This is a genomic window from Microbulbifer donghaiensis (genome assembly GCF_900129095.1).
Lineage (GTDB): Bacteria > Pseudomonadota > Gammaproteobacteria > Pseudomonadales > Cellvibrionaceae > Microbulbifer > Microbulbifer donghaiensis.
Genome location: NZ_FQVA01000001.1, coordinates 1,613,570 through 1,671,240 on the forward strand (window position 1 = coordinate 1,613,570; position 57,671 = coordinate 1,671,240).

The 57,671-nt window shown below is 59.8% G+C and carries 53 protein-coding genes and 1 tRNA gene (2 of these 54 running past the window's edge); 25 read left to right on the forward strand and 29 right to left on the reverse strand.

From position 1 onward, the window contains the following. The 16 genes from BUC36_RS06775 to rlmE all read right to left on the reverse strand — a co-directional run. On the reverse strand, positions 1 to 247 hold the start of the coding sequence (locus BUC36_RS06775; RefSeq protein ID WP_084535669.1) for an AgmX/PglI C-terminal domain-containing protein. It extends 1,130 nt beyond the left edge of the window; the window shows 247 of its 1,377 coding nt (coding positions 1-247); its start codon is at positions 245 to 247; its stop codon lies off the left edge, out of view. A 9-nt stretch (positions 248 to 256) separates the two neighbouring features. Beyond that, entirely contained in the window at positions 257 to 796 is a 540-nt protein-coding gene (locus tag BUC36_RS06780) for an ExbD/TolR family protein (RefSeq protein WP_234994907.1), read from the reverse strand. Beyond that, positions 793 to 1,389 (reverse strand): ExbD/TolR family protein, encoded by a 597-nt coding sequence (locus BUC36_RS06785; protein WP_073273006.1) that lies wholly within the window; start codon positions 1,387 to 1,389, stop codon positions 793 to 795. The genes BUC36_RS06780 and BUC36_RS06785 overlap by 4 nt, the downstream gene beginning before the upstream one ends. Continuing rightward, positions 1,389 to 2,162 carry a MotA/TolQ/ExbB proton channel family protein gene (locus BUC36_RS06790; RefSeq protein WP_073273008.1) on the reverse strand — a complete coding sequence of 258 codons (774 nt, stop codon included), beginning with the start codon at positions 2,160 to 2,162 and terminating at the stop codon, positions 1,389 to 1,391. Before BUC36_RS06790 ends, BUC36_RS06785 begins: the two co-directional genes overlap by 1 nt. Before the next feature lie 181 nt (positions 2,163 to 2,343). Continuing rightward, positions 2,344 to 2,649: a hypothetical protein gene (locus BUC36_RS06795; protein ID WP_234994908.1), complete on the reverse strand. Its 306-nt coding sequence runs from the start codon at positions 2,647 to 2,649 to the stop codon at positions 2,344 to 2,346. Between the two features lie 5 nt (positions 2,650 to 2,654). Then, positions 2,655 to 3,254, reverse strand: a complete 600-nt coding sequence (locus BUC36_RS06800) for a tetratricopeptide repeat protein (protein WP_234994909.1) — start codon at positions 3,252 to 3,254, stop codon at positions 2,655 to 2,657. Between the two features lie 9 nt (positions 3,255 to 3,263). Next, positions 3,264 to 6,407 carry a tetratricopeptide repeat protein gene (locus tag BUC36_RS06805; protein WP_234994910.1) on the reverse strand — a complete coding sequence of 1,048 codons (3,144 nt, stop codon included), beginning with the start codon at positions 6,405 to 6,407 and terminating at the stop codon, positions 3,264 to 3,266. After that, on the reverse strand, positions 6,404 to 8,437 hold the full coding sequence (locus tag BUC36_RS06810) for a tetratricopeptide repeat protein (protein ID WP_073273011.1): 2,034 nt from the start codon (positions 8,435 to 8,437) through the stop codon (positions 6,404 to 6,406). Before BUC36_RS06810 ends, BUC36_RS06805 begins: the two co-directional genes overlap by 4 nt. Positions 8,438 to 8,439: 2 nt before the next feature. Then, positions 8,440 to 8,949 carry a hypothetical protein gene (locus BUC36_RS06815; RefSeq protein ID WP_073273012.1) on the reverse strand — a complete coding sequence of 170 codons (510 nt, stop codon included), beginning with the start codon at positions 8,947 to 8,949 and terminating at the stop codon, positions 8,440 to 8,442. Between the two features lie 479 nt (positions 8,950 to 9,428). Beyond that, a tRNA-Leu gene (locus BUC36_RS06820) sits at positions 9,429 to 9,514 on the reverse strand. A 19-nt stretch (positions 9,515 to 9,533) separates the two neighbouring features. Next, complete coding sequence (gene secG / locus BUC36_RS06825; protein WP_073273013.1) at positions 9,534 to 9,983, reverse strand: preprotein translocase subunit SecG; 450 nt, start codon at positions 9,981 to 9,983, stop codon at positions 9,534 to 9,536. A gap of 70 nt (positions 9,984 to 10,053) precedes the next feature. Beyond that, entirely contained in the window at positions 10,054 to 10,782 is a 729-nt protein-coding gene (gene tpiA / locus BUC36_RS06830; protein ID WP_073273015.1) for a triose-phosphate isomerase, read from the reverse strand. 118 nt (positions 10,783 to 10,900) lie between these two features. Beyond that, positions 10,901 to 12,253 (reverse strand): phosphoglucosamine mutase, encoded by a 1,353-nt coding sequence (gene glmM, locus BUC36_RS06835; protein WP_073273018.1) that lies wholly within the window; start codon positions 12,251 to 12,253, stop codon positions 10,901 to 10,903. Positions 12,254 to 12,351: 98 nt separating this feature from the next. Then, positions 12,352 to 13,200 (reverse strand): dihydropteroate synthase, encoded by an 849-nt coding sequence (folP, locus tag BUC36_RS06840; protein ID WP_073273020.1) that lies wholly within the window; start codon positions 13,198 to 13,200, stop codon positions 12,352 to 12,354. A gap of 78 nt (positions 13,201 to 13,278) precedes the next feature. After that, positions 13,279 to 15,198 carry an ATP-dependent zinc metalloprotease FtsH gene (gene ftsH / locus BUC36_RS06845; protein ID WP_073274645.1) on the reverse strand — a complete coding sequence of 640 codons (1,920 nt, stop codon included), beginning with the start codon at positions 15,196 to 15,198 and terminating at the stop codon, positions 13,279 to 13,281. Positions 15,199 to 15,366: 168 nt separating this feature from the next. After that, positions 15,367 to 15,987, reverse strand: a complete 621-nt coding sequence (gene rlmE / locus BUC36_RS06850) for a 23S rRNA (uridine(2552)-2'-O)-methyltransferase RlmE (RefSeq protein WP_073273022.1) — start codon at positions 15,985 to 15,987, stop codon at positions 15,367 to 15,369. Between the two features lie 141 nt (positions 15,988 to 16,128). Between rlmE and BUC36_RS06855 the strand changes: the two genes are divergently transcribed. After that, positions 16,129 to 16,431: a YhbY family RNA-binding protein gene (locus BUC36_RS06855; protein WP_073274649.1), complete on the forward strand. Its 303-nt coding sequence runs from the start codon at positions 16,129 to 16,131 to the stop codon at positions 16,429 to 16,431. 42 nt (positions 16,432 to 16,473) lie between these two features. On the opposite strand, the gene BUC36_RS06860 is transcribed toward BUC36_RS06855, so the two are convergent. Genes BUC36_RS06860 through BUC36_RS06875 form a run of 4 tightly spaced genes read right to left on the reverse strand, consistent with a single transcriptional unit; the run spans position 16,474 to position 21,510 of the window. Beyond that, entirely contained in the window at positions 16,474 to 16,854 is a 381-nt protein-coding gene (locus BUC36_RS06860) for a hypothetical protein (RefSeq protein WP_143186900.1), read from the reverse strand. A 2-nt stretch (positions 16,855 to 16,856) separates the two neighbouring features. Next, a complete protein-coding gene (locus BUC36_RS06865; protein ID WP_234994911.1) occupies positions 16,857 to 18,539 on the reverse strand; it encodes a S41 family peptidase in 1,683 nt (560 codons plus the stop codon). A gap of 16 nt (positions 18,540 to 18,555) precedes the next feature. Then, positions 18,556 to 19,947, reverse strand: a complete 1,392-nt coding sequence (gene pntB, locus BUC36_RS06870) for a Re/Si-specific NAD(P)(+) transhydrogenase subunit beta (RefSeq protein WP_073273024.1) — start codon at positions 19,945 to 19,947, stop codon at positions 18,556 to 18,558. 15 nt (positions 19,948 to 19,962) lie between these two features. Further along, the gene (locus BUC36_RS06875) at positions 19,963 to 21,510 is read right to left on the reverse strand and encodes a Re/Si-specific NAD(P)(+) transhydrogenase subunit alpha (protein WP_073273025.1); all 1,548 of its coding nucleotides are present in this window, start codon (positions 21,508 to 21,510) and stop codon (positions 19,963 to 19,965) included. Positions 21,511 to 22,296: 786 nt separating this feature from the next. On the opposite strand from BUC36_RS06875, the gene BUC36_RS06880 reads away from it, so the two are divergent. From BUC36_RS06880 to BUC36_RS06930, 11 genes are all read left to right on the forward strand, one after another. Next, positions 22,297 to 22,881 carry an ANTAR domain-containing response regulator gene (locus BUC36_RS06880; RefSeq protein ID WP_073273026.1) on the forward strand — a complete coding sequence of 195 codons (585 nt, stop codon included), beginning with the start codon at positions 22,297 to 22,299 and terminating at the stop codon, positions 22,879 to 22,881. A gap of 7 nt (positions 22,882 to 22,888) precedes the next feature. After that, positions 22,889 to 23,989 (forward strand): CmpA/NrtA family ABC transporter substrate-binding protein, encoded by a 1,101-nt coding sequence (locus BUC36_RS06885; RefSeq protein WP_073273027.1) that lies wholly within the window; start codon positions 22,889 to 22,891, stop codon positions 23,987 to 23,989. 199 nt (positions 23,990 to 24,188) lie between these two features. After that, positions 24,189 to 25,664, forward strand: a complete 1,476-nt coding sequence (locus tag BUC36_RS06890; RefSeq protein WP_200797198.1) for a NarK family nitrate/nitrite MFS transporter — start codon at positions 24,189 to 24,191, stop codon at positions 25,662 to 25,664. Next, positions 25,654 to 27,402 (forward strand): bifunctional protein-serine/threonine kinase/phosphatase, encoded by a 1,749-nt coding sequence (locus tag BUC36_RS06895; RefSeq protein ID WP_084535671.1) that lies wholly within the window; start codon positions 25,654 to 25,656, stop codon positions 27,400 to 27,402. Before BUC36_RS06890 ends, BUC36_RS06895 begins: the two co-directional genes overlap by 11 nt. A gap of 275 nt (positions 27,403 to 27,677) precedes the next feature. Then, entirely contained in the window at positions 27,678 to 30,215 is a 2,538-nt protein-coding gene (gene nirB, locus BUC36_RS06900) for a nitrite reductase large subunit NirB (protein ID WP_073273030.1), read from the forward strand. Between the two features lie 38 nt (positions 30,216 to 30,253). Beyond that, the gene (nirD, locus tag BUC36_RS06905) at positions 30,254 to 30,637 is read left to right on the forward strand and encodes a nitrite reductase small subunit NirD (RefSeq protein WP_073273032.1); all 384 of its coding nucleotides are present in this window, start codon (positions 30,254 to 30,256) and stop codon (positions 30,635 to 30,637) included. 2 nt (positions 30,638 to 30,639) lie between these two features. After that, positions 30,640 to 33,321 carry a nitrate reductase gene (locus tag BUC36_RS06910; RefSeq protein WP_073273034.1) on the forward strand — a complete coding sequence of 894 codons (2,682 nt, stop codon included), beginning with the start codon at positions 30,640 to 30,642 and terminating at the stop codon, positions 33,319 to 33,321. A gap of 100 nt (positions 33,322 to 33,421) precedes the next feature. After that, positions 33,422 to 34,675 carry a molybdopterin molybdotransferase MoeA gene (moeA, locus tag BUC36_RS06915; RefSeq protein ID WP_073273036.1) on the forward strand — a complete coding sequence of 418 codons (1,254 nt, stop codon included), beginning with the start codon at positions 33,422 to 33,424 and terminating at the stop codon, positions 34,673 to 34,675. Between the two features lie 3 nt (positions 34,676 to 34,678). Then, on the forward strand, positions 34,679 to 35,089 hold the full coding sequence (locus BUC36_RS06920) for a VOC family protein (protein ID WP_073273038.1): 411 nt from the start codon (positions 34,679 to 34,681) through the stop codon (positions 35,087 to 35,089). Positions 35,090 to 35,144: 55 nt separating this feature from the next. Beyond that, the gene (locus tag BUC36_RS06925) at positions 35,145 to 35,879 is read left to right on the forward strand and encodes a dienelactone hydrolase family protein (RefSeq protein WP_073274655.1); all 735 of its coding nucleotides are present in this window, start codon (positions 35,145 to 35,147) and stop codon (positions 35,877 to 35,879) included. Further along, entirely contained in the window at positions 35,876 to 36,181 is a 306-nt protein-coding gene (locus BUC36_RS06930) for an antibiotic biosynthesis monooxygenase family protein (RefSeq protein ID WP_073273040.1), read from the forward strand. Before BUC36_RS06925 ends, BUC36_RS06930 begins: the two co-directional genes overlap by 4 nt. Before the next feature lie 18 nt (positions 36,182 to 36,199). On the opposite strand, the gene soxR is transcribed toward BUC36_RS06930, so the two are convergent. Continuing rightward, positions 36,200 to 36,658, reverse strand: coding sequence for a redox-sensitive transcriptional activator SoxR (soxR, locus tag BUC36_RS06935; RefSeq protein WP_073273042.1), 459 nt, complete (start codon positions 36,656 to 36,658; stop codon positions 36,200 to 36,202). Positions 36,659 to 36,772: 114 nt separating this feature from the next. On the opposite strand from soxR, the gene BUC36_RS06940 reads away from it, so the two are divergent. From BUC36_RS06940 to BUC36_RS06955, 4 genes are all read left to right on the forward strand, one after another. Beyond that, positions 36,773 to 36,958, forward strand: coding sequence for a hypothetical protein (locus BUC36_RS06940; protein ID WP_073273044.1), 186 nt, complete (start codon positions 36,773 to 36,775; stop codon positions 36,956 to 36,958). After that, the gene (locus tag BUC36_RS06945; RefSeq protein WP_084535674.1) at positions 36,955 to 38,169 is read left to right on the forward strand and encodes an MFS transporter; all 1,215 of its coding nucleotides are present in this window, start codon (positions 36,955 to 36,957) and stop codon (positions 38,167 to 38,169) included. The genes BUC36_RS06940 and BUC36_RS06945 overlap by 4 nt, the downstream gene beginning before the upstream one ends. 83 nt (positions 38,170 to 38,252) lie before the next feature. Beyond that, a complete protein-coding gene (locus BUC36_RS06950; protein WP_073273048.1) occupies positions 38,253 to 39,218 on the forward strand; it encodes an ABC transporter ATP-binding protein in 966 nt (321 codons plus the stop codon). Further along, positions 39,215 to 39,976 carry an ABC transporter permease gene (locus tag BUC36_RS06955; RefSeq protein WP_073273052.1) on the forward strand — a complete coding sequence of 254 codons (762 nt, stop codon included), beginning with the start codon at positions 39,215 to 39,217 and terminating at the stop codon, positions 39,974 to 39,976. The genes BUC36_RS06950 and BUC36_RS06955 overlap by 4 nt, the downstream gene beginning before the upstream one ends. A gap of 268 nt (positions 39,977 to 40,244) precedes the next feature. On the opposite strand, the gene BUC36_RS06960 is transcribed toward BUC36_RS06955, so the two are convergent. Continuing rightward, on the reverse strand, positions 40,245 to 40,880 hold the full coding sequence (locus BUC36_RS06960; RefSeq protein ID WP_073273057.1) for a TetR/AcrR family transcriptional regulator: 636 nt from the start codon (positions 40,878 to 40,880) through the stop codon (positions 40,245 to 40,247). 136 nt (positions 40,881 to 41,016) lie between these two features. On the opposite strand from BUC36_RS06960, the gene BUC36_RS06965 reads away from it, so the two are divergent. After that, positions 41,017 to 42,135, forward strand: a complete 1,119-nt coding sequence (locus tag BUC36_RS06965) for an efflux RND transporter periplasmic adaptor subunit (protein WP_073273061.1) — start codon at positions 41,017 to 41,019, stop codon at positions 42,133 to 42,135. A 119-nt stretch (positions 42,136 to 42,254) separates the two neighbouring features. Continuing rightward, the gene (locus BUC36_RS06970; protein ID WP_084535676.1) at positions 42,255 to 45,452 is read left to right on the forward strand and encodes an efflux RND transporter permease subunit; all 3,198 of its coding nucleotides are present in this window, start codon (positions 42,255 to 42,257) and stop codon (positions 45,450 to 45,452) included. 34 nt (positions 45,453 to 45,486) lie between these two features. Here BUC36_RS06970 and BUC36_RS06975 read toward each other — a convergent pair whose 3' ends face one another. The 7 genes from BUC36_RS06975 to BUC36_RS18755 form a co-directional block, all read right to left on the reverse strand. Continuing rightward, the gene (locus BUC36_RS06975) at positions 45,487 to 46,368 is read right to left on the reverse strand and encodes a glycerophosphodiester phosphodiesterase family protein (RefSeq protein ID WP_073273063.1); all 882 of its coding nucleotides are present in this window, start codon (positions 46,366 to 46,368) and stop codon (positions 45,487 to 45,489) included. A 116-nt stretch (positions 46,369 to 46,484) separates the two neighbouring features. Beyond that, a complete protein-coding gene (locus tag BUC36_RS06980; RefSeq protein WP_073273065.1) occupies positions 46,485 to 47,135 on the reverse strand; it encodes a vWA domain-containing protein in 651 nt (216 codons plus the stop codon). Further along, positions 47,135 to 48,541 carry a hypothetical protein gene (locus BUC36_RS06985; protein ID WP_073273067.1) on the reverse strand — a complete coding sequence of 469 codons (1,407 nt, stop codon included), beginning with the start codon at positions 48,539 to 48,541 and terminating at the stop codon, positions 47,135 to 47,137. Before BUC36_RS06985 ends, BUC36_RS06980 begins: the two co-directional genes overlap by 1 nt. A gap of 125 nt (positions 48,542 to 48,666) precedes the next feature. Continuing rightward, positions 48,667 to 49,773 carry an ABC transporter permease gene (locus BUC36_RS06990; RefSeq protein ID WP_073273069.1) on the reverse strand — a complete coding sequence of 369 codons (1,107 nt, stop codon included), beginning with the start codon at positions 49,771 to 49,773 and terminating at the stop codon, positions 48,667 to 48,669. Next, a complete protein-coding gene (locus BUC36_RS06995; protein ID WP_200797199.1) occupies positions 49,770 to 50,726 on the reverse strand; it encodes an ABC transporter ATP-binding protein in 957 nt (318 codons plus the stop codon). Before BUC36_RS06995 ends, BUC36_RS06990 begins: the two co-directional genes overlap by 4 nt. Continuing rightward, on the reverse strand, positions 50,716 to 51,678 hold the full coding sequence (locus BUC36_RS07000; RefSeq protein ID WP_073273071.1) for an HlyD family secretion protein: 963 nt from the start codon (positions 51,676 to 51,678) through the stop codon (positions 50,716 to 50,718). The genes BUC36_RS06995 and BUC36_RS07000 overlap by 11 nt, the downstream gene beginning before the upstream one ends. A 50-nt stretch (positions 51,679 to 51,728) precedes the next feature. After that, positions 51,729 to 51,923, reverse strand: coding sequence for a hypothetical protein (locus BUC36_RS18755; RefSeq protein WP_143186901.1), 195 nt, complete (start codon positions 51,921 to 51,923; stop codon positions 51,729 to 51,731). Between the two features lie 357 nt (positions 51,924 to 52,280). On the opposite strand from BUC36_RS18755, the gene BUC36_RS19300 reads away from it, so the two are divergent. The 7 genes from BUC36_RS19300 to BUC36_RS07035 all read left to right on the forward strand — a co-directional run. Then, positions 52,281 to 52,874: a LuxR C-terminal-related transcriptional regulator gene (locus BUC36_RS19300; RefSeq protein ID WP_073273073.1), complete on the forward strand. Its 594-nt coding sequence runs from the start codon at positions 52,281 to 52,283 to the stop codon at positions 52,872 to 52,874. After that, on the forward strand, positions 52,871 to 53,317 hold the full coding sequence (locus tag BUC36_RS07010; RefSeq protein ID WP_234994912.1) for a CsgE family curli-type amyloid fiber assembly protein: 447 nt from the start codon (positions 52,871 to 52,873) through the stop codon (positions 53,315 to 53,317). Before BUC36_RS19300 ends, BUC36_RS07010 begins: the two co-directional genes overlap by 4 nt. Continuing rightward, the gene (locus tag BUC36_RS07015; RefSeq protein WP_084535680.1) at positions 53,317 to 53,736 is read left to right on the forward strand and encodes a curli assembly protein CsgF; all 420 of its coding nucleotides are present in this window, start codon (positions 53,317 to 53,319) and stop codon (positions 53,734 to 53,736) included. The genes BUC36_RS07010 and BUC36_RS07015 overlap by 1 nt, the downstream gene beginning before the upstream one ends. Before the next feature lie 34 nt (positions 53,737 to 53,770). Beyond that, positions 53,771 to 54,640 (forward strand): CsgG/HfaB family protein, encoded by an 870-nt coding sequence (locus BUC36_RS07020; protein ID WP_073273074.1) that lies wholly within the window; start codon positions 53,771 to 53,773, stop codon positions 54,638 to 54,640. Between the two features lie 32 nt (positions 54,641 to 54,672). Further along, on the forward strand, positions 54,673 to 55,215 hold the full coding sequence (locus BUC36_RS07025) for a hypothetical protein (protein WP_073273076.1): 543 nt from the start codon (positions 54,673 to 54,675) through the stop codon (positions 55,213 to 55,215). Between the two features lie 35 nt (positions 55,216 to 55,250). Further along, positions 55,251 to 56,141, forward strand: coding sequence for a hypothetical protein (locus tag BUC36_RS07030; RefSeq protein WP_143186902.1), 891 nt, complete (start codon positions 55,251 to 55,253; stop codon positions 56,139 to 56,141). Between the two features lie 683 nt (positions 56,142 to 56,824). Next, positions 56,825 to 57,671 carry the 5' portion of a hypothetical protein gene (locus BUC36_RS07035; protein WP_073273080.1) on the forward strand. 35 nt of this gene lie beyond the right edge of the window, so only the first 847 of its 882 coding nucleotides appear in the window; the start codon lies at positions 56,825 to 56,827; its stop codon lies off the right edge, out of view.

Below are 57,671 nucleotides of genomic sequence, written 5' to 3' on the forward strand. Positions count from 1 at the left end.
GAATGACGACCTTGGAGGCATCTTCACGGTAGTCGTCGGCCCAGAACAGCTCCCCGGCCCCAACGTCTTCCAGCTTGCCAAGGCGCTCGGAAATTTCGTCGAGCAGCTGGTGCTTGGACTCATCCCTGCGCAGCTCATTCAACTTCTCGTCGATCAGACGCTGCTCACCTTCGAGCATGCGAATGCGCCGGTGAACCGCTTCCAGTTCGCCGCTGACCGCTTGCTGTTGTTGAAGAAAATTACTCACAGACTTCCATTAACCTTGCGATGCTTTCTGAATTACCGCCAGAGAGACCTTGGTGTATCCGGCATCCGTACAGCTGGACATCACTTTCTTCAGCAAACTGAACGGAATGGTTCGGTCTGCGAGAATATTCACTTCTGGTGGCAGTTGCTCAGGCGCTTCCTCTGCCTCTTCGGCGATCTCTTGCTGCTCGATCTGAGCGATAGTGATGGCCTTGTCCATCTCGAGGATCATGGCGTCTTTGATGGCCTGGATTATGGTTTCCTCGCTATTGATCACCTCTTCGGTGGCAATCACCGGTTTCGCCTCAACCAGAATTTCCCTGTCCGTCACCATCAGGGTCACGGTTTCCCGCGGTTTGGCCTCTACCACCGAGTCCGGCAGCGTAATGACCTTCGGCGGCTCCAGTGCCTCATTGCTGGACGTGTTGGTCAGCAGGAAGAACACCAGAATGGTGAATACATCCATTAGTGAGGTCAGGTTCATGCCGGAGGTTTTCTTGCGCTTATGGCTGCGGGCCATGCGCTTCATGCGTCGGCTTTCACGTTTCACGGCGCATCTCCTATGGAAATATCCGGGAAGAGTTCCACCCGCTCTACGGCTTCCGGATCATCGGGATCAGCATCTTCGACGCGCACTTCCGCGCCGCGCACCGCATCCATGACGCCAACCAGGTGCTCGTAGGCGATATTCGGCTCCATCAGCAGAATGGAATCGGTCTTGTCCGGATAACTGGCTTTCACCTGCAGCAAAAACTTACTCAATTTCTTCAGGTCGTAGACTTCTTCCGTTGGCAGTAGCGCCTGCCCTTCCTGTTCTGTGTTTTCGGCAGCGGCCTCAGCCGGCGTTGCCTGCGCGGCGCCCTCGCCTTCCGCGGCGGTATTCAGGTTAGGGAAGCGCGCGATCACTTTTTCCCCGTCACTGATTTCGAGGGTGTCTTTGCGCACTACCACTTCCACAGTGACCTTGGGATCATCCGGCGCACCACCACCGGCACCACTCGGCATATTCAGCTCAAGAATGGTCACCCGTGAAAACACTGCCGATACGAGCAGGAAAGGCACCAGCACCACCATCAGGTTCAGAAAGGCGGTAATATCCAGCTCCGGGGCTTCTTTGTTTCTCCCGTGGCGCCGACTTCTCATTACACTTTTTCCACTTGCTGTTCTTCGGTGACGGCGTCGACCTCATCACTTTCTGCGGATTCCTCGGCGCTTGCGTCGGTGGAGTTCTGCTCAGCAGAATTTTCAGCTTCAGCAGCGGGAGTATCGATCTCATGACGGCGACGGGTAGAAGTGGAAATCAGGTTCAGAGCCTTCACGGATACCATTTCCAGACTGTCGATAATTTCACCCGTCAGAGAGTTCAGCAGGGCGTGCACTACCAGCAGCGGAATACCGGTCATCAGGCCGAAGGCGGTGGTGTTCATCGCCACGGAGATACTGGCGGAGAGCAGATCCGCCTTTTCCGCCGGGTTGGCGTTGGCTACCGCGGTAAAGGCCTCGATCAGGCCCATGATGGTGCCGAGCAGGCCCAGCAGTGTGGCGATATTCGAGAATAGCGCCACGTACGGAGTGCGTTTCTCGAGCTGCGGAATAATTTCCATCATGCTCTCTTCCATCGCGATCTCAATGTCCTCGCGACGGCGTACGGTACCCTGACGGGCAAGACCCATTGACAGCAGCTTGCTTACGCTGGTGTTGTCCTGCTTTACCAGGTTGCGCGCGCGATCGAAATCACCCGACGCGAGTACCGGCTGCAGTTTGTCCCACATAGCGCGATTGGTGTGACGTTCATACACCAAACGGATATAGCGTTCTATCGCCACCGCGCTACCCAGCGCAGCAACCAGGAGAATGGGGTACATGAAGGTACCACCGGTCTGGAAGAACGCGATTACGCTGTTGAAAAAGTCCATTACAAACCCTCTTTAAATGTACCGCTGTAATTTTGTTGAATTATTTCTGCTTGTTTGGTGGACACGCTTCACTTTGCCCACCCTAATAAATTTCTTTTAGGAGCCTGCTTGCAGGCGAACATCCGGGGGCCTTTTCTACCTCATTTTTTCGCCTGCGAGCAGGCTCCTACAGGTGAAGCCCTTAATCATCTGAGAGGCTCAGCTCGTAAAACTCAAGCTCGCGCATGAAGACCTCTTTATCCAGCGGCTTCAATTTGTCGTCCATCAGGCTGGAAACCAGACCGCTCTCGACACCCACCTCCGAGCTTTTCCAGGGCACGATATAGAGTGACTTGGGCGCTTCCTTGTTGCCGATAATCGAGATGCCGGACAGCTCCTTGACTTTGGTATCTACCTTTTTGCCATTGGAGTTTTCGGTGTCTGTTTGCGCCGACGCCGTCGAAATCCCGAGTGTAAAGGCGGCAAACAACACGACCTTCAAGCTCACAGGTATCAATTGCCCGCCCTCCTCTTAAGATCAGCCAGCCAGATGGAGACTTCCTGGTTTTCCGGTTCCAGGGCCAGGTACTGTTGGAATTGTGCCAGAGCGCACTGAAGATCTTGCAGATAGAGATCACACAATATGCCCAGGTTTTTGATCAGGGGCAGATATTCCGGATTCTCGGCCAGCGAGTTCACATAAATTTTTCGCGCCTCGGCGAACCGGCCCTGCTTGCGATACAACACCGCCAGCTCGTTGGCGGCGGCCGGGTGCTGGGGATCCACCTGCAGCGCATGCAATAACGCCTCTTCAGCATTCTTCTCGTTACCGTTCTTGTAGTAGGCGATACCAAGATTGACATAGGGCGCCGGCAGGCGTTTTTCCCGTTCCACTACCGACAGCAGCAAATCAATGGCCGCAGCAAAATTTTCTTCGCGCAGGTACTCCAGTGATCGCTCAAAGTCGCGGTTGACGCTGCCCGACACGCGCACCGATGAATAGTCGGATACGCGGCCGCCGCTCGTCGGCGTACTTGCACAGGAGGCCAGCAACAGCGCCAGCGCCAATACCGCCAGACGTTGTATCACTCTTGGCATTGCCATCAGGTTCATAAAAGCTCCTTACCCTTCACCACCGGACAGGACTTCATCACTACTGGCCTGCTCAGGAGCTGGCGCCATCGGCACTATGCTCGGCAGGTATTGTCCAGCCTCCTCCGCCCTCGCGTAACGCGCGGGCACCAAGCCGGCGAGTTTGCCGATACTCTTGTCGATCCACACGTTGAAGATACCCATACCCAGCAACTCGACATTCTTCTCGTGCACCGAGATCGCCTTCTCTTCGAACGGATAAATCTGCTCTTCAAGCGCCAGCTCGTACTCCTCGAGTTCCAGCGCGCTCAGATTGCCGGGCCGCTCCGAGTCCTTCAGGGCCCTGCTGAAATGCAGGTAAATTTCCGCAAGGTAATAGGTGGCAGCAGCGGTGACGTCGGCTACCTGGTAATCGATCAGATCAGAGTAGGCGCTGATAGCGGCCTTCATGCGCAGGCGCTTCTTGTCCAGGTTCTGCTTGATTGGCTCAACCAGCTGAACCTCGGTAAAGGCATCGAAGCTGGGTTCGGCAAGGAGCAGTGCCGCGTTGCCGGCCAGGTAGCGCGTGCGATCATTCCGCTGATTACCGCCGCGCAGCTCGAGCCGCACCATTTCGCGCAACTCTCCCAGGTATCGCTGCTGCGCACCGGTAGCCTTATACAGCTCGGCAATCTTCTGGCGAGTTTCCAGCGCCGGCTCCATCGGACTGGGGAACAGCTTCACGTAGCGGCGCAGCACTTCCAGTGCTTTATCGCTTTCCTTGGCCGCGCTGTAGAGATCGGCAGCCTGGGTAAGCGCTTCGCGGCGGACATCTTCATCTTCCGACTCGCGCTCGATACGCTCAAATTCCGCCGCCGCCAGCAGCAGCTCGCCGCTCTCCTGATAAACCACCGCCAGTTTTTTGGTGACATCTTTAGCCAGTTTGTGCTGGGGGAAATTGCGACGGAAGTTATTCAGCACCGCCGCCGCCTGCGTCCAGTCTTTCAATACGATCAGGGATGCCGCCGCATCGTATTCGGCGGTGGCCAGCAGGGTTGCACCCGGGGCCACATTGCGAATACGCAGGAAATGGTTGGCTGCGGTGGCGTGGTCTTCCTGTTTGCGCGCCAGGTCACCCTGCTGATAGATAGAGGCGGCCAGGTTGTCCACCAGGCCGGCGCGATCCTTGGCATCGGTGGCGGTCAGGCTGAGGGCCTGCCCGTAGGCAGCCTCGGCATCGACGAATGCTTCGGTATCGAAAGACGCATGGGCCACCAGTTTCCAGGTGGAACGGCGAATTTCCTGCACCGCCGCGGGGAATTTCTCCAGCAACAGCCTGCCGTTGTGTACCGTCTGGGGGTAGTCTTTCAGACCATACAGTTCCTCAACTGCACCCACCATCACCTGCGGCGCCTTGGCGTGCTCCGGGAAGGTGTCCGCAAACTTGAGGGAAGAGCGGATAATTTCCCGCAGCAGCGGCGCGCGCTGGGCCGCCGCGGCTTCTTTCAGACTGCTGTTAAGGTGTTCGCGATAGGCATAGACCGCTGCGTAACCCGCCTCGCTGGAGTCCTTGTGCGCGGGGTATTCATAGGCTGTGCGCTCATATTCCAAGGCTGCGCCATGAAAATCGCGGTTTTCCAGCATTAGGCCGGCGAGTTGGTAGTTGATTTCCGGCGCGCGCGGTTTATCGCGGAAGGACTGCAGGTAACTGCGATACCAGTGAATGGCCTCGCGGTAGTGCTCCGCTTTCTTGTCCTTCAGCTTCTTGTTCTGGTAGGCAGCGTGGTAGTGGCTCGCCAGGTCGATCAGGTTGCTTTGCAGGAACTCAACAACTTCCCCGTATTCGTTGATGTCGAACACGGTCCAGTACTGCGCATCGAGGGCATAGGTGGTAGCAAACTCCTTTTTCGCGTCCAGTACGAGTTTGGGGAATCCGCCTTTCTTGTAGATCTCGATAACACGAATGGAGAAATCTGCCGATACCTTGTGCAGCGGGTTCCGCTCAACAAAGGCATTGTAGGATTTTGCCGCATCCTGGTAGCGACGCTTGTCGAGGTAGTACTCGCCGAGGTGGCTATACACCAGCGATTCGTACTGGCGCTGGCCCTTCCGGGTGAAATAGTCAACTACCGACTCGGCGCCACCCATGTAAGAAAAGCTCAGGCTGACGACGCGGAAGGTATCTTCGATATGCTTACGCTCGACGTCATTGGTCGTCTGCTCGAAGTCGTATCCCTGGGAAACCTTGTAGTCGAGCATGGCAACGTAGTCGTCCAGCGCCATCTCGTACATATCCTGCTTGAACAGCGACCAGCCGCGCTTGTACAACGCCAGTTCGTAGAAGCTGGACGCCACCCCGATATCGATAACCTTGCCGTAGGCTTCCTCGGCATCCAGGTATTTCTTACGGGTAAAGTAGTACTCACCCAAGCGGAACCAGGACTCATCGATATGACGGGAGTTCGGGTACTTGGCTACCAGCTGCCGCAACACATCCACGGCAGCGTCAATCTGTCCGGTTTCCTCATAAGCACGAGAAAGCTGATACATCACCTGATCATTGCGGTCATACAGGGGGTATTTGGCGAGAAGATCCCGATACAACGTGATGGCTTCGCGGGCATTCGCGGACAGCATTGCATCGGGATCACCACCCGGTACCGCCAGCGGCGTATTGTCAGACTCGATTTCGATGCTCGCACTGGCGCGCGCCTCGAAATCGCGGTCAGTTTCCTGTGCGCCATCATCGCTGCGATCTGCCATCGAAGTCTGCGCAGCGGCAAGCGGCGCACTGGTATGGGTCGGCGCGTCCAGACGCGTCGACGGCCCGGCCGCCTCGGCATCAATTGAAACCACGGCACCGCTGGTCGCGCCAGCACCCACCGCACCGTCAATGGCGGCATCTTCTGCGCGGTGAGCCTGCTTGATCTTCAGGTCCGCGATACGCCGCATCGCCTCCGGCGTAAGGCTGGACTCCGGTGTCTCCTGCAGATACTTCTGATAACTGGCAAGCGCCTTCTCCAGACTGCCGTCGATATATTCCTCTTTGATCTCAATATCGACATTCTGCAGACTGCCAATGGTCTTGCCGCTATTGACGGCACAGGCATTGAGCAGCAACGCCATCGAGGCGGCGGTGGCACAGCGGCGCATAACGATGGCAGTCGCCAGCCTGCGTTCTGCGAAGCGCTTCACTGGTCACCCCCTTCGCTCGAGGGGCCTTCCAGTTCCGGCGGATTGTCCTGCGGCAACTGTTCGGGCTGGTTGGCGCGGTGCTGCTCGATCTTCTTCTGGTCGGCGCGCTGCTCCTGTAGCTCGTTTGCGCGGTCGAAGCTGTCTGCAAGGGCAAAGCGGGCCTTGATCTGGTAGTTCTCCAACTGCGCACGACGGCGATCCAGTTCGTTGATCGCTAGCGTTTCCAGCATATTGCCTTGACGCGCCATCAGGATATCGAGGCGATTCTGAGTATTTGCGATCTGAGCCCGAAGACGGCGAATAGTATCGTTGTAGCCGGTATAGCTATGGGTTGCGGCCTGGCGGCTGCGCACATAAGAGTGATACACGGTTTGCAGTTGTTCGATTTCTATATTCAGTTCCTGCAGGTGCTTGTAGGCCTCCGTCAACCGCTGGTCGTATTCGGTGGAAAGACGCCAGTCGAGCACACCCTCGAGACGCCCCACCCGCTGCAAGGTTGCTTCGGTAAACCCGTTCGGGTGTTGGGACATGACCTTGCGTAACCGACGCAGTTGCAGACGCGCCTCCTGTTCCTCCGCCTTGGCCAAGTATTCCGGGCGGCGGGTGACAAGCATCTGCTCAATGCGACTTGCGAACTGGTCCCGCTGTTCGATGCGCAGCTTGATTCGCGCATCCAGTTCACGGAATTTTCTATCCAGGCCCGGCAGCAGGGGCTCGTAGTAGGCACGGCGTAGCTCAATGACATTTTCATAGGCGGCCAGGCTCTTCAGCCACTCTTCATTGCGCTCGAACAGGTCATTGAGATCGCGATAGTTGCGCAGAAACTCCTGGTAATCGTTGGACGCCATCAGGTCGAGGAGGTAGTGAGTCTCAGGCGCGTCGGGCAAATTGCGCAGAGCCACAACCCAGTTTTTTACCTGTGTCGCCTCCTTGCGGCGCAGCGCCTCGAGAAATTTCCCTTCGCGGATACTCTTTATGGACGCCGTCAGAGTGTCGATTTCGTTACCGAAGGATTCCAGCGCGCGACCATAATTGATCGCAGCGGTACTGTGCACATCCAGTTTGCCGTATGCATAAGGCACCGCGAGCATGGCCTCCTGCACGGATCCATTGGTGCCCTGGCGCTCCTGCAGCAGCCTCCACGGGACCAGTGCACGATCGTAGCGCCCGGCCTTCGCCTCTACCCAGCCGGCACCCAGCAGGGCGCGATTGGAGAAGGGCCCCTCGAGGTTAACCCGGTCGAAATAGGGCCTGGCCAACTCCAACAGGTCGTTTTCCATCAGCCGCGAACCGAGCAACAGGTTGGTCTTGTCATAGAGCGCCTGCCTGGCAGGATCGGAACTGCGCTTTTTACCCAGCGCCGTCAGCTCCAGTAAGCCGCGCTCTTCCTGACCCGCTTTCAGTTCGGCGATGCCGAGATTGAATTCGACGAAACCTTCCAGTGACTCTTCGCCTTTGAGGTCGCGCAGCAGCTCCACCGCCTCCTCGAAACGACCCAGTTCCATGTAGACCCGCGCCCGCAGAAACTGCTCGTCGGCACGAACACGCTCTGGCACCCGCCCTTCGATCATATCGAGTGCATGCAGGGCGTTGCGGGGCTGCTGTTTATGGTAATGAATCTTTGCCAGGCGATAGGCCGCCTCATTGCGCACGGGCTGCGGCACATTGCCCTTCAGCACCGCTTCGATCGCGCGCCCGGCTTCCCGGTGCATGCGATAGGAGAGCTCCAGGTCGCCCACGGAAAACTCCGCCTGGCCCAGGTGTGCGGTAAACGGATCCAGCCCCGGCTCATCCAGGCGACGATACTGATTCAGCTCCGTATCGAGCCCCACGATCGCATCGAAATAATTCTCCTGGTGGGCCTCGAACATGGCCGCACCGAAGAACAAGTCATCGAGCTTTTGCTGATCAGCCTCGGCAACGGCGAAGTTTGTGCACAGCGCCAGTGGCAGCGCTGACAGCGCGGCGGCGACCGTCCGCAGCGGTGCGGGAGCAGCGCCGCGCAGTGCGGGTACCAGACGGGAATACATGTTTACCAGTCCTTGAAGTTAATCGCGGACTCGGTTCCGGCAATTTTTATCTCGACAAACTTCGGACCAACAGCCTTATCCACCTTGTAGCTGGCATTGGCTCGATACTCCTTGCCGGACGATGACTTACCGATAAAGCTGACCTCGAGGGGGTGACTACCGGCCTGCACATTGCCGGTGTAGATACGCTGGACCCCGCCCTTCTGCAGGGCCTCTATCTCGCGAAAGGTATAAAGGTGGTGGGCAACAATGTCGTTATTGAGCTTGACCTCCACGGCTTCGAGGTCAAATGGCTGGCTATTTGCGAGCGAGACAAAAAAAGATACCTGCGTATTGGAAGGAAAGAGTAATTTCTCCTCCAGCTGCGCAAGCTCGCCCGTCAAATCGATCACATCCTTTTTGACGTCCTGGATCTGCTCATCCAATCCGCGAATGTCATCCCGGCTCACGCCCTGTGCGTACCCGACGGACGCCAGCAGCAGCAAGATTGTTATTTGTAGAAATCTAACCATGCTATTTACCTCTGACCCTACCTTTAACAATGAACGCCAGCGACGTCGCGATCCGGACTGATCGCAGGGAAATGCCTATAAACAGGGGACTTTTAGTCAGCAGGATTGTATTGCAATCCGGGTATGGCCAAATGTGAGACAAGTCATATCTCGCGCATCCCGGCACATCGCATTTTTGTGTCGATGGCGAAAGCTTCTTTTGCACGGAAGATATTTGGGGGCCGTTAACCGGACCGCCTGGCACCTGCAACACCCCAAAAAAGTGAACGCCTGCGCAATTAGTAGCGAGATACTGTAGAAGATGAGAGGCATTTCAGCCCGACAAGCGTGACGCAGTCCAGCTTCCACACCGGCCAACTCACCATCGACATCACGAAGCCGGGATTCAGGGTTGTGCGAGCGGGGCAGCAGCCATTGCAGACGGACCGCACGGATTTGCGGCAAAAAAAAGGCGCTCGCATATGCGAACGCCTGAAAGATGGTGCCCAGGGCGGGACTTGAACCCGCACGAGCATAGCTCACTACCCCCTCAAGATAGCGTGTCTACCAATTCCACCACCTGGGCAAAAAACTTAGATGGACCCTTACTGCTGGTCCTCGTCCGCGCCTTCTTCCGCGGGAACTTCCTCTGACTCTGATTCGGCTGCCGGTGCCTGCGCATCCGGAATTTCCGGCACGTCACTCGCTTCAGGCTGTGCATCCAGCTGCGGGATGTCGCTATCGATTTCCGGCAACTCGCTCGGAGTCGGCTGCTCAATAGCTGCCGGCACCTGCGGCAGGTCGGCATCGACATCCGCTTCCGCACCCTGCTTGGCCAGCAGAGCCAGACCAATGCTGGTGACGAAGAATACGGTTGCCATGATCGCTGTCAAGCGCGAAAAGAAGTTACCGCTGCCCTGGCTACCGAAAACAGTCTGGGACGCGCCGGCACCAAAGGAGGCACCTGCTTCCGCACCCTTACCCTGCTGTAGCAGAATCAGGCCGATAATGCTGAGCGCAGTCAGGACGTGTACAACTAAAACCAACTTTTCCATTTTCTGGAAACTCTCTACCGGGGTTCAACGAACCCGTTATTCAGTATTTTCTACTTCGCCGCCCGAGTCATCACCCGGCCGCGCGACAAATTCTGGCAAACTCTTCCGCATCCAGGGAAGCGCCACCAACCAGGGCACCATCAATGTCCGCCTGCGCGAACAGGGCCTCGGCATTACCGGCCTTTACACTGCCGCCGTACAGTATCCGCACCGGCGCGCCGGCCTCTCCCAGACGCTCACGGATAAACCGGTGCACCTCTTGGGCCTGCTCCGGAGTCGCCGTCTTGCCGGTACCGATAGCCCAGACCGGCTCGTAGGCAATAACCGCATGCGCCCAGATATCGCCCTCAGCGACATCAGTGACCGCCTGCAATTGCGCAGCAATCACTTCGAGTGTACGACCGCTTTCGCGCTCTGCCAGAGTCTCGCCAACACACAGGATCGGAATCAGCCCGGCCGACTGGGCGGCGACAAACTTCTGCGCGACCAGCTCGCTGCTTTCTCCGTAGAGACTGCGGCGCTCTGAGTGCCCCACTATCGCGTAATCCACACCCCAGTCCAGCAACATGGCCGCGGAAACCTCGCCGGTATATGCCCCGGAGGCTTCCTGACTGAGATTCTGCGCCCCTACCGACACACCACTCCCAACCTTGTCCGCCACCAGCGGCAAGTAGGGAAAGGGCGGGCAAACAACAACCTGGCAACCCACTCCGCTCATATCAAATGCGGCGAAAAACTGCTCGGCAAACTCGCGGCTGCCGTTCATTTTCCAGTTAGCTGCTACCAGCGGTGTACGCATGTGTGCTCCTTCAAGGGGCGCAAATCTTAGCGATATTGCCGCCAACATACAACCAGAAATCTGCGGCTCGCGGCAATGTTGTCACATGGCGACTCACTGCCGAAACAGCGCCGGCAGGTCAGCTGTTGCCGACCCTCTCCACGACATCGGATATCTGCTGCGCCAAACGCTCCACCAGGGCGCTGTCGCGACCTTCAACCATGACCCGGATCAAGGGTTCGGTTCCGGAAGGCCGCAGCAATACACGACCACTGTCGGCCAGCTGGGCCTCCGCCTCGCTGACGGCCGCCCTGACGTCCGCGTGATCCAGCACGCCGTCACGGTGGGCCAGGCGCACATTGATCATATGCTGGGGCAGCATATTCATACGCGCCTTCAGCTCGTGTAGTGGCTCGCCAAAGTCACAAACCGCGCGCATCACCTGCAGGGCAGAGACGATTCCGTCGCCGGTGGTGGTGGCATCCGCGCAGATGATATGTCCGGAGGACTCGCCGCCGAGCGTCCAGCCGTTGGCGTGCATCTTCTCCAGCACATAGCGGTCACCCACTTTGGCGCGCTCGAACGGAATTTGCCGCTCGCGCAATGCCAGCTCGAAGCCGTAGTTACTCATCAGGGTACCGACGACGCCGCTGCATCCCCCGAGGAATTGCTGGCGGTGCATGGCGATCAAGAACAGCAACTGGTCGCCATCGATCAGCTCGCCATGCTTGTCGACGAACAGTACCCGGTCGCCATCGCCGTCGAAGGCGATACCCAGGTCGGCCCCCTGCTCCAGCACCGCCTGCTGCAGCTGCTGGGGCTTGGTGGAGCCGCACTCCAGGTTGATATTCAGCCCGTTCGGGCTTACGCCGATGGCCGTGACTTCCGCCCCCAGCTCGCGAAACACCTTTGGCGCTATGTGATAGGTGGCGCCATTGGCACAGTCCAGCACTATCTTCAGCCCCTCGAGGGAGAAGCCCCAGGGGGTGGAGGCCTTGCAGAATTCGATATAGCGCGCGGCGGCATCGTCGATGCGCCAGGCCTTACCCAGGTCGGCCGCGGTAGCCATCGGCAGCTCCAGCGCCGCCTCAATTTCGTGCTCCACCTGGTCCGGCAGCTTGGCGCCCTGAGCGCTGAAAAACTTGATGCCGTTGTCCTGGTACGGATTGTGAGAGGCACTGATGACGATCCCCGCCTGGGCGTGGAAGGTTCGCGTCAGGTAGGCGATGGCCGGAGTGGGCATGGGGCCGAGCAGGCCGACATCGACACCGGCGTTGATCAACCCCGCCTCCAGCGCCGCCTCGAACATATAGCCGGAAACCCGGGTGTCCTTGCCGATCAGGATGCTGCGGCGCCCGGAGCGCTTGCCGCCGGCCATCTGCCCCAGCACCTTGCCGGCGGCGTAGCCGAGCCGCAGCATAAAGTCCGGAGTGATCGCCCCCTCACCCACGCGACCGCGGATTCCGTCGGTGCCGAAATATTGTCTCGCCATTTTTTTACTTCTCTCGCTACTTTTTACGGGCACGCTGCGCTTTGCCCATCCTACGATCCAGCCAGAATGGGCAGGATGGGCAAAGCGCAGCGTGCCCATCATTGATTCGGGTTGTCCACTAGCTGCTGCATTTTGAGCACATCCACCGTCGCGGCGACATCGTGCACCCGCAGTATCCGGGCGCCGCGCTGAGCCGCCAGCATCGCCAGCGCCAGACTGCCGGGCAGGCGCTCATCCACCTCGCGCTGTAACAAACGCCCGATCATTGACTTGCGTGACAGGCCGGCCAGCAGCGGGATGTCCGCAGGCGCCAGCTGCGCCATATGCCGCAACAGTGCCAGATTGTGTTCGTCGGTCTTGCCGAAACCAAAGCCCGGGTCGAATATCAGCCGCGCCCGGTTAATACCCGCTTCCTCACAGGTCCGCATCCGCTCGCGCAGGTAAGCGCCCACTTCCGCCACCACATCATCGTAGTGCGGGGCCTGCTGCATGCTGCCCGGCTGCCCCTGCATATGCATCAGACAAACCGGCAAATCGGTGCCGGCTGCCGCGTCCAGTGCCCCCGGGCGCTCCAGTGCGCGCACATCATTAATCAACCCCGCGCCCGCGGCCGCAGACGCCGTGATCACGGCCGCGGTGCTGGTATCGACGGATATCACTGCCCCCAGGTTCGCGCTGATCGCCTCCACCACTGGCACGACGCGATCCAGTTCCTCCTGCTCGGATACTGGCGCCGCCCCCGGCCTGGTGGATTCACCGCCGACATCGATAATCGCCGCGCCCTCGCGCAGCATCTGCTCCGCCCTGCGGAGTACCAGATCCAGGTTCAGCGCCCCCCCGGCATAGTAACTGCCACCGTCGGAAAAAGAGTCCGGCGTGGCATTGAGGATTCCCATGACGACCGGGCGGGACAGATCGAGGGTATGTTTACCGCAGTTGAGCTTCATAAAAATTCAGGGATTCAGAAAGACAAATGCGGACAAGCCGGCAGTCATGCCGGGTTGTCCGCATTCAGCATTTATTGATCAGTGTCCTTTCAGCGGCCCGCCAACCGGGTTGCCCTTGTCCGCATCCTCAGCGGTATGGCCACTGTCGGAATCTTCGGCGGAACTGCTGCCACCGGAGCCAAAGTTATTGTCGTGCCAGTCCCGCGGCGGACGCACTTTGCGCCGCGCCATCAGGTCATCGACCTGCTCCGCATCCAGGGTTTCGTATTCCATCAGCGCATCTTTCATCGCCTCGAGAATATCGCGATTCTCTTCCAGCAGATTGCGCGCGCGGTCGTAGCAGCTGTCGATGATACGACGCACCTCGGTGTCGATCTCATTGGAGGTATTGCCCGATACAGGATTCCCGTGTCCGGGCTGACCGCTCTCGTCCTCACCGTAGTGCAGTGGACCCAGCTTTTCGGACAGGCCCCACTTGGTCACCATATTGCGCGCCAGCTCGGTGGCCCGCTCGATATCGTTGGAGGCACCGGTGGTCACACCATCCAATCCCAGGGTCATCTCCTCGGCGATACGGCCACCGAACAGGGAGCACAGCTGCGATTCGATAGCGCGCTTGGACAGGCTGTACTTGTCCTCTTCCGGCAGGAACTGGGTCACCCCCAGCGCACGACCGCGGGGAATGATGGTGACCTTGTGCACCGGATCGTGTTCCGGCACCAGGCGACCGATAATGGCGTGACCGGCCTCGTGGTAGGCGGTATTCACCTTTTCCTTTTCGTTCATGACCATGGACTTGCGCTCGGCGCCCATCATGATCTTGTCGCGAGCGCGCTCGAACTCCTCCATTGTCACGGTGCGCTTGTTGGCGCGCGCGGCAAACAGCGCCGCCTCGTTGACCAGGTTGGCCAGGTCCGCACCGGAGAAACCGGGGGTGCCGCGAGCGATGGTCTGCGCGTTCACCTTGTCGTCCAGCGGCACCTTGCGCATATGCACCTTGAGGATCTGCTCGCGGCCGCGGATATCCGGCAGGCCCACGAACACCTGGCGGTCGAAACGGCCCGGGCGCAGCAGGGCGTGGTCGAGCACGTCCGGGCGGTTGGTGGCGGCGATGACGATGACGCCCTCGTTGCCCTCGAAACCGTCCATCTCCACCAGCAGCTGGTTCAGGGTCTGCTCGCGCTCGTCGTGACCACCGCCGACGCCCGCGCCGCGGTGGCGACCGACCGCATCGATCTCGTCGATAAAGATGATACAGGGGGCCTGTTTCTTGGCCTGCTCGAACATGTCGCGCACCCGGGACGCGCCCACGCCGACAAACATCTCGACGAAATCAGAACCGGAAATGGAGAAGAAAGGGACCTTGGCCTCGCCGGCAATGGCTTTGGCCAATAAGGTCTTACCGGTACCGGGCGGGCCGCACATCAGCACGCCGCGGGGGATATTGCCGCCCAGGCGCTGGAATTTGGAGGGGTCGCGCAGGAATTCCACCAGCTCCTGCACCTCTTCCTTGGCTTCGTCGACACCGGCCACGTCGGCAAAGGTCGTCTTGATCTGGTCCTCGCCCAGCAGGCGTGCCTTGCTCTTGCCGAAGGCCATCGGGCCGGAACGGCCGCCGGCGCCACCCTGCATCTGGCGCATAAAGAACATGAACACCGCGATAATAATCAGGATCGGAAAGCTGGCCACCAGCAACTGCTGCCAGATGCTGGGAGATTCGGGCTCGCGGCCGACAAACTGCACGTTGCTGCGCACCAGCTCATTGGTGAGCTCGTCGTCGATGATCTGCGGCTGAATGGTCTTGAAGCGGCTGCCATCAGCCTTCTCGCCGGTGATGATCAGCCCATCAACAAGCACACTCTTTACCTGGCCCGACTGCACATCCTGCACGAAGTCGGAATAGCTGAGAGCCTCATCCCGTGACTGCGGTTTGAAATTCTGGAACACCATCAGCAGCACCGCCGCGATGATCAACCACAGTACAAGGTTCTTTGCCATATCGTTCAAAGGGATAGCCCTCTCGCTTTAGCACTCACTTTCAAAATCCATCCACACCGGGCATTCACACCAGTATAGGCACGCAGGCCGCTGCCCCCGTGCCTTCGCCACAGGTACGCTTATACCATATCAGGGGTTGCGGCCAGAAATGCCCCGGTTCAACCACTGTCAGCCTTTGAAGCCCCGCGCCACCACATAGACCTCGCGGGAGCGGGGCCTGGATGCACCGGGCTTTCGGGTCACGACGCTGTTGTAGCTGCCGCGCAAATCGCGGATCAGCTCGTCGAAGCCCTCACCCTGGAATACCTTGGCGACGAACCCCCCGCCCGGCTTCAGCACCTGGCGCGCCATATCCACGGCCAGCTCCACCAGATACATGGAGGCGGGCTGGTCCACGTCGCGTATACCACTCATATTGGGGGCCATATCGGAAATCACAAGGTCCGCCTTGTCTTCGCCCAGGCGATCCAGTAACTCATTAAGTACTGACTCCTCGGTAAAGTCCCCCTGCACGAATTCGACGCCGGCCAGCGGGTCCATCGGCAATATATCGGAGGCGAGCACGCGGCCCTTGTGACCAACCAGTTCCGCAGCCACCTGCGACCAGCCGCCCGGCGCCGCGCCCAGGTCGACCACGGTCATGCCCGGCTTGATCAGGCGGTCCTTATCCTGCAGTTCCTGCAGCTTATAACTGGCGCGGGAACGGTAGCCCTCCTTCTGGGACTGTTTGACGTAATGGTCGTTAAAATGTTCACGCAGCCAGCGGTGGCTGCTCTTCGATCGGCCCATCGGGTACAATGCCTAAAATCACAACAGCTTTTTTGCGGGAGCGGCCCATGGTCGCGATCGAGGGTCACAGAGGGCCCGGGACCGATCGCGGCCATGGGCCGCTCCCGCATCGATATCCACAAAGTGGTAATGGAGTATTGTATGCCTTTAACCGCCGACCGCAAAAAAGCCTTGCGCACCCTGGGCCACAACCTCAAGCCGGTGGTCACCGTTGCCGGCAAGGGTCTGACCGAAGGCGTGCTGGAGGAACTGAACCGGGCACTCGAGGATCACGAGCTGATCAAGGTCAAACTGATGGTGGCCGACCGCGAATTGCGCCATCAGGTAGTCGGGGAACTGTGCGAAAAATCCGGTGCCGAGTTGATTCAGGAGATTGGCAAGATCGCCCTGATCTTCCGCCAGGCGCAGAAGCCCAATCCGAAACTGTCAAACCTGCTGCGTTGAGTCCGCCACCCGGGGCGGCCCGACGGCCGCTCTCAGCACCCTTTATTGCAGGCTGACTTCCGGCCGACAACTCGCCCCCCGCAGCACCCAGCGCTCGCCGTCCGCCTGGCGCACCAGCCAGCAGGCCTCGCCATCCAGCACCAGCTGAAACTTTACCGGTTTGTCGAATTCCCGCCCGCTGAGCCGGGGCTGTTGCGGCTTGCGTGCGACGATCAGTACGCTCTCCTCGGTCAGTGCATCCGGCGCCAGGGTCACCTGGGCACCGTGCATCGCCGCGGAGACTACCCGCAGCAGCTCCGCGCGAACCTCTGCTCCCGCATCGAGCAGTAGCGCCGGCCGCGGATCGCCGAGGGCCGGCTGAGAGCCGCACGCAGTCAGCAATAACAGGGTGGCGGTCAGCAAGAGAGAATCAGCTGGCTTCATGATCATCGCACCATGATCCGGTTACTGCGCCACGGCTCTTTGGGCACACTGCCGTTGGCGGCGGAGAGACGCGCCCCCACCTGCGAGTAGGTATAGCCACTGGCGGGCACGTCGCCGCAGCTGCCCGTCTCGATATAGGTCATCGCCGTGGATAGACGGGCCTCGTTCACATCGCCGAGCAGGTGGGTAAAGTCGTCGGCGATGCTGCAGCCGGGCAGGTCTGCTCCCGTACCGTAGCTGCCGTTGGGCCTGAAACCATCGGCGTAGTCGCCGAAGTCTTTGGCGTTGACCCCCTTGAACTGGATCGTCAGGTAGGTGGTACCGCAGTTGTCCAGCGCGTAGAAACCGTAGGGCTTGCCGCAGGTTGTGGCCCCAATCTGGATCACCTCCACATCCACGCCGCGCAGGCTGTTGATGATCGCCTCGCTGGCGGAACAGGTGTTCTCCCCGGTGAGCACAAACAGGCGCGGCAGGTTCAGAGTCGGCAGCGCCACGTCCGGCTGCACATTGCCAATCCCCTGCGTCTTGTCGTGGAAAGGTGTGGGATCCAGCGGTTCCCCGGTTACCGGGTTGGTTTCCGGATGCTGGTCATTAAAGGTCAGCCGCTCAAACACCTGCCCCAGGGTCACATCGCCGGCGATCATGTAAGCGAGTTCACTGGCGATATCCAGGTAGCCGCCGCCGTTGTAGCGGATATCCAGTACCAGGTCGTCGATGCTCTGCGCTTTCAACTGCTGCACGGCTTCGATCAACGCCGATTCCGCAGTGGCGATATGGTCGTTAAACAGCATGTAACCGACCTTGCGTCCCATGGCCGCGTCCAGCACGGAAACATTCTGCACGGGGTCGGAAGTCACGGCACTGGCTGTCAGGCTGAAAGTGATCGATTCGGAGGCACCGAGGGGCAGCATCTCGAATACGTGCGACTCACCCTCAACCGACGGCCACATACCTTCGTTCAGCGTATCCACATCATCGCCGTAGGCCACGTCGACGCCGTCAACCTTCAACACCTCAGCACCGCGCCCGATACCGGGCGGCAGCCCTGCCCCGCCCTCGTTATCGGTATAGGCGATCACCGCCTTGCGCGGCGGCGTGGCCTCGATCAAGGCCCACTGGAATCCATAGCCCACATACACACCGGACTGCGACTGCGCCTGCCAGTCGCTGGTCGGAATCGCATAGTGGAAACGGTCTTTCTCCCTGCCCGATACTGTCAAAGCAAAGGTTTTCAGCTGCTCGAAATAATCGATGGAATCATCGAAACCGGCGGGATCCTTGTCCTCTATCTCGCCGTACCACAGATAGAGGTCATTGCTCATCGAGCGCAGCCAGTTATTTTCATCCAGCCGCGAACCCAGCTGGTCGGCGTAGGCCTGGCCGGTGGCGGGATTGGTGCCGCTGCGCGGCTCCACACATTGGTTGGCATAGGTGGATGCGGGCAGGAAATTACCGGGTTCCCAGGCACCGGTCGAACTGCCGCCAGCGGAATCGTCGCCGCTGGTAAGGTTATTGCTCGAACTATCACTACCGCCTCCGCCACCACCGCATGCGGAGAGCGCAACTGTGCCGAGCGAGAGCAAGGCGGTAACAACCAGACGACGGCAGTATGCCTCCATGACTTCGAACTCCATATTCTTATTGATCGTCGAAGTCCCGGAGATTACCACCGCCGCCGGTGTCAATCGAGCGACTCTGTCACTAGCCGCTCAGCTTGCCCAGTACGCTCTGCAGGCTATCCTTGGCATCGCCAAACAGCATACGGGCGTTCTCCTTGTAGAACAGCGGGTTGGCCACGCCGGCGTAGCCGGAGGCCATGGAGCGCTTCAGGATCACCACCTTGCCCGCCTTCCACACTTCCAGCACCGGCATGCCGGCGATCGGGGAGCCGGGTTTTTCCACCGCATCCGGATTGACGGTGTCGTTGGCGCCGATCACAAGAGCCAGGTCGGTTTGCGGGAAATCGCCGTTGATCTCGTCCATTTCCAGCACGATATCGTAGGGCACATTGGCCTCGGCCAGCAGCACATTCATATGTCCGGGCAGACGACCGGCGACCGGGTGGATACCGAAGCGCACCGTCTTGCCCATCTTGCGCAGCTTGTCGGTCAGGTCACTGACCGCCTGCTGGGCGTGGGCCACGGCCATGCCGAAGCCGGGCACGATGATGACGCTGTCCGCCGCCTCCAGTTCCGCCGCCATCTCGTCGAAGTTGGTCGCCACCACTTCGCCATCGATCTCCCCTTCAGCGACCTCGCCGCCGTCGGAACCGAAGCCGCCGAGGATCACACTGACAAAGGAGCGGTTCATACCGCGGCACATGATGTAGCTGAGGATCGCACCCGAGGAACCGACAAGTGCCCCGACCACGATCAGCAGGTCATTGCTGAGCATAAAGCCGGTCGCCGCCGCGGCCCAGCCGGAGTAGCTGTTCAGCATCGAGATCACCACCGGCATGTCGGCACCGCCGATCGCCGCGATCAGGTGAATGCCGAGCAGCAGCGCGATGGAGGTCATGATCAGCAGATTGATCACGGTGCCGGCGTTCAGGTCGGCGGGAATAAACAGCGCGCCCAGCACGACACAGGCCAGAATCGCGGCCAGGTTCAGCCAGTGCCGCGCGGGCAGCATCAGCGGCTTGCCGGATATCAGGCCCTGCAACTTGCCGAAGGCAATCACCGAGCCGGTCAGCGTAATGGCACCGATAAATATGCCCAGATAGATCTCGGTGTTGTGCACTATGTGCTCGGCACCGCTGAGGGACACCCGCGGATCGAGAAAACCACCCCAGCCGATCAGCACCGCGGCGAGACCGACAAAGCTGTGCAGCAGCGCCACCATCTGCGGCATCTGCGTCATGGCCACACGCTTGGCCAGCGACAGGCCCACTACCGCACCCACCGCCATTGCGATGGCAACCATCCAGTAGGCGCCGGCGACGATACCGGCGATGGTGGCAATAATGGCAACGGCCATACCCACCATGCCGTAGATATTGCCGCGCCGCGCCGTCTCGTGGCTCGACAGTCCGCCGAGGCTCAGGATGAACATCACCGCGGAGAAGAGATAAGCCATGGAAATCATACCGTTCATTGCTCTTCTCCTTCCTTAGCGACGGAACATTTTCAGCATTCGGTAGGTAACGAAAAACCCACCGAAAATATTGATACTGGCCACCAGCACTGCAACGAAGGCGAGCAGGGTTACCAGACTGGAGCCGGTGGCGCCCACCTGTAATAGCGCACCGACAACGACAATGCCGGAGATGGCGTTGGTCACACTCATCAGCGGCGTGTGCAGTGCGTGGGTCACATTCCAGATCACCTGCCAGCCGACAAAAATCGCCAGCACGAATACGGTGAAATGAGAGACGAAATCCGGTGGTGCCACCTTGCCGAGCCACAGCAACAGACTGCCGGCCACCAGCCAGAACAGCAGGAAAGAAAGCGGTGACCTTTTCTTCGCGACTTTTTCCTCGACAATCGTAACCGGCTCGGCTTTCTTTTCCGCAGGTTTCGGTTGCGCGGAGATTTTTGGCGGGGGCGGTGGCCAGGTAATTTCACCGCCCTTGACCACGGTCGCGCCGCGAATCACTTCATCGTCGAAGTTGATATCGATCTCGCCGTTCTTTTCCGGCGCCAGTTCGCTGAGCAGGTGCACCAGGTTGGTTGCATACAACCTGGAGGACTGGGTGGCGGCGCGGCTGGGCAGGTTGGTGTAACCGATAATGGTCACACCGCTCTTGACGACCTTCTCATCGGCCACCGTGTAGTCGCAGTTGCCGCCCATTTCCGCGGCCAGATCCACCACCACCGAACCTTCGGCCATGCTGTCGACCATATCCGCGAGCCACAGCTTCGGTGCCGGCTTGCCGGGAATCAGCGCGGTGGTAATGACGATGTCCACGTCCTTGGCCTGTTCGCGGAACAGTGCCATTTCTGCGTCGATAAATTCCTTCGACATCTGCTTGGCATAGCCGCCGGTGCCGGAACCCTCTTCCTCGATCTCCACCGTGAGGAATTCCGCCCCCATGGATTCAACCTGCTCGCGCACCTCGGCGCGCGTATCGAAAGCGCGTACCACCGCCCCCATGCCCTTGGCCGTACCGATGGCCGACAGGCCGGCGACGCCGGCGCCGATCACCAGCACCTTGGCCGGCGGTATCTTGCCCGCGGCGGTGATCTGGCCGGTAAAGAAACGACCAAAATTATGTGCCGCCTCGATAACCGCGCGATAGCCGGCAATATTAGCCATGGAGCTGAGCGCATCCATTTTCTGCGCGCGGGAAATTCGCGGGACGGATTCTACCGCCAGCGCATTAATTTTCTTTTCGGCGAGTTTCTGTAAAAGATCGGCATTCTGCGCCGGCTTGAGAAAGGCGACCAGTGTAGCGCCCTCCGGAATCAGCTCCAGCTCTTCGTCGCTGGGAGCCTGCACTTTCAGCACCAGACCGGCGCCATCAAGGCATTGCCTGATGTCGTCGCGAATTTCGGCTCCGGCCTCTGCGTAGGCTTCATCGTTAAAGCTGGCCTGCGCGCCCGCCCCCTTTTCCACCGCGACGGAAAAACCCAGATCGCGCAAACGTTTCACGCTCTCGGGAGTTGCCGCTACCCGCGCCTCCCCCGGTGCGGTCTCTCTCGGTATGGCTATGATCACCGCTTTGCTCCCTCACAATTGCTGTTATGGATTTACTGCTACAACTACCTCAACATTATTATTTTTTTGGCCTGACCAATTAATAAAGAGAGCGAGTTTAAACCCCCAGCGCAATGTTGAAAAGAGCCGCAAAGCGATACCGGTGATTAATGTTATTTATGGGGTGGCTATAAAAAGTAATAAAGCTACAGTCTCGACAAGCTTTTCCTCCAAAATTTGTATAAAAAATCATTGATCAAGTTGCAGCTGTAACCTTTATTGAAAATATTTTACAGCCAAGTTGCAGCTGTAACTTTTTGAAAAAATTTTAATCCCCGAAGAAGACTGCAAGCGTATTGACCGGGGAATAAAGCCCGACAATCCCGCATCCTATTTCGACAGGCATTAGTACAAACAGATAACACTGTCATTCATGGAGGTGAGGCGACCGCTCGTCACTAATGGGCCCCCTTGCACCCGCAAGCTGAAATGCGCGCCACAAGTTCCTCCGCGAAACCTCATCCGGCAAGCTGCCCGCCGCCAGTGCTCTGGTCCCGACCAACCCCCAAGGCAAGATGCGCACCAAATTCAGTCACCACGGCAAAGGCCTGCACCATAGGCGCGCAGCCCAGGCGCCGCTTCGAATAAAGGCAAGCGCAGCTAATCGGCGCTAACACGCCAGCTGCATGATTGGCATAAGTCTTGATTGTAATTTGGTATCGGCAGAGAAGCCCGGCTGCACTCTAGAGTGGGCCGGGCTTTTTTGTCTCCGCGGGCAACCGCAGCAACCATGACTACAGCAAAGCAATGAACAGACCCCTCGGCATCATGCTTGTCGACGACCAGCCGCAACGCGCACAGATGGTGGGCGAGCGCTTGCGAGCGGCCGGCTACAACCTGCTGGCGCTCCTCAACAGCGCCGAGGGACTGCTGTTCCAGGTTGAAAAGCATCGCCCGGATATCGTACTGATCGATATCGAATCGCCGGACCGGGACATTCTCGAGAGCCTCGCCGTCATCAATCGCCAGGCCCCCACGCCCGTGGCGATGTTCTCTGCGCGCGGCAATGCCGACTTCATCACTCGCGCGGTGGAATCAGGCGTCAGCGCCTACATGGCCGAAGGGCTGACGGCGGACCGGGTGGCGCCGGCAATCGAGATCGCCATGGCCCAGTTTCGCAGTTACCAGCAGCTGCGTGTCTCTCTCGAGCGCACCCAGCAGCAACTGGACGAGCGCAAAGCCATCGAACGGGCAAAGGGCCTGCTGATGGCCAAGAAAAACCTCAGCGAGGACGATGCGCACAGGGCCCTGCGCAACCTGGCCATGAACAGCAACACCACCATGCGCGCCATGGCGGAACAGATCATTCACCTATTTCAGCCCGGGAACTGAGTCGAATATGTCTACGCCCCTGAGACCGGAAAAATGCCATATCAAACTGCTCTACCTGCGCCTCACCGACAGCGCGCCGCTTATCGTCGCCCAGGAGCAGGGCTTTTTTGCCCGTTTCGGCCTCAGGGTGACGCTGCAGCGAGAAACCTCCTGGGCGACGCTGCGCGACAAACTGATCGGCGCAGCCGCCGATGGCGCCGCCATGCTCGCCCCCATGCCACTGACGCTCGCACAGACCTTGCCCCAGTGCAGCGAAAGGCTGGTCAGCGGCTTGATCCTGAGCTGCAACGGCAATGCGATCACTCTCTCTGCCTCTCTGCACCGCAGGCTGTCCCTGACCGCAAAGGATTGTGATGGCGCGGCGGTCGGCCGCGCGCTGGCGCAGTTTATCCGCGACAATCGCGAAGAAGCGCCGATCCGCTTTGCCACTGTCTATCCCTTTTCCAGCCATACGCTGCAACTGCGCCACTGGCTCCGCACCGCGGACATAGACCCGGACCGCGATCTGCAAATCGTCGTGCTGCCGCCGGAACAGATGGTGGACAGTCTCGACCGCGGTGACATCGACGGCTACTGCGTGGGTGAGCCGTGGAGCACCCTGGCCGTACAGCGGGGTATTGGGTTTATTGCAACGCCCTGCAACAGCCTGCTGCCGGCGATGCCGGAAAAAGTACTGGCAGTCACCGAGCGCTGGCACAACGCCAACCCGGCGACCCATCTGGCCCTGCGCGCCGCGCTGCTGCAGGCCTGCAACTGGCTGGCAGAGTGCGGCCAGCGTCGCGATGTCACCGCGCTGCTGGCCAGGCAGGACTACCTGGACCTGCCGGAGGAACTGCTGGCGCCATCACTCAGCGACCGGCTGTACCGCTGCCGCGGCGCCGAGCCGGTCGCCAATCCCGGCTGGCACCTGTTCGCCCACAGCGACAGCGATCACGGCCGCCCCACCGCGGCAAAGGCCCGGCAGCTACTGGAACTGTGTGGCGACTTTTCGCCGGCCACTGGGGCCACTGCGGCCACTGCGGCCACTGCGGCCACTGAAGGTACCGAACAGGTATTTCGCGACGACCTGTATCAGCAGGCGGTGGAATTTCTGCAGCGACAGAAATAGTGGCACATAAATTGAATAGCATTAACTGAGCGAGAGATTTCGCGATGCAATAGCCTGTTCACAGGCGGATCGACAGGGGTGAATTCCAAATTCGCCCAAAGCAGTAAACGGACAACGAAGTCCACCGGCAGCGGCCTACAGGCCGCACCCGTGGGCTTTTTTTGTGCCCGCGGAAAATTACCAACAAGGGGAAATGAACATGTCCAGTGATACCCTGAACCTGTTTTCCTTCCGCGGGAAAATCAAAATACTTCACCTGACCTGGGTGGCTTTCTTCATCACCTTCTTTGCATGGTTTAACCATGCCCCGTTGCTGATGGCGATCGCCGACAGCCTGTCCCTGACGAAAGACCAGGTGAAGACCCTGCTGATCCTTAATGTGGCGCTGACGATACCCGCGCGCATCGTGATCGGCATGCTGACCGATAAATACGGTCCGCGCCTGACCTATTCGCTGTTGCTCGCCGTCGGCAGCATTCCCTGCTTTATCTTCGCCCTCGCCGAAAACTTCGTGCAGGCCGCACTGGGTCGCTTTCTGCTCGGCTTTATCGGCGCAGGCTTTGTTGTCGGCATTCGCATGGTGTCCGAATGGTTCCCGGCCAGGCAGCTGGGCACCGCCGAGGGCATCTACGGCGGTTGGGGCAATTTCGGTTCCGCCGCCGCGGCAATGAGCCTGCCGACGATTGCGCTGCTGTTCGGCGGTGACACTCCTGGACACGAGGGCTGGCGCTATGCGATTGGACTCACCGGCGCAATGGCATTGATCTACAGCGTCATCTATTACCGCTCGGTCACCGACACGCCCAAGGGCTCCACCTATTTCAAACCGAAAAAGATAGGCGCAATGGAAGTCACCAGCCCGGGAGACTTCGTGCTGCTCTTGATCATGAAGCTGCCCATGTACGCGGCGCTGGCACTGCTGACCTGGAAGCTGTCCGCCGGCGTAGGGATTATCTCCGGCACCTGGGCCGCGATCATCTATGCGAGTCTCGCGCTGCTGTATCTGCTGGACGCGAAAAAGACCTACAGCATCAATCGCGAAATATTCACCAATCCGCCCGCGCCGGTTCACCGCTACAAGTTCAAGCAGGTCGCGGTGCTGAACCTGCTCTATTTCGCCACCTTTGGCTCCGAACTGGCGGTGGTCTCCATGCTGCCGCTGTTTTTTTCCGATACCTTTGCACTGGATCCGGTCAAAGCCGGCCTGCTGGGTTCCGCCTACGCGTTTATGAACCTGATGTCGCGGCCGGCGGGCGGCCTGATCAGCGACCGCTGCGGGCGCAGGCCGACCCTGCTGATTCTGACCGCCGGCCTGGCGCTCGGCTACTTCAGCATGAGCCTGATCGACGCCCAGTGGCCGCTGTATCTCGCTGTCGGCGCCGCCATGGCCTGCTCCTTCTTCGTGCAGGCCGGCGAGGGCGCCGTGTTCGCGGTGGTCCCCCTGATCAAGCGGCGCCTGACCGGACAGATCGCCGGGATGACCGGCGCCTACGGCAATGTCGGTGCCGTCTTCTACCTGACAGTACTGAGCCTGGTGTCCTATCAGACCTTTTTCCTGGTGATCGCGGCCACGGCCGTACTCGGTTTCGCCGCGCTGTTGTTACTGGAGGAACCCGAGGGACAGATGGCCGAGGTCTTGCCGGATGGCAGCGTATCGCTGATCGATGTTGCCTGAGTCCGCGGCCATCAGCGGCGAAGCGGCCGTGGAGTCCGCGGCGCCAATATGCGACTCGCTGGACTTCCGCAGCGCGTCCGCGGCTGGCCGCCGCCAGCACAACGACGACGCCTGTGTGGTTTGCGTGCCGCAGGGCGCCGAGCTGCGCCACCGGGGTGCGCTGGCAGTAGTGGCCGATGGTGTCGCCAGCGCCGAGGCCGGCGGAGAGGCCGCACGCGCTGCGGTCAGCGGTTTTCTGTTCGACTACTACAGTACGCCCGAAACCTGGCCGGTAAAGCAGGCGGCCGCACGCGTGCTGCACTCACTGAACAGCTGGCTTTACCGCCAGGGCGGCGGCGGGGAAATCCGCCAGGGCTGGCTCACCACCTTTTCCGCGGTCATCGTCAAAGGCAGCTGCGCCCACCTGATTCATATCGGCGACTCGCGTATCTATCGCTGGCGCGATGACAGACTCGAGTGCCTGACCCGCGACCACAGCCGCACCCTCGGGCCGGGCCGTACCTTTCTCAGCCGCGCCCTGGGCATGGACGCCCATGTGGAGGTGGACTATCGCTGCGAGGAACTGCAGGCCGGTGATATCTACCTGCTCTGCAGCGACGGTGTGCACGATTACCTGCCGGGAGAAATCATCGCCGATATCCTGTGCGACAGCGGCGATGCCGCCGCCCAGGCCTTGGTCGACGCGGCCATGTCCCGCGGCTCCGCCGACAACCTGAGCGCGGCCGTATGCCGGATTCAAAGCGTAGATACGCCAAGTGACGACGACATCCTGCAGCACACCCGGCAACTGCCCTTTCCGCCGGAGCTGCGTCCCGGCAACAGGATCGACGGCTTTCTGATTCTGCAGGAGTTGCACGCGAGCAGCCGCAGCCAGCTGTACCTGGCGCGGGATACACAAAACGGCGAGCTGCGTGTCATCAAGACGCCGTCGATCAATTACTGCGATGACCCCGCCTATATCGAACACTTCGTCGCCGAAGAGTGGACCGGCCGCCGACTGGACCACCCCGGCATCGTCCGGGCATTCCCGCCCCGGGCCGGTCGCCAGTTCCTCTACCACGTGCTGGAATTTGTCGACGGCCAGAACCTGCGCCAGTGGATGCAACTGCACCCGCGGCCGTCGCTGCAACAGGTGCGCGACCTCATTGGCCAACTGGTCAGCGCGCTGCGGCGGCTGCAGCGCATGGAAATCGTGCACGGCGACCTGAAGCCGGAGAACATCATGGTGGGGAGCGATGGTCGCCTGAAGCTGATCGATCTGGGGGGTGCCGACGGCCCCGGCCTGCGCGAACAACAGCTACTCAGTGACACCGCGCCCCCGGGCAGTAAAAACTACGCGGCGCCAGAATATTTTTTCGGCGACAGCCCTTCCCACCGCGCAGATATTTTCTCCCTCGGCGTGATCGCCTACGAACTGCTCACCGGAGATTACCCCTACCGCGAGCGCTTCGGCAGCCGCCACTATCAATTAAAAAACTACGCCGGCCTGCGCTATGTCAGCGCCTGCCGCCACCGCGATGACATCCCCGACTGGATAGACGCTGCCCTGCAGAAAGCCTGTGCACCGAATCCCAGAAACCGCTACCCGGCATTGTCGGAATTTGTGCGCGACCTGGAGTCACCCAGGGCGGAATTCCTGCGCAGGAGCGAGCAACCGATGATGGAGCGCAACCCGCTGTTGTTCTGGCAACTCGTGGCGCTGTTACTGCTGCTCACGCATCTGCTGCATTTTCTCTAGCGCGATTATTCGATTTAAACAGCGGCACCAACAAGGGGCGCCGGACACTGCCGCGCACCAAATTACCGCAGAACACCTCTCGCGATTTGCGACCAGGCCCGCTAAATATGGGCAATTGCCGGTTGGCACAGACTTTGAATAGCTATCTGTACCAACACAATTTATCCCCAAACGAGGCAACGGCGCCTGGACTCTTCGGCAGAAGAGGAGGCGCCCGTGCCGAGTTGCCCCGCCCCTCCCTGCCGATCACTCCGAACAAGATGGCAGGAACTCAAATGACGGAACCACGCGTTAGACAAAAACTGGTCGTTATCGGCAACGGCATGGTTGGCCACCATTTTCTCGAACAGCTGGCCGCGCAAGCCGAGCGGGAGGCGTTCGACGTTACCGTCTTCGCTGCCGAGCCCAGACCCGCCTATGACCGGGTGCACCTGTCAGAATACTTCGCCGGGCGCTCCGCCGATGATCTCGCCCTGGGCACGCTGGAGCAGTACCGGGAGTGGGGCTTCGACCTGTTGCTGAACGATACTGCCGTGGAGATCGATCGCGAAAACAGGACAGTCATCTCCGCCAGTGGTGTGGCCAGGCAATACGACCGGCTGATCCTTGCCACCGGTTCCTATCCTTTCGTGCCGCCCATTCCCGGTGGCGAGCATGAAAAGTGCTTTGTCTATCGCACCATCGAAGACCTGGACGCGATCCGCGCGGCTGCCAGCGATGCCCGCGTCGGCACCGTCGTCGGTGGCGGCCTGCTCGGCCTGGAAGCGGCCAACGCACTGAAGCAGCTGGGACTGCAAGCCCATGTGGTGGAGTTCGCGCCGGGACTGATGTCCATGCAGCTGGACGCCGGTGGCGCGCAGTTATTGCAGGACAAGATCCAGGATCTGGGGGTCACTGTACACACCTGTACCGCGACAGAAATGATCGAGGAAGTGGACGGCCGCCTGCGCATGCGCTTCAAGGGCGACAGAGAGCTGCTGACAGACCTGATCGTCTTCTCCGCCGGCATCCGCCCCGAAGACAATCTCGCCCGTGCCGCGGGACTCGAAATCGGCGAGCGCGGCGGCATCGTCATCGATGACTCCTGTCGCACTTCCGATGCCAACATATTCGCCATCGGCGAGTGCGCCCTCTACGACAACCGCATCTTTGGCCTGGTTGCGCCCGGCTACGCCATGGCCCGCAATACCGTGGCGCAGCTGTGCGGTGATTCCGCGAGCTTTACCGGCGCCGACATGAGCACCAAGCTCAAACTGCTCGGCGTGCAGGTGGGATCCATCGGCGACGCCCACGGCCGCACCGAAGGCGCCGCGGCCATCACCTTTGTCGATGAACAGAACGGCGTCTACAAACGCATGATTACCGATGCCCACGGCAAAAAGCTGCTGGGCGCAGTGCTGGTCGGCGATACCGAGGATTACGATCAGCTGCTGCAATATCACCTGAACGCTATCGACCTGCCGGAGCACCCGGAGCAACTGATCCTGCCCGCCGCTAACGGCGCCGCCCCGACACTGGGCGCCGGAGCACTGCCCGCTACCGCCACCATCTGCTCCTGCCACAACGTCAGCAAGGGGCAGGTTGTCGACGCCGTCGGCGGCGGCTGCTGCTCACTGGCGGAGGTAAAGGATTCGACCAGGGCCTCCACCGGCTGCGGCGGCTGTGCGGCGCTGCTGAAAAATGTCGTCGACGAGGAGCTGTCGGCACTGGGTGTGGAAGTCAACAATCACCTTTGCGCCCACTTCCCGTTCACCCGCCAGGAGCTGTTCCACATTTTGCAGGTGGAGGAAATAAAAACCTTCGCCGAGCTGCTGGCAAAGCACGGCAGCGGCCGCGGCTGCGAAATCTGCAAGCCCACCGTGGCCTCCATTCTCGCCTCCCTGTGGAACGAGCACATTCACAAGAAGCCCCACGTTGGCCTGCAGGACACCAACGACACGTTTATGGCGAATATGCAGAAGAACGGCAGCTATTCGGTGGTGCCGCGGGTGCCCGGTGGCGAGATAACCCCGGACAGGCTGATCGTACTCGGTCAGGTTGCCAAGAAATACAACCTCTACACCAAGATTACCGGCGGCCAGCGCATCGACCTGTTCGGCGCGCGGCTGGAGCAGTTGCCGGAGATCTGGCGCGAACTGATCGACGCCGGCTTCGAGACCGGCCACGCCTACGGCAAGTCCCTGCGCACAGTGAAGTCCTGTGTCGGCAGCACCTGGTGCCGCTTCGGTGTTCAGGACAGCGTGGCCATGGCGCTCGAGATCGAGAACCGCTACAAGGGCCTGCGCTCACCGCACAAGATCAAGATGGCGGTTTCCGGCTGCACGCGCGAATGCGCCGAGGCACAGAGCAAGGATGTCGGTGTCATCGCCACGGAAAAGGGCTGGAACCTGTTCGTCTGCGGCAACGGCGGCATGCGCCCGCGCCACGCCGACCTGTTCGCAACGGATATCGACAGCGAGACACTGATCAAGTACATCGATCGCCTGCTGATGTTCTACGTGCGCACTGCAGACAAGCTGCAGCGCACTTCGGTGTGGCTGGAGAACCTCGAGGGCGGTCTCGACTATCTGCGCGAAGTCATCATCGACGACAAGCTGGGAATCTGTGCAGAACTGGAAGCGCAGATGGCCAACGTGGTCGGCACTTACCAGTGCGAGTGGAAAACGGCAATCAACGATCCGGACATGCTCAAGCGCTTCCGCCAGTTCGTGAACAGCGATGAAGCGGATGAAAAGATCGTCTTTGTCGAGGAACGCAGTCAGCCGCGACCGGCACGACAGGAAGAGATAGTGCGCATCGCCGAGCCGGCCTGAACCACTTACCTACAGAAATCAATTTCCAGGAGCAAACCATGAATCAAGTTGCCATAACCCGCACCCAGTGGCTGCCAATCTGCCAGCGATCAGATTTGGTAGCCGATTCCGGAGTGTGTGCCCTTGTGGGCGATACCTTTTCAGACTCCGCAGAGAGGAGGAGTGTCGCCCTGTTTTTTATTCCCGGCCAGGAGACACAGCTGTATGCGGTGGACAACTGGGACCCGATTGCGCAGGCGGGTGTCATCGCCCGCGGCATAGTCGCGGAAGTTGACGGAGAGCTGACGGTTTCCTCTCCGCTGTACAAGCATCACTTTCGCCTCAGTGATGGCGTCTGCATCGAGGACGAGAGCATCAGGCTCGACGTCTACCCGGCAGCCTTCGACGGCGAGAGCGTGTGCATCGCCGTCGACAAATCCTGACCATGACCATCAGCGAAACCTTTCGCGCACAGCGGTCGTGCACCACCTGCCCCTACTGCGGTGTCGGCTGCGGGGTGTCGGCCACGGTCAAGAACCGCGGTGCCGGTGATCTGGTGACCGTTGCCGGCGATGAAACGCATCCGGCAAATTTCGGCCGCCTGTGCGTCAAAGGCTCAGCACTGGCGGACACTCTCGGCGAGCGCGGCCGCCTGCTGCGGCCGCGGCTGCACGGGCAGGAGTGCGACTGGGAGTCCGCCATGGATTTTATGGCCCGCGAGTTCCGCCGCACGATCAAGGAACACGGCCCGAATTCGGTCGCCTTCTATTTGTCCGGCCAGCTGCTCAGCGAAGACTATTTTGTCGCCAACAAACTGATGAAGGGATTTATCGGCAGCGGCAACGTGGACACCAACTCGCGCCTGTGTATGTCGTCGGCCGTCGCCGCCTACAAGCGTGCCTTCGGCACCGACGCGGTGCCCTGTTGTTACGAGGATCTGGAACTGGCCGATCTGGTGGTGCTGGTCGGCTCCAACGCCGCCTGGACCCACCCGATACTCTTCCAGCGTATGCAGGCAGCCGGCACCCGGCTGGTCGTCATAGATCCCCGCGCCAGCGCCACCAGCACCATGGCGGATCTACACCTGGCGATTACGCCGGGCAGCGATGCGGCGCTGTTTAACGGTCTGCTCAACTACCTGATCGAGCAGAACAAACTGGACGGTGAATTTATTCGCCAGCACACGCAAAACTTTGCCGCGGCTGCGGCGGAAGCCGGTAACTGGTCACTGACCAGAACAGCGGCGAGCTGCGGCGTAACGGAGGCAGAACTCATAGCGTTTTTTCAGTTGTTCGCCGCCACGGAAAAGACCGTCAGTTTCTATTCACAGGGCATCAACCAGTCCAGCAGTGGTACCGACAAAAACAACGCCATCATCAACTGCCACCTGGCCAGCGGCCGTATCGGCAAGCCCGGCTGCGGCCCCTTTTCCATTACCGGACAGCCCAATGCGATGGGCGGACGCGAGGTGGGCGGGCTGGCGAATATGCTGGCCGCGCATATGGACTTCACCACCGAAAATGTCGATCGCCTGAGCCGCTTCTGGCGCTCCAACTCCGTCGCCCTGAGACCCGGCCTGAAAGCGGTGGATCTGTTTCGGGCCGTGGAGAGCGGTCAGATCAAAGCCATCTGGATCATGGCTACCAATCCCGCGGTCAGCATGCCCGACGCCGCGCGGGTCGAACAAGCCCTGAAGAAATGCCCGCTGGTGGTCGTCTCGGACTGTGTCGCCGACACCGATACCGCGCGCTGTGCCGATCTGCTGCTGCCGGCGACGACCTGGGGAGAGAAGAATGGCACCGTGACCAACTCCGAGCGCCGTATCTCGCGGCAAAGATCTTTCCTGCCGGCGCCGGGCGAAGCGCGCCACGACTGGGAAATCATCTGCGATCTCGCCACACGCCTGGGCTACGGCGAACAATTCGCCTATCGACACCCGGTGGAAATTTTTCGCGAACACGCCGCGCTGTCCGGTTTCGAAAACCGCGGCAGCCGCGCCTTCGATATCTCGGCACTGGCCCACCTCAGCCGGCGCGAATACGACGCCCTGCAACCGCTGCAGTGGCCGGTCAACAGAAAAAATCCCCACGGCAGCCAGCGGCTGTTTGGCGATGGAAAATTCTATACGCAGAGTGGTCGCGCGCGTTTTGTGCCGATACAACCGAGCGCACCGCTGCAGCGACGCAGCGATCAGTTTCCACTGTATCTGAACAGCGGCCGCCTGCGCGACCAGTGGCACTCAATGACACGCAGCGGACGCGCGCGCAGACTGCTTGACCACAGCGAGATGCCGGAGATTCAGCTCAATCCCGCCGATGCCGCAAACTATGGCATCGAGGATGGCCAGCTGGTAGAGCTGCGCAGCGCGCGCGGTCGGATGCGCGGTCGCGCGTCACTGACAAACGCGCAAAAAGCCGGCGAGCTTTTCGCCCCTATTCACTGGAGCGAAACACTGGCGCAGGACAGCCGCATCAGCGCGCTCGCCGAGCCGGTCATTGACCCCCATTCCGGCCAGCCCGAGTTCAAGCAGCTGCCGGTACAATTGCGGCCGCTGTCGGCCAACAGTTACGCGACCCTGCTGTGTCGGGAAGCGCTCGCCGGCAACATGCAGCGATGGCTCGAGCAGCAGCATACGGACCTGTTGCACTGGTATCGCCTGCCATGCGAAGGCGGCTATCGCTATGAGCTGGCGCTGCACCAGCCGCTGGACGGGCGCGCGCTGGGACAACAACTCCTGATGGAGTCCCAGCCCCTTCACTGGCAACACCTGCAGTCGCTCCGCGGCATGCGCTGGCTGGCCTATGGGCGACGGCTGGAACTACTGATTTTTACCGATGACGACTGGCGCAGTTTGCCTGACCGGCGCGCACTGGAAGAGCACCTTGCACAGCCATTGCCGCCAGAGCCGGCACAGCTGCTACAGAATGCCCCGGCCGGCGCACAGGTGGTGTGCAGCTGCATGCAGGTTTCTCGACAACAGATCGACGACGCCATACAAGAAGGCATCGACTCGGTAGAGGGCCTCGGCGAGCAACTCGGTTGTGGCACCAATTGCGGCTCCTGCAAGCCGGAGCTCGCCAGTATTCTGCAGATGAGCGGCTGGGCGCGGGACGAGCAGGTTGCCTGACGACCGCACGTCTCCGCCGGCAAAGCGTCAACCGCAGGTTTGCAATTCCTCGTTATCGCGCTAATGTCCTGTAACCATCGATAATTAAAAGAACCCCGCCATGACCGCCGATACCTGCCACCAGCCGGGCCTGCTCTCCGTGGATCAGGCCCGCGCGCAGTTACAACTATCCATTGCTCCGCTGAGCGAAACCGAATCCCTGCCGCTGGAACTGGCCTGCGGCCGTGTGCTGGCCGCACCGGCGCGCTCTAGGCTGGACCTGCCGACCTGTGACAATTCCGCCATGGACGGCTACGCCCTCTGCGGTGAAGCGCCCTATGTCGTGGTGGGTAAGAGCCTCGCCGGGCACCCCTACCGCGCAAGCCTGAACAGCGGTGAGTGTGTGCGTATCACCACCGGTGCCGCGCTGCCGGACGGCGCAGACCGGGTGGTAATGCAGGAGCAGGCGCAGCTGCAGGCGGGGCAACTGTTGCTGAACAAAGCGACGAAAGCCGGCGACCACGTCCGCTATCGCGGTGAAGATGTGCGTGCGGGGGATATGCTGCTCGAATGCGGGCGCAGACTCGGCGTGCCGGATATCGCATTGCTCGCCGCCGCTGGAGTCGGCGCGGTAACCGTCGTGCGCAGAGTGCGCGCCGCGCTGCTGTCCGTCGGTGACGAGCTGCGCCCGCTGGACACGGCTCCGGAAGCGCTCGGCATCGGGGATATTTACGACAGCAATCGCATTGCCCTGAAAGCCACCCTGCAACAACTGGGTCTGGAAATCATCGATCTCGGCTGCCTGCCGGATCAACCGGCAGCGATACGGGACGCACTGGCGCAGGCTCGCGACCGCGCGGATATCATCATCAGCAGCGGTGGCGTTTCCGTCGGTGAAGCGGATTTTACCCGCGCGGTACTGGAAGAACTCGGCCAGCTGGAACTCTGGCGCCTGGCGATCAAGCCCGGCAAACCCTTTGCGTTCGGTCGCCTGCCGAAACAAAACGGTGAAACACTGTTTTTTGGCCTACCCGGCAATCCGGTATCGGCGCTGGTCACCCTGTATCAACTGGTGTTGCCGGCGCTGGAAAAACTACAGGGCGTGTCCGCGGAAAAATGCCAGCCGCCTTTCACCAGCCGCGCACGGCTACTGAATCCGATCCGCAAGTCACCGGGGCGCACCGACTTTCAGCGGGGCTACACCTACCGGGATGACGACGGTATTCAGGTCGTCAAAAGTACCGGCATCCAGGGCAGCCACATTCTCTCCGGCTTTGCCGAAGCCAACTGTTTTATCGTGCTGCCGCAGCACAGTGGCAATTGTGAAACCGGTGACTGGGTCACCGTAGAACCCTTCCGGAAACCCCTGATCTAAGCGATGTTACAGATTCAACAAATCGACCATATTGTCCTGCGGGTAAGAGATCTGCAGCCGATGCTGGATTTTTATCTGGGCGTATTGGGCTGCACCATGGAACGCGAACAGAAAGATATAGGACTCTATCAATTGCGCGCCGGCAGCGGTCTTATCGACCTGGTGCCGGTCAACCAGCAACTGGGTCGCGCCGGCGGCGCGCCGCCCGGTACGGAAGGCCGCAACCTGGATCACCTGTGTTTGCGTATAGAACCCTTCGATGCCGAGGCCATCATTACCTATCTGCGCCACAAGGGCGTGGCGCCGGGTCCGGTGGAATCCCGTTACGGTGCCGAGGGCGAGGGTCCATCGATTTATGTAACCGACCCCGAAGGCAATGTGGTGGAACTCAAGGGTGCGCCCTGGCGAAACTGATGCCCTTCCCGGCACAAGCTTCAGAACTGAAAAATCGATGCGCGGAGAAAAGTATATGCACAGTGAAACCGTAGACTACGCAGTAGATGGTCAACCGTTTAGCGGTTATCTCGCCTACGACGACAGCATCGGCGCCAAGCGGCCCGGCATTCTGGTCCTGCACGAGTGGTGGGGACACAATGAATTCGTGCGCGAACAGGCCGATAAACTGGCCGCGATGGGCTATACCGCCTTTGCACTGGATCTGTTTGGCACCGGCAAGCAGGCGGACAACCCGGCTGACGCCGCTGAGCTGATGAACACTGCGATCAATACCCCCGGCGCCATCGAAGCGCGTTTCCGCGCGGCGCTGGAGTGGCTGCAGCAAAACGACTCCGTCGACCAAAGCCGTATCGCTGCCCAGGGTTATTGCTTCGGCGGTGCGGTAGCGCTGAACATGGCGCGAATGGGGCTGGACCTGCAGGGCGTGGTCAGTTTTCACGGCAACCTGAGCAGCGAAATCAGGATGACACCCGGCACCATCAAAACCGAGATTCAGGTGTACACCGGCGGCGCCGACGATATGATCCCGGCGGAACAGGTGGCGGCCTTCGTCGAGGAAATGCAGACTGCCGGCGTCAAGTTCGAACTGACCAGCTACCCGGGCGTCAAGCACGGCTTCACCAACCCCGCCGCCACCGAGCGCGGCGAGAAATTCGGCATTCCCCTCGCCTACAGCGAGGCGGCGGCGACGGATGCCTGGAACGGCGCCGCGGCTTTCTATAAAAAACTGTTTGGCATGCAGTGTTGATTCTGGAAACCGCCATCCTGGATATAAAGCCGGGGCAGACAGCGGCATTTGAAGCGGCATTTGCCGAAGCACAGCCGATCATTGCCTCGATGCCCGGCTATATATCCCACCAATTGCAGCAGTGCGTGGAAAAGGACCATCGCTACCTGCTGCTGGTGCACTGGGAGAGGCTGGCGGACCACACCGAAGGGTTCCGGCAATCCGCGGGGTACCAGCAGTGGAAGGCACTGCTGCATCACTTTTACGATCCGTTTCCCGAAGTGGAACACTATCGACGGGTGGTGGAATCACCGCCCCCCTGAATATGTGATCGTTGCGGCTCAGGCGGGCTTCAGGTACTGGGCGCCGCTGCCCTGCTCGGCGGCCTTGTCCCCGGGATTGCGCAGCGGACAGCCATCCATCGACAGGCAACCGCAACCGATACATTTTTCCAACCGATCGCGCAGTCTCGTCAGTTGCTTGATACGCAGGTCCAGATCTTCGCGCCAGCGCGCCGATAACTTCGCCCAGTCTTTCGCATTGGGCGTGCGACTATTCGGCAGCGTCTCCAGGGCAGCGCGAATCTCCGCCAGTGGAATACCGGTAGTCTGTGCCACCTTGATGATCGCTACCCGCCGCAAGACATCGCGCCCGTAGCGGCGCTGGTTGCCATCGGTTCGCCAGCTGCTGATCAGCCCCTTACTCTCGTAAAAGTGCAGCGTACTCACCGCCACGCCGCTGCGCTCGGCGACCTCGCCCACCGTCAATTCCCGGCGCAATCCACAGCTGCTTTTCGTCATAGCGATCTCCCATCTCCCGTATAGCGAATTTCTATCGTCGCGCGGGATTGACCTCAAGTTAACTTGAGCTTTTACACTGCGCCGCATTCAAATGCAACCCGAAGGAACATTACCGTGACAAGGAACAATCGCCCCAACAGCGGCACACATGCCGCACGCACAGTCCCCGGCAACGGCTTTATCGTATTTCTGGTCGCGGCACAGGCCCAGAGCCTCGCACTGGCCACAGATCTGGCGCACACCTACGAGAAGGGACCCCAGTCTGCCTTGAGAAATATCGACGAGGAGACGAGCCGGTGAAGTCCCTGCCCTTATCCGCCGCCCTGCCCGTTGTGACAGCAGCGCTGCTGTCGCGCCGCATCACCCTGCTGTGCCTGGCGGCCCTGACCGTGATGTCCGGAGCCACCATAGCTCCATCACTGCCAGCGCTGCAGAGTCATTTCGCCACGGCAGCCCACAGTGAACTGCTCACCCGCCTCGTGCTTACGTTACCGGCACTGTTTATTGCCATCAGTGCCCCCATCGCCGGCACCCTGTCCGACCGCTTCGGCCGCTTGCCACTGCTGCTGGCCTCCGTATTACTCTATGGTCTGGCCGGGCTTTCCGGACTGTTGCAGGACAGCCTGGCTGGGATCCTCGCTGGCCGGGCGCTGCTCGGAATCGCGGTGGGCGGCACCATGACCTCGGTGACCGCGCTGGTAGGAGACTACTTCTCCGGTCGCGAGCGGGAAATCTATATGAGCCAGCAAGGCGCCTTTATCAGTTTGGGGGGCGTGGTGTTTCTGATCGGCGGTGGCCTGCTTGCCGACCTCCACTGGCGCGCACCCTTTGCAATTTATGGTCTCGCGCTGGCACTGGTGCCCGCCGTATTGCTGTTTCTGCACGAACCGCGCCGCGACAGCGAATCGGATAGCGGCACCCCTACCGGCCTAACCCCTGCCAGCCCGGAATTGCTGGCGGCCCTTTTAATCGCCGCGCTACTGAACAGCCTCGCATTTTTCCTGATTCCAACCCAGCTGCCGTTTCGGCTGCAGGAAATCGGTATCAGCCAGCCGAGCCTGACCGGCCTGGCAATCGCCGGCGGCAATCTGCTCGGCGCCTTTTCATCGCTGCTTCTCTATCGCCGCATTCGCGCGCTACTCGGGCCGCTGGGAGTTTTTGCCTTCAGTTTTGCGATCATGTCCGCCGGGCTGACACTCATTTCCACTGCCACAACTTTCAACTCGGTGATGACGGCCACGGCAATTTACGGTATCGGCATGGGCACTATGATGCCGCACCTGTTCGCCACCGCTATCCAGCTGGCTCCGCCTCGCATAAGGGGCCGCGTATCCGGCGGACTCGCCGCCAGTATCTTCCTAGGCCAATTCCTGTCGCCGCTGGTGAGCCAGCCGTGGATCAGCCGGTTCGGCCTCGCCAGCGCTTTTGCCGCCATGGGGCTACTGCTGGTAATGCTCGCGGGTTTCTCCGCAACAGCCTTACTGTGGCGTAGAATCAGAAACACTCAGTGAATCATTTTGCGCTAGGATGTAGATCCATCCGGCGCCAGTACGACCAGCTAGATAACTGAAAAAATTTTTGCCAAGGAGACAAAGTGGAACCGATTATTTCCGTCAGGGGGCTCGGCAAGACCTACGCCGGTGGCTTTACCGCGCTGAAGAATGTGGATCTGGAAATCCGTCGCGGGGAGATCTTCGCCCTGCTGGGCCCCAACGGCGCCGGCAAGACAACCCTGATCAGCATTGTCTGTGGCATCGTCAATCCGACCGCGGGCCGTGTCAGCGCCAGCGGCTTCGATATACAGCGCGACTACCGCATGGCGCGCAGTGAAATTGGCCTGGTGCCACAGGAGCTGGCGACCGACTCATTCGAAAGCGTCTGGGCCACGGTCAATTTCAGCCGCGGCCTGTTTGGCAAGGCACCGGACCCGGCCTACATAGAGAAGCTGCTGCGCCAGTTGTCCCTGTGGGAGAAAAAGGACAGCCGCATCATGTCCCTGTCCGGCGGCATGAAGCGCCGGGTCATGATTGCCAAGGCGCTGTCCCACGAGCCCAGTATCCTGTTTCTCGACGAGCCGACCGCCGGCGTGGACGTGGAACTGCGCCAGGACATGTGGGATATGGTGCGCGGTCTGCGCGAATCCGGGGTCACCATTATCCTCACCACCCACTATATCGAGGAGGCCGAAGAGATGGCGGACCGGGTCGGCGTCATCAATCGCGGCGAGCTGGTACTGGTAGAGGACAAGCACACGCTGATGCAGAAAATGGGTGAAAAGGAACTCAGCCTGCACCTGCCGGAGCCGCTGCAGACGGTACCGGAGATCCTGGCGGACCTGCCACTGACGCTGAGCGCCGACGGCAGCCAGCTGGTATATCGCTTTGATATCAAAAGCAGCGACACCGGAATCGCCGAACTGCTGCGTCGCCTTAATGACGCCAATATCGACTTCCGCGACCTGCACACCCGTGAAAGCTCGCTGGAGGAAATCTTTGTCGGTCTCGTGAAAGGAGCACGCCAGGAACAGCAAGCACAGTTGACCAAGGAGACTCAGGAATGAACTGGTACGGTATTCGCGCCATTTATAAATTTGAAATGGCACGCACCTGGCGCACGCTGATGCAGAGTATCGCTTCGCCGGTCCTGTCCACGTCGCTGTACTTTATCGTGTTCGGCGCTGCCATCGGCTCGCGCATGGGAGAGATTGACGGGGTCAGCTACGGCGCCTTTATCATTCCCGGCCTGATCATGCTGTCGCTGCTGAGCGAGAGCATCTCCAACGCCTCGTTCGGGATTTTCTTCCCGAAATTTTCCGGCACCATCTATGAGGTGCTGTCGGCACCGGTGTCGCCCTTCGAAATCGTTGCCGGCTATGTGGGCGCGGCGGCGACCAAGTCGATCGTTCTCGGGGTACTGATCCTGGTCACGGCGCGCTTCTTCGTCGACTATGAAATCCTGCACCCCTTCTGGATGCTCGGCTTTCTGGTGCTGACCGCCGTCACCTTCAGCATGTTCGGCTTTATCATCGGCGTCTGGGCCGACGACTTCCAGAAACTGCAGATCATTCCGCTGATGGTGATCACGCCGCTGACCTTCCTCGGCGGCGCCTTCTATTCCATCAATATGCTGCCGGAGCTGTGGCAGAAGATCACCCTGTTCAACCCGGTGGTCTACCTGATTAGCGGTTTTCGCTGGTCTTTCTATGGCGTGGCGGATGTAAATGTCGGCATCAGCCTCGGCATGACCCTGCTGTTCCTGCTGTTGTGCATGGCCACCGTCTGGTGGATTTTCCGCACCGGCTATCGCATCAAGACCTGACCTTTGGGGCCTCGACCGGCCCTGCTATCGGCAGCCGTCCGGCAAAAAACCTGATCGGTAAATATTTGCCGGACGGCTGCCGATAGCAGGCCCTCCACCGAAGTGCGTTCACGACCATTTAAATCTATTGTCAGATTATGGGAATAGCACGCGGCAAGGTCCCGCTGCCGGTGGTCCCATGGGAAATAGTTACCGAACAGGTTTTTTCCCATGGGACCACCGGCAGCGGGGCCGGATCGAAATCTTCGACCCGGCGAGAAGCAATCTTTTATTTGCCGTAGGCGCGCAGGAACGACTGCACCACCAATTCCGCCCGCGTGCGGATTTCCCCTTCCCCCGGCACTTCGCTATCGCCAATCAATACGCGCATATGCCGGCATCCCATCAGCATGCCGAAAAACTGCTCTGCCGCCACCGGCGGATCCTCGACCCGCAACATGCCGAGTTCCGCAGCCCGCCTCAATAATTGCTCCATGCCCCCCAGAGTGCGCTGCGGGCCAGCCCCGAAAAACAGGCGCGCCATTTGCGGCTCCCGCGGCGCAACCGCGCACAGCAGTCGCAACAGGCGAATGGAATCCTCACTGTCGATCATGGTCAGGAAGGCCACGCCAATCCGCTTCAATACCTCCGCTACCTTGTCACCCTCTCCCAGTGCAAACATCGGCAGCGGCATCTGGTTTTCGCACTTGGCCTCAATCGCCGCGGTGAAGAGCGTCTCCTTGTCGGAGAAATGGCTGTAGACAGTGAGCTTGGACACCCCGGCTTCCGCGGCCACCGCATCCATGCTGGTGCCGGCAAAGCCCTGGGTCAGGAACAGCTCCTTGGCCGCATCGAGAATGGCCCGGCGTTTGGCCGGATCCTTGGGGCGACCGCGGGATGCGGTCACTGCAGTCTGCTCAGACATAGCGCTCCATTTACTGGACTCATGAGTTTAATAAATTTACTATACTGGCCAGTATAGCATTAGCCGCACCGGTCGGCGCCCGATGCCACGGCGGCAATCCCCCTGCCACACCATCCGTAAAGGAAGGGAACCCTTTATGTACCGATCTTTTTTGTTCGCGGCGCTGCCGCTCTGTCTGGCCCTGACGGCCTGCTCCCCTGCCGAATCCCACAACGATGAGGAAAAGCCGCGCCCCGCGGTCATGGTGCGCCCGCAGATCGCCAGTGCGCAGCAGGATGTCTTTCCCGGAGAAATCCACGCACGCTACGAATCGGCCCTGGCCTTCCGTATCGGCGGCAAGATCAGCCGGCGACTGGTAGAAGTCGGCGACCGGGTGGCCCGAGACCAGCCACTGGCGGAGCTCAGTGCCGAGGATCTGCAACTGCAACTGGACAGCGCGCGCGCCCGCCTGCACTCCGCCGAAGCGGAGCAGCGTCTCGCCCGCAGTGAGCTGGAACGCTACCGCAAGCTGCGTGAACGCCAGCTGGTCAGCAGCTCGCAGTTCGATACCGCGCAAACCCGCTTCGACGCCAGCAGCGCACAACTCAAGCAGGCGCGCGCACAACTGGCAGTTGCCCGAAACCAGGCCGACTACGCCGTACTGAAAGCCCCGCAGGCCGGCGTCATTGCCCAGCGCCAGGCCGAGGCCGGACAGGTGGTAGCCGCCGGCCAGGCGGTTTTCGCCCTGGCCGCAGATGGCGAGCGCGAGGTCCGTATCGACCTGCCCGAGCAGGGTATCGGCCGTTTCGCGGTAGGCCAGGAGCTGGCACTGGAACTCTGGTCGCAGCCGGGGCAGCTCTTCCCGGCGCGTCTGCGCGAACTCTCTCCCGCGGCGGATCCCGCCTCCCGCACCTTCGAGGCGCGGGTAGCTTTCGACAACAAAGTCGTCGGTGCAGAACTCGGCCAGAGCGCGCGGGTTTTCGTCAACACCGGCGCCAGCGCACAGTTGCTGGCCGTGCCCATGTCCGCGGTTACCGCCGACGGTGGCCAGCCCTTCGTATGGGTGCTGGATCCGCTCCGGCAAACCCTGCACAAAACGCCGATTACCGTCGGTCCCTATGGGGAGGAGCAGGTGCCGGTGCTGACCGGCCTGCAGCCGGATGACTGGATTGTCGCCGCCGGCACTCACCTGCTGCGGGACGGCCAGGCGGTGCGGCCGGTGGACAGAATGAACCGCCCGATCGACCTCGACAGGTCGCTTGCACATCAGGAATAGACAAATCCGAATCCGGTAGTTTTGTAGGATGGGCAAAGGAGCGCAGCGACGTGCCCATCAAAGCCGCGGAAGATGGGCACGCTTCGCTTTGCCCATCCTACAGTCAGGGAATAGCTTCCATGCGTTTTAATCTCTCCGAATGGGCCCTTAAAAACCGCCCGCTGGTGCTCTACGCCATGCTCGTGCTCAGCCTGCTCGGCGCCATTTCCTACACCCAGCTCGGGCAGAGTGAAGACCCGCCGTTTACGTTCAAGGTGATGGTCGTCAATACACTGTGGCCCGGTGCCAGTGCCGAGGAAGTGTCCCGCCAGATCACCGAGCGGGTGGAAAAGAAACTGATGGAGACAGGTGACTACCAGCGCATCACCTCCTTTTCCCGCCCCGGACAGTCGCAGGTTCTGTTCGTCGCCCGCGACAGCATGCGCTCCAGCGAGATCCCCGACCTCTGGTACCAGGTGCGCAAGAAAGTCGGCGACATTCGCCACACCCTGCCAGCGGACATTCGCGGCCCCTTCTTCAACGACGAGTTCGGCACCACGTTCGGCAATATCTATGCGCTGACCGGAAGCGGCTTCGACTACGCGCTGAAGAAAGACTACGCCGAACGCCTGCAGCTGGCGCTGCAGCGGGTCAAAGACGTGGGCAAGGTGGAACTGCTCGGCCTGCAGGACGAGAGAATCTGGGTCGAAATCTCCAACGCCAAGCTCGCCTCCCTGGGCATTCCGATGAGTGCGGTACAAAGCGCGTTACAGGCGCAGAACAGCGTCGCCGATGCCGGCTTTGTCGACACCGTCAGCGACCGTGTGCGCATACGCGTGAGCGGGCAGTTCCAGTCGGTGGAGGAGATCCGCCGCTTCCCGATCACCGCCGGCAACCACACCCAGACGCTCGGCGATATCGCCCTAGTGCAGCGCGGTTTCAGTGATCCACCCCAACCGCGTATGCGCTTTATGGGCGAGGACGCCATCGGCATCGCCGTATCCATGAAGGCCGGCGGCGATATTTTGCAACTTGGTGAAAGCCTGGACGGCACCTTCGCCGAGCTGCAGCGGGATCTGCCAGTGGGACTGGAACTGCACAAGGTTTCGGATCAGCCGGCGGCGGTCAAGCGCGGCGTCGGCGAGTTCCTGCAGGTGCTCGCCGAAGCGTTGGCGATCGTGCTGCTGGTGAGCTTCTTTTCTCTCGGTATGCGCACCGGACTGGTGGTGGCCCTGTCGATCCCCCTGGTGCTGGCGATGACCTTTGCCCTGATGCACTATTTCGGCATCGGCCTGCACAAGATCTCCCTCGGCGCGCTGGTGCTGGCACTGGGCCTGATGGTGGACGATGCCATCATCGCCGTGGAGATGATGGCCATCAAAATGGAACAGGGGCTGAGCCGTTTGAAGGCCGCCGGTTTCGCCTGGACCAGCACCGCCTTTCCAATGTTGACCGGCACCCTGATTACCGCCGCGGGATTTTTGCCGATCGCCACGGCACAGTCGGGTACCGGCGAATACACGCGGTCGATCTTCCAGGTGGTCACCCTGTCTCTGCTGGCCTCCTGGATCGCCGCCGTGGTGTTCGTGCCCTACCTCGGTGATCGCCTGCTGCCTGATTTCTTACCCAAAGGGGCCTCTCACAACAGCAGCGGTGCAGTACACGACCCCTACGCTAAACCCTTTTACCGCCGCTTTCGTCGGCTGGTGCAGTGGTGCCTCCGCCACCGCAAAACGGTTATCGTCCTGACGCTGGCGATTTTCGTCGGCTCACTGGCGCTGTTCCGCCTAGTGCCACAGCAGTTTTTCCCCTCCTCCGGCCGTCTCGAGTTGATGGTGGACCTGAAGCTCGCCGAGGGCGCCTCCCTGCAGGCCACCGAGTACCAGGCCAGTCGGCTGGAGGCGTTGCTGGATCAGAACGAGCTGGTGGAAAACTATGTGGCCTACGTCGGCACCGGCTCGCCGCGCTTTTACCTGCCGCTGGACCAGCAGCTGCCGGCCGCCAGCTTGGCCCAGTTCGTGGTACTGACACGCAGCGTGGACAACCGCGAGGAAGTGCGTCGCTGGCTGATCGAAACGATGCGCGAAGAATTCCCCACGCTGCGCTCACGTATTTCACGGCTGGAGAATGGCCCGCCGGTGGGCTACCCGGTGCAGTTCCGCGTTTCCGGCGAACATATTGCCGAAGTGCGCGACCTGGCCCGCGCCGTGGCGGACAAAGTGCGCGCCAATCCGGCCGTGGCCAACGTCCACCTGGACTGGGAGGAACCGAGCAAATCGGTGCACCTGAACATCGACCAGGCCCGCGCCCGCACGCTGGGTGTCGACTCCGCCTCCCTGTCGCGGGCACTGCAGAGCTCCCTCACCGGTATTACCGTAAGCCAGTATCGCGAGGACAACGAGCTGATCGACGTGCGGGTGCGCGGCGCCGAGGGCGAGCGCCACGCCCTGCGACAGCTCGGCAATCTGGCAGTGCAGACTTCCGGCGGGCACAGCGTGCCGCTCAACCAGGTAGCGACGCTGGAATACGGTTTCGAAGAAGGGGTGATCTGGCACCGCGATCGCTTGCCGACTGTCACCGTGCGCGCGGATATTTACGGCGCGCAACTGCCGGCGACAGTGGTCGACGAAGTCTGGCCGCGCCTGGCCGACATACGCGCGCAATTACCGCCGGGTTACCTGCTGGAAATCGGCGGTAGCGTGGAGGAATCTGCGCGCGGCCAGCAGTCGGTCAATGCCGGCATGCCGCTGTTCGTACTGGTGGTCATCACGCTGCTGATGCTGCAACTGCGCAGTTTTTCCCTGTCCACCATGGTGTTCCTGACCGCACCGCTGGGTATTATCGGCGTCACCCTGTTCCTGCTGCTGTTCCGCCAGCCGTTTGGCTTCGTGGCCATGCTCGGCACCATCGCCCTGGCCGGGATGATCATGCGCAACTCGGTCATCCTGGTGGACCAGATTCAGCAGGACATCGCCCAGGGGCTCAGCCCCTGGGACGCCATCGTCGAATCCACCGTGCGTCGCTTCCGCCCGATTGTGCTGACTGCACTGACAGCGGTACTGGCGATGATCCCGTTATCGCGCAGTGACTTTTTCGGCCCCATGGCGGTGGCCATTATGGGCGGGCTGATCGTCGCCACCGCGCTGACGCTGCTGTTTCTGCCGGCACTATACGCCGCCTTCTTCCGCGTCAGGGAGGAGCCGCTTGGGGAGGAGATAACCGGCGAGCGACAGGCCGGCATACTGGCCCGCACTATTGCGCAGCTAGGCGCACTGCTGGCCGGCGCCTGGCAGTCGGTGATTCGCAAGGCGTCTCGGTCGTCGGGCCCGACTCGATAATTCCTTGCCGCGCGCTATAGCGGGCGTGCGGCAATCAGCGCCGCCCAGCCCGCTCGAGCAGCGCCAGTAGGGTATCCGGGCGATCGCTGACCAGGCCGTCCAGCCCCAGATTGATATAGCGCTGCATATCCGCAGTTTCGTTGACGGTCCAGGCGGACATATGCAGATTGAGTTTTCTCGCCGCACGCATCAGCCGCCTCGAGAATACCGGGATGCCGAAGTAGCGCATCGGCAGCTGCATGGTCTGGTAAGCCGGCCGCAATAACCTTTCGGCGTGCAACAACTGTGCAACAAAGAACAGCATGGCATCCAGTGTCGCAGCGCCGGTGGCCACCTCCGGGCACAGGCGGCGAAAATGATTGATGACGCCCTGGTGAAAAGTGGAAACAATCACCTGGCCGCGCTTGTCCGACCGGCGCAGGCTTTCGCACATGGCTTCCGCCGCCCGCCGGCTGTTGTTTTTCAGCTCGATAATCATCGGCGTATCGGGCAGTGCCGCAAACACTTCATCGATGGTGACTATCTGCAGCGGGTTTTCCCGGTAGGGAAATCTGTCGCCATCGCGGCTCCAGTTGTGCCCCACGTTCAGCTGGCGCAACTGCTGCAGGGTCATATCCAGTACGGCCCCCCGGCCATCGGTGGTACGCTCCAACTGCGCGTCGTGCATCAACACCAAATGGCCGTCTGCGGTGAGGTTGACGTCCATTTCCAGCGCGTCCACCCCCAGCTCCACCATCTGCTGAAAATACAGCAATGTATTCCCCGGGTAGAGACCGTTACCCGATTCGTCACCGTGGGAAATTACCAGCGGGCCCTCTTTTTGCGGCAGGGAAAGCAGCGAGGGCGGTGCGGGGCGCGACCGTGCAAACAGCCACAGCAGGAAAAGTAATACGCAGAAAAGTGTTGGCCAGAACATTGGTCCGCCGATGTCATCAAACTAAGAATTGCCTGCGGTCGCGGCAAGAACGCGGCCGGGAGCGGCAGCCCGAGCTGGCTGCCGCTTAAGTGCCCCTGGGCACATGCGGAAATACTTTATGGCAGTACTTTTTCCAGCCGTTCCAGATCGTTGACGACCCGCCAGCTGCCGCCGCTTGCCTCGACGCGGCTCTGCCACTGCTGCAGGCGACCCAGATATTCGTTGGGATCCAGGTTGTCGCTGCGCAGCTTGGTCACATTCAGGGCCACCAGGCTGAAACCGTCCAGTTGCAACGGCACGTCGCGGTTATAACCCTCCTTAAGCTCCTCCTTGAGGTCGGAGAAAATCAGGATGGTCTTGCGACCCGGTTCCTTTTCGTTCAGGTATTCCACCGCCTGCAACAGCCCTCCGGTAATATCCGTAAAGGCAGCGGGCTGGGTCTCGTCGACAAACTGCTGTATCGATTGCTGGAAGGCCTGCTTCTGCCGGTTGGTGACGCTGGGGCGGTCATCGAAAGTGACCTTGGCCTTGATATTTTTCTCGCTGAAACTACCCGTATTGATACTGGCTACCGCAAAGGTATCGCCGGGATTCATTTTGGCGAGGGTGTAATTGATAACCTGCTGCGCCTTGTCCAGCTCCTGCGTATAGGTGCCGGACGTATCGATCAGCATATACACGCCCTGATTGCGCGCCACCGGCTCGCCGCAGGCGACCAGCAATACGGCGCCGGCAAGGACTATCAGATGTTTTATCGGGTTGTTCATCAGGCCTCCTCAGCGGTTGCCGTGCCCGCCGCCGCAGTGCGCCAGCTAATGTACTTGGCTTCGAGCCACAGGGGGAAGAAAATGACGATGTCATACAGCCGCACCAGCAGCGAGCCGCAACGCAGCGATGCGGTACCACTCAGGCGCAACAACACGGACAGGACACGCAGGAAGAAAGTGGTCAGCAGGCCGATGACTGTGCGTGCGGATGCGATAAAGTTTTCCAATGGAATAGCGACGAAAGTCAGCGCAAACGGCAGTATGAAGCCCATCCCCATCTGCGCCGCGGTGGTTATCCAGTAAACCCCACCGGTCGCCGCCTCGACTTCGCCGCCGCGCAACTGGGCGCTCACGGCCAGATCTTCCTGCATCAGTATCTCGCGCATAAAGGCCAGACCCGCCTCGACGGAGGCAAGGAAAAACAGCAGCGCGAAAGCCGCCCACATCATGCGCATGCGCAGCTTGTCGCTCAGCGCACTGATCACCGGAAAGAGCCGCGTAATACGCAGGCACTCCATCAGGAAGAGTCCCATGGTGATCTCCACCAGGATAATCACCAGCGCGGAAATATCCGCCACCTTGAAGCTGCCGATATAGCTGGTGCCACCGACCATCTCGGTCATCGGCCGCGCGATCAGGTGGAAATTAATCAGCGCGCCGCCCACGGCGATCGCCAGCACGAAGGAAGCAATAAAGAACTGGCTCAGGGAAGAGGATGACAGCATACGCAGAGCGCGGTCGCTGCCCTGCTGTATTTCCTCATAGCGCTCCATGTGGCCATCGAGCACCTTGGCGCGACTGATCACCGAGTCGACACTCTTGTTGACCCGTCCGAGCGTGGACAGCATCGAACGCCAGTTGGGCATCATGCGTTTCAGCAGCTGGTGGCGCTCGCGGGCGGACTCGCGGTAGGCCTCCAGCGCTTTCGCCTCCGCCTTGCGCATCGAGTGGTGAATGGTTTCCAGTACGTCGCCGACCACCGGATCGCTCTTGGCGGGAATCTCTGCCACCGCCTTGATCGCCTTGGACCAGTTGGTCGGCTCCGGCGGTACCTCGGCACTGCGCACATAATCCTCATCGATCGCGGTCAACTGCTCGCACAGGCGGCGGTGCAGCGCGGGATATTGCGCCAGCTCCTTTTTCATCGTGTGCTCGATACGGTCGAACTCCCGCTCCACGTGACGCTCTGCCGCCTCACGGCCAGCCGCCAGCAGCACCTCGCGGTTGCGGTCCTGCAGGCGCTGTTCAGCATTCGCCACTGCATTGGCGCCCAGGCGCAGGGACTGGTGGAAAAAACGCGCCAGGGCGTAGATGCCCTGATGTACAGGTTGCCGAGCAACAAATAGCGCCACCAGCGCCAGCACAAACCACAGCCAGAGCGGCAGGCTTTCCAGTAATTGAGTCACGGTATTGCCTCCTGAAGTACGGCCGAATGCCGTCCATCCTAACAGCAGAAGGCAACACAATCGCCCATAAGTTCACACTTTGTTCGGGAAATAGCGACGCTAACGCCCCGCCAATTGAACAAAATTTAATCAAGCGTTTTGCGGAAACGGACGATCGCCAGCGTCATCATCACCAGGATAAATACCACCAGTGCCAGCCACTCCGGCCACAGATCGGAAAAGTCGGCACCGCGCAACATGATGCCGCGGATCAGCCGCAGGAAGTGAGTCAGCGGCAGGACTTCGGCCAGCCACTGGGCTGGAGCGGGCATACCATCGAATGGAAACATAAAACCCGACAGCAGAATCGAGGGCAGAAACACAAAGAACGTCATCTGCATGGCCTGGAACTGGGATTGGGCACGGGTGGAAATCAGCAGTCCCAAGCTCAGATTCGCGAGGATCAGCAGCATCGCCGACCAGTAGACATCCAGCACGCTGCCGCGGATTGGCACTTGGAACAAGAGCATCCCCAACAGCAGGATGAGGCTGGTCTGGATAAGACCGATGATCCCGTAGGGCAACACCTTGCCCAGCATTAGCTCGGCACGGCTGACTGGCGTGGCAATCAGCAACTCCATGTTGCCGCGCTCCCGTTCGCGCACTATCGCCACCGAGGTGAACATCACCATGGTCATGGTAAGAATGATGCCGATCAGGCCCGGCACGATGTTGATCGCGGAGACGCGCTGCGGATTATAGAAACTCACTACGCTGATGCGCGCCTGCGGTAACGGTACGGAAGACGCGCGCGGCTCTGCGGGCGTATAGGTCAGCGGCATCTGCGCCAGCTGAACGGCGGCGCTCTGCACGACGGTATCACTGCCGTCCACCAGCACCTGCACTACCTCCTCCCCGGTCGCCAGGCGGCGCTCGAAATCCTGCGGAATGACCACGCCGACACTGATCTCGCCGCGACGCAGCATCTCCATCAGCTGCTGGGGGCTCTGCGCACTGGCTACCGGCTCGATGACACCGGTGGCCAGCATATCCATCACCAGCTGGCGCGAGCCACTGGTCAGAGACTGATCGGCAATGGCCGTAGGCAGGTGGCGCAGGTTCAGGTTGATCGCATAGCCGAACAGGATCAGCTGCATGATCGGAATACCGACAATCATGGCCAGGGTGATGTGATCGCGGCGCAGCTGGCGCAGCTCCTTGATCACCACGGCCCAGAGACGCCGCCAGTTCACGGGGCCTCCGTCGCCAACTGATCCGCCGGGCGGTTGGTCGCGGCCACAAATACATCTTCGAGGCTGGGGGCAATGGGAGTGACCGTCGCGCTGACACCGGCGTCGGCAAAAGCTTGCTCGATACGCGCCCTGCAATCCCCGGATTCCTCACACAGTACACGCAGGCTGTTGCCTATCTGTGCGGCGCTGAGCACGCCCGGTACCTGCACCAGCACCCGCTTGGCCTGACGCGGCTGTTCGGCGCGCACTTCCAGGGTTCTGCCTGCCAGAGCGCCGGTCAGTTCCGCCGGACTGCCGTCGGCCACCAGGCGACCGCGATCGAGGATCGCCAGGCGGTGGCAGCGCTCGGCTTCATCCATATAGTGAGAGGAGACCAGGATAGTCGTGCCGGCGTCCGCCAGCTCAAACAGTTTTTCCCAGAAATCCCGGCGCGACTCCGGGTCCACCGCACTGGTGGGCTCATCGAGAAACAACAGTTCCGGCTTGTGGATGACACTGCCCGCCAGTGCCAGTCGCTGCTTTTGTCCGCCACTCATGGTCCCGGCCAACTGATCGGCGCGCCCTTCGAAGTGGTATTCGTGCAGCAGCTCGTCCACCCGCTGCTCCGCCTCGCGCCGCGGTAAATCCTGCACGGCGGCGAGAAATTCCAGGTTCTCTCGCAGCGTCAAATCGGCGAACAGAGAGAATTGCTGTGTCATATAGCCAATATGCCGCCGCAGCTCTTCCGCCTGTTCGGGAATACGCAAGCCGAGGACTTCAATTTCACCGGCAGTGGGGGTCAGCAGGCCGCAGAGCATACGAATACTGGTGGACTTGCCGGATCCATTGGGGCCCAGAAAGCCGTACACCTGACGGCGGGTCACCGTGAGATTGACATCGTCCACCGCGCGCAAACTGCCAAAGCACTTGGTCAGCCCGCGCGCGCGAATCGCAATATCGGACTCACCGGGCATCGGTAGTGCTCCCGCTAGCGGTGAACTCCGCGCGCAGAGGCAAACCCGCGGGCAGTTCGACCGCATCGCTACCGAGCTGAATTTCTGCCAGGTAACTGAGCCGTGCGACATCATCGCCGATAAGCGCGAAATAGGGCGTGAAACTTGGCTCACTGCGGACCAAACGCACCCGGCCACTAAATGGCTTCTCGATGCCCTCTATATAGAGCTGCGCCGGATCCCCCACCTGCACACCGGCTCGCAGCGGTTCGGGTATGTAAACGCGCGCATAGGGTGTGTCGCCGACGAGCATGATCGCCAGGGGCCCTCCCACTGGCGCCTCATCACCCAGCTTGAACGGCAAACTGTCCAGCAACCCGTTGCGCGGCGCCTGCACGGTGAGCTTTTGCAGCAGTACCGACTGAGCGTCGGCCTGTGCGCGGGCCTGCGCCAGCGATGCCTCACCCTGTACAATTTCCTCACTGCGGGTTCCGCGCTGTAGCTCCAGCAAGGCCGCCCGGTTCAAATCCACTTGCGCCGCAGCGGCGTCGGCCGTGGCCTTTGCGCGATCGATATCCGACTGCGAGATATAGTCCTTGTCTCCCAATTCCCGCAGTCGCTCGTAGTTGCGCCGGGCATCCTGCGCCTCGGCACGGGCCGCAGCGAGACTGGCCTCGGCTCGCTGAATCTCCTCGCTGCGCGGACCATTGTTCAGCTCTTCCAGGAAGGCTGTGAGCCGCGCCACCTCTGCCTCGCTCGCTGCCAGCTGCGCCTTGACATTACGGTCGTCCAGTTGCAACACGACCTGTCCGTCCCTCAGGCGCTCCCCCTCCCGCGCCCGGATTTCGACAATCTTTTCTGCCGCCGGGGCTGGCAACGCAATGCGGTCCCACTCGAGTGTGCCGAGAGCCTGCCGAGGTTTGGCCTGACAGGAACTCAACAGCGCGAACAGGACCAGCGCCACCAAATTCACAGCGCGCCGCTGTACAAATAAGCAAATTGCGTTCTGACGAAAATGACTTTTCAAGTGACTGGTTGGCTCCACTGGTATCTTAGCCCCAGAATTTTCAATTTTTTTCGCTTGTGACCGCAGATATCGAGGGCAAAAATAGTCATCAGAATTAGGAAAAGCTGGCCAACAATTACCACGCCAGCATGGCAAGTTAACCCCGCTTTGCCGTTACAATCAACAAAAAGCCGCTTTTCATCCTCATCCATGACGCTGCCTCATGCCAACTATTAGCGCTCATAGCAAGCTCGCCGAATCAATTTTAAAAACCTTTCCGACAACATAGACGAACTTTTTTGGACTACTTTATCAGGCTTGGCTTTTGAAAAATCTGACACATTTTTTTCCTGAAAATATGCAATCAGCGTCTACACTCCTGACGAACTTCTCACCCAATGAGTAATTGGGCCCACTTTCAGAAACCTCAACAAAAATGATTACTCCTGCCGCCCACGGGAATTGAAAAAATATGGTCATAAAGAGTTTATGCGATTCAGGATCGCGAAACGGAACTAGCCCCAAATACAGATTTGGATCTAGTCAACCAAAGGAGAGGTAAGAGGTATATGCCGGTTCTTTTTGTTAGCAATTCCGGCCTTCACGGAGAACTGCTGTTCACACTGATCTCAGAATCTCTTCCATTCAGCTGGGAGAGAGCCGAGCTAGGAAGACAGCGTCACTGCCTTCAGCAATATCAGGCCATCGTGATTGATTGCTGGCAAACAGGATTGAATTCAGATTCAACTCAGCTCAGCAACCAGCTTAAAGCCCTGGAACACCCCAAAATTCTACTGATCAACTTCCCCGCAGAATTGTCGAATCTCACCACAGAAAAATTAAAACAGAAGAGAATCCAGCTGCTTTGTGACACTACTGCGACTCAGGAGACCCTGATCAAAAGACTTGGCAATGCGATTCGCGGACCTGAAACAGAAAGTAGCTTGCACAACCCCAACAGCTTTCTGCTCACCAAGCGTGAGCAGGAGATTCTTACGCAACTAACGAGTGGCCAGCCGAACAGTGCTATCGCGTCAAAGCTTCACCTGAGCGAACACACGGTTAAGAACCACATGTACAACATCTTCAGGAAGATCGGCGTCAAAAATCGCCTGCAGGCGAGCAACTGGGCCAAGATGCACCTGCAAGCTGAGCGAATATGAAAACACTGTTACTTCTTTTCATATTGATGCCACCCCTGCTGCTCTCCGCACAGGAAGTCACCGAAGGGAAAGACGTTAACGGCGGCACCCTGGAGAGTGAAAGCGGCCGTCTCGAAGACGAAATTAGCGGCTTCAATATCGACCAGACCATCACCCGAACGGGACACGACTTTGCCCGCTACATGAGCGAGTACCGCAATCTGCACTACCCCGATAGTGGCTACAACCTGACCATCCGCGAGCGCCCATCGGCTCGCTGGGGAAACCTGATCTGGGTCACCTATAACAATGACGTCGTATTCAGACGGTTTATCAGTCCGAGTACCAACGATATCCAGCGTTTGGCGGAGGAGGCGTCACAACACATACATGAGATTGTGCTGCAGGAAAAAGTACGCAATGCACTAACCGACCATTACGACCTTGGCAAGGATGAATTCTGATGAAGCACTTGAAATTGGCGGGACTGACGTTTATCGCCCTTTCCCCCCTCTCCTCCGGGCTGGCATACGCCACCGAACTGATTTACGAACCCGTCAATCCGAATTTTGGCGGCAACCCACTGAATGGCACCTATTTGTTGAACAACGCTCAGGCACAGGACCGCCACAAGGATCCGGACCGCGAAGACCTCGTCTATGAGCAGCCCAGCGCACTCGATAGATTTACGGACTCCCTGGAAACGCGACTGTTGAATCAGCTGCTCACGGACGTAGGAAACGGTAACAGCGGTGAGCTGATTACTGACGACTTTATCGTACAGATCGTTGACAACGACGGGGTGTTAACCGTTCTGATCACTGATCGCAGCACCGGTGATAAAAGCGAAATCATCGTGAGCGGGCTCAATCCAACAAATTAACGTTTCCACGAGCGATCGTAGGAGAGAAATGGCAATGCGCATTGTAATAAAAAAGTTTGCTTTGCCCCTACTGGCAGTCATGTCCACATTAAGTGGCTGTTCGGCAGTGAAGACCACCGGTGACGCCCTGTTCGGCCCGGGAAGACAGGAGGCGCAACTCACCCCTCGCGACAGTACTTACCGCGATTTACTCAACCTTCCCACCCCCAAGGGCAAGATTCTGGCAGCCGTGTACAGCTTTCGAGACCAGACAGGGCAGTATAAGCCGGCACCGAACAGCAGCTTTTCGACGGCGGTCACCCAGGGCGGCGCCTCGATGTTAATGGATGTTCTGAATGAGTCCGGCTGGTTTATTCCCCTGGAGCGCGAGGGACTACAGAATCTGTTGACAGAACGGAAGATCATCCGCGCCGCTCTGGCCAAACCTGAAGCCCCGGCGAACAATAACGTGCCGCTGCCGTCACTGGTGGCCGCCAATATACTTCTCGAGGGAGGGATTGTCGCCTATGACACCAATATTCGCACCGGAGGAGCGGGAGCCCGATATTTCGGCATAGGTATCGATGACCAGTATCGTATTGACCAGGTGACCATCAATCTGAGAGCCATTGATATTCGCTCCGGCCGGGTACTGCATTCCGTACTGACATCAAAGACCGTCTATTCAAAAGCCATCAGCGCAGATGTTTACCGTTTTGTGAAATTTCGGCGACTGCTCGAAATGGAAGCGGGGACCACGACCAACGAGCCAGCACAGTTGGCGATGCTTTCGGCGATGGAATCAGCGGTTATTCATTTGATCAGCGAGGGGATTATCGAGAACTCCTGGGCACTGCAAAACCCGGATGACATCAACAGCCCCGTGTTGCAGTACTACCTGAACGAAAGCACCTACATCATGTAGACATTTTTTGTATCGCCAGTGGAAATCGCCCAATGAAAATCAAAGTGTTCACCCAAATGTCGCTGCTTGTCCTGGCGCTATTTGCTGTAGGACTGCGCAGTGCCTGGTGCGCCGATTTAGACGCTGGCTCGGAACTGACCGGCGCGAGCGAACTGGATTACCAAAACGCAATAGCCGCGGCCAATTTCGCCATCATTCTCCAGGAGGGCAGCGCCAATCACGTGAACGCCAGGCAGTTTGGAGTCCTCAATTACCTGTCCGTCCTGCAGGATGGAAATCACAATCTGCTGTCTGCCGTACAGTCCGGCGATGAGAACTCGGTGATTTCCCGTCAGAAGGGTGAAGACAACATCGCCGCCCTACTGCAGATCGGTTATGAGAATCTCATCCGTCTCGATCAGGTCGGATTTGCTCACCGGGCGGATGTAGCCCAGTTTGGCATGCAAAACTCAGCGCGGATAGGCCAAATAGGTGCCTATCACAATGTGAGTATCTATCAGAGCGGAAACGGCCTGCACACGGCAGTGACCCAGATGGGTACCGCCATCACTACCGTTGTGAACCAGTATGATTGATCCCACCCGTTGATTACTGGCACAGGACCGCTGCCGTGAAATTAATTTGTGCCGTGGCGTTGGCACTATTGCTGACGATGAATGGCGCTGCAGAGGCGCAGAGCAACAGCACCGAGCAATATCAGCGGGGAGTGGAGAATAGCACTACTGCCGATCGGATAATCCAGGACGCCGCGGACAGCAAAATCGTCCAGGAGCAGGAGGGGCAGCTCAACACCGCCAATGCCAGCCAGCAGGGCGAGCTGGATAGCAGCATAGCGCAGCTTCAGGACGGCGTATTAAATCAAGCGGACACGCTACAGCTCGGCGGGTCCAACAACCGCAGCACTATCTACCAGGTCGGCGCGCGCAACGAAGCCGCAAGTGTGCAATCGGTCGCGACCGACAATCGGCTGCTCACCCGGCAAACAGGTTTCAGCAACAGGGCGGAAATAAACCAGATCGTCAGCCTGGGTAGCCTTGCGGCAACTGAGCAGTATGGAGTTTCTCACAGTGCCGTTATCGACCAAGGCGGCAGCTATTATTCTGCGGCCTATATCAGCCAGGAAGGCACTGACAGCGATGCGCGGGTCGCACAATCCGGTGTAGGTCACAGTTCCACTACTGCCCAGGCTGGCGCCTTCCATCAGGCGAGAAGCGCGCAGTCTGGCTACAACCATGAGTCCGATTTGGCTCAGGATGGGTTCGCCAACCGTACGGGCGTCACCCAGGAGGACTGGTACAACCGAAGTGCGGTCACGCAGCACGGCTTCCTCAACAGGACGGCATTGATGCAGTCCGGCGTCCTGGGTATGGGGGGAAATCACACTGCGATTGTCAGCCAGTCCGGCGGTTTCAATACCATCGCAGTTATCCAGAATGGTTCTTCCGCGACTGCGATTATCACCCAAATCGGTAACGGTAATTCCGTATCCCTGGCACATTAGCAGCGAACGCTTCCACCCTGCTTAAAATCATCCCAGTTCAGCCCTATTCGACATCCAACCCGCGCACAGAGCCACCAGCCCTGCCCAATTCATTGCTGGTGCCGCAATGAATGACCTCCCTATATCCATCAGCGGAAAGTCTTGCGTTAGTGAATGCATCGATCCTAAATACCTATTTCTGCCTTGTATTAAAAATAAATAAATCGAACAAAAAACGAACTTTTTTCCTAGATTTTAGACACTTCCCTCCTATAGCGAACCGCCACCTCAACGACAACACTCAACTCACGAAACGGTTAAGTACCAAACAAAAACTTTTAAATTTGGCCGGGAGATTCATGCAATCTCGCTTTCTACTGCGGCTCGAAACTGCGACTTTTTCACGGCTGCACCGATAACAGCAGATCGACCGTAAATATGCCCCAGCGAACTAAGACGGAAAATTTTGCTCTGGGTAATCGGCACTGCCATGCGCAGGCCGCACCGACTTCCAGGTAGACAGCAAGACCGCCACAGTCATCAGAGCGCGAGAAATAACACGATAACTTACAGCGATGAATTTTACGTGCACTCTACAGACCGTAAGCCGCTGCAACCCAATATGGTGCTGGAGTCAGCGCCATTGTGATCAGTATGACGAGTACTGATTCATTCAACGTCGGACTTAAGTAAAGGAGCAACTCATGAAGACGTTTACCCCCATAGCCGCAGCAGTACTTCTCGCCACCAGCGGCAGCGTTTTCGCGGCGAATAACACGACTGTGCAAAACCAAAACGGTGTCGGCAACTTCCAGAGTTCCGTTCAGGCTGGTATCGGTGTGGACAACAACACCGTACTGCAGAGCCAGCTCGGATTCTTCAATGTTGAATCCGCCCTGCAAACCGCTGGTGAGGACTTAAGCACCATTCAGCAGACTCAGGTGGGCGCGGTCAACGTTGCCTCCTCCACCCAGGCTGCCGGCGCACTGAACAATGCCAGCATCACCCAGGTTGGAGCGGGCAACGTGGGTATCACCACGCAGGTAGCCTCGCTGCTCTCCAGCGCCAACATCCTGCAGTTGGGCTTCGTTAACGTTGGCCTGATCACCCAGACGCTGAGCCTGCTGGATACCGCCAGCATCACGCAAGTGGGCGCGGGGAATTTCGGCAACATCCTGCAGGCCTTCAGTGCCTTTAACACTGCAGATATCGTTCAGGGCGGCATTGGCAACAATGCCAACATTGCCCAGGTAGGTGCCGCCTTTAACGATGCAGATATCATCCAGGCAGGATTCTTCAACACCGGCAACATTGTCCAAGCAGGCCTTGGCAACTCCGCTCTGAAAGTACAATTGGGCGCGGGTAACGTAGGGGATATTGTCCAGGTCGGCTTCGGTCTCACGGCCACTGAAACCCAGATCGGCTTTGCCAACAACAGTCAGACCAACCAGTTTGGTCTCGGCCACATTTCTACCACTACCCAGGTGGGCGCGTTCAATACCCACGTCACAAACCAGGTAGGCGTAGGAGAAGTGGCCGTGGCCAACCAGA

Bases quoted from the DNA above. Each gene is read 5' to 3' on its own strand.
- BUC36_RS06785 (WP_073273006.1), bottom strand. From the start codon at position 1,389: ATGAGAAGTCGGCGCCACGGGAGAAACAAAGAAGCCCCGGAGCTGGAT.
- BUC36_RS06790 (WP_073273008.1), bottom strand. From the start codon at position 2,162: ATGGACTTTTTCAACAGCGTAATCGCGTTCTTCCAGACCGGTGGTACC.
- BUC36_RS06800 (WP_234994909.1), bottom strand. From the start codon at position 3,254: ATGAACCTGATGGCAATGCCAAGAGTGATACAACGTCTGGCGGTATTG.
- BUC36_RS06810 (WP_073273011.1), bottom strand. From the start codon at position 8,437: ATGTATTCCCGTCTGGTACCCGCACTGCGCGGCGCTGCTCCCGCACCG.
- BUC36_RS06815 (WP_073273012.1), bottom strand. From the start codon at position 8,949: ATGGTTAGATTTCTACAAATAACAATCTTGCTGCTGCTGGCGTCCGTC.
- secG (WP_073273013.1), bottom strand. From the start codon at position 9,983: ATGGAAAAGTTGGTTTTAGTTGTACACGTCCTGACTGCGCTCAGCATT.
- tpiA (WP_073273015.1), bottom strand. From the start codon at position 10,782: ATGCGTACACCGCTGGTAGCAGCTAACTGGAAAATGAACGGCAGCCGC.
- glmM (WP_073273018.1), bottom strand. From the start codon at position 12,253: ATGGCGAGACAATATTTCGGCACCGACGGAATCCGCGGTCGCGTGGGT.
- folP (WP_073273020.1), bottom strand. From the start codon at position 13,200: ATGAAGCTCAACTGCGGTAAACATACCCTCGATCTGTCCCGCCCGGTC.
- ftsH (WP_073274645.1), bottom strand. From the start codon at position 15,198: ATGGCAAAGAACCTTGTACTGTGGTTGATCATCGCGGCGGTGCTGCTG.
- rlmE (WP_073273022.1), bottom strand. From the start codon at position 15,987: ATGGGCCGATCGAAGAGCAGCCACCGCTGGCTGCGTGAACATTTTAAC.
- BUC36_RS06855 (WP_073274649.1), top strand. From the start codon at position 16,129: ATGCCTTTAACCGCCGACCGCAAAAAAGCCTTGCGCACCCTGGGCCAC.
- BUC36_RS06860 (WP_143186900.1), bottom strand. From the start codon at position 16,854: ATGAAGCCAGCTGATTCTCTCTTGCTGACCGCCACCCTGTTATTGCTG.
- pntB (WP_073273024.1), bottom strand. From the start codon at position 19,947: ATGAACGGTATGATTTCCATGGCTTATCTCTTCTCCGCGGTGATGTTC.
- BUC36_RS06880 (WP_073273026.1), top strand. From the start codon at position 22,297: ATGAACAGACCCCTCGGCATCATGCTTGTCGACGACCAGCCGCAACGC.
- BUC36_RS06885 (WP_073273027.1), top strand. From the start codon at position 22,889: ATGTCTACGCCCCTGAGACCGGAAAAATGCCATATCAAACTGCTCTAC.
- BUC36_RS06890 (WP_200797198.1), top strand. From the start codon at position 24,189: ATGTCCAGTGATACCCTGAACCTGTTTTCCTTCCGCGGGAAAATCAAA.
- BUC36_RS06895 (WP_084535671.1), top strand. From the start codon at position 25,654: ATGTTGCCTGAGTCCGCGGCCATCAGCGGCGAAGCGGCCGTGGAGTCC.
- nirB (WP_073273030.1), top strand. From the start codon at position 27,678: ATGACGGAACCACGCGTTAGACAAAAACTGGTCGTTATCGGCAACGGC.
- nirD (WP_073273032.1), top strand. From the start codon at position 30,254: ATGAATCAAGTTGCCATAACCCGCACCCAGTGGCTGCCAATCTGCCAG.
- BUC36_RS06910 (WP_073273034.1), top strand. From the start codon at position 30,640: ATGACCATCAGCGAAACCTTTCGCGCACAGCGGTCGTGCACCACCTGC.
- moeA (WP_073273036.1), top strand. From the start codon at position 33,422: ATGACCGCCGATACCTGCCACCAGCCGGGCCTGCTCTCCGTGGATCAG.
- BUC36_RS06920 (WP_073273038.1), top strand. From the start codon at position 34,679: ATGTTACAGATTCAACAAATCGACCATATTGTCCTGCGGGTAAGAGAT.
- BUC36_RS06925 (WP_073274655.1), top strand. From the start codon at position 35,145: ATGCACAGTGAAACCGTAGACTACGCAGTAGATGGTCAACCGTTTAGC.
- soxR (WP_073273042.1), bottom strand. From the start codon at position 36,658: ATGACGAAAAGCAGCTGTGGATTGCGCCGGGAATTGACGGTGGGCGAG.
- BUC36_RS06955 (WP_073273052.1), top strand. From the start codon at position 39,215: ATGAACTGGTACGGTATTCGCGCCATTTATAAATTTGAAATGGCACGC.
- BUC36_RS06960 (WP_073273057.1), bottom strand. From the start codon at position 40,880: ATGTCTGAGCAGACTGCAGTGACCGCATCCCGCGGTCGCCCCAAGGAT.
- BUC36_RS06965 (WP_073273061.1), top strand. From the start codon at position 41,017: ATGTACCGATCTTTTTTGTTCGCGGCGCTGCCGCTCTGTCTGGCCCTG.
- BUC36_RS06970 (WP_084535676.1), top strand. From the start codon at position 42,255: ATGCGTTTTAATCTCTCCGAATGGGCCCTTAAAAACCGCCCGCTGGTG.
- BUC36_RS06975 (WP_073273063.1), bottom strand. From the start codon at position 46,368: ATGTTCTGGCCAACACTTTTCTGCGTATTACTTTTCCTGCTGTGGCTG.
- BUC36_RS06980 (WP_073273065.1), bottom strand. From the start codon at position 47,135: ATGAACAACCCGATAAAACATCTGATAGTCCTTGCCGGCGCCGTATTG.
- BUC36_RS06995 (WP_200797199.1), bottom strand. From the start codon at position 50,726: ATGCCCGGTGAGTCCGATATTGCGATTCGCGCGCGCGGGCTGACCAAG.
- BUC36_RS18755 (WP_143186901.1), bottom strand. From the start codon at position 51,923: ATGGATGAGGATGAAAAGCGGCTTTTTGTTGATTGTAACGGCAAAGCG.
- BUC36_RS19300 (WP_073273073.1), top strand. From the start codon at position 52,281: ATGCCGGTTCTTTTTGTTAGCAATTCCGGCCTTCACGGAGAACTGCTG.
- BUC36_RS07010 (WP_234994912.1), top strand. From the start codon at position 52,871: ATGAAAACACTGTTACTTCTTTTCATATTGATGCCACCCCTGCTGCTC.
- BUC36_RS07015 (WP_084535680.1), top strand. From the start codon at position 53,317: ATGAAGCACTTGAAATTGGCGGGACTGACGTTTATCGCCCTTTCCCCC.
- BUC36_RS07020 (WP_073273074.1), top strand. From the start codon at position 53,771: ATGCGCATTGTAATAAAAAAGTTTGCTTTGCCCCTACTGGCAGTCATG.
- BUC36_RS07025 (WP_073273076.1), top strand. From the start codon at position 54,673: ATGAAAATCAAAGTGTTCACCCAAATGTCGCTGCTTGTCCTGGCGCTA.